The organism is Phormidium tenue FACHB-1052, from assembly GCF_014696675.1.
GTDB classification, from domain to species: Bacteria; Cyanobacteriota; Cyanobacteriia; order Phormidesmidales; family Phormidesmidaceae; genus Nodosilinea; species Nodosilinea tenuis_A.
This window is the reverse complement of the sequence record NZ_JACJQN010000003.1, coordinates 171,185-227,372: the sequence shown is the minus strand read 5'-3', so window position 1 is coordinate 227,372 and position 56,188 is coordinate 171,185. Positions and strand designations below refer to the sequence as shown.

Below are 56,188 nucleotides of genomic sequence, written 5' to 3'. Positions count from 1 at the left end.
CCAAACCAGCCGAATAGCCAGCGCGTGGCCGGGTGTACTGGAGAACCCATGGTGCTCACCCAGGCTCCCAGGGGGCGAATCACAAACAGCAGTGAGCCCGCGATTAGCAGGCCCGGCACCGCAAACTTCAGAATCGGCTCGACTCGCAGCAGCGACCCCAACAGCAAAATTGTGCCAATTTCGGTCAGTTTCTCCAGCCGTTCCATAAAGTTGAGGCGAGAGGCCGATCGCTCATCGCTCAGGCACTGGTTATACATCACCACACCAGCGACAAAGACGGCCAAAAAGCCGTAGCCGCGAACGATCTCGGCCACTGAGTAGGCGATTAGGATGGTGCTGAGGCCGACAAAATCTTCCATCAGCTCATCGACGGCCAGCCGTTTGGCAAAGTGCTGCTCTAGCCAGCAGACCCCCTTAGCCACCCCAATGCCCACCAGCAGCCCAGCGGCGATCGCCCAAACCAGATCGACGGCCACCCAGCGACCAAACCAGTTCTGCCAGTTGTCGTCTTCTAACCAGTGCAGCCCAAAGTAAACAAAGGGAAAGGCCAGCGCATCGTTGAGGCCGCCTTCAGAGGTGAGCCCAAAGCGCAGTTCGTCCTGGTCTTGGGGGTTGTTGAGCTGCACCTCAGAGGCCAAAACCGGGTCAGTAGGGGCCAAGATTGCCCCCAGCAAAATGCCGACGCCCCACTCTAGCTTGAGAAAAAAGTGGCCAATGGCGGCGATCGCAAAGATCGACATCGGCATCAAAAAGCCAATCAGCCGAATCGTCGAATTCCACGCCCAGCGCTTGAGCGGACGATTCATCTTGAGGCCGCAGCTAAACAGAGAAATCAACACCACCATCTCGGTCAACCGCTCTAAAAAGACGGTGTCGGGGCGCGCTCGTATCAGGTTAAAGCCGTAGGGACTCAGCACAATCCCCACAACCATATAGATCAGCGCGTAGGAGAGGGGCAACCGGCCAATCCAGCCCGACCCCAGGGTGACCGTCAGCAGCAGTAAGCCAATCACCAGCAGATCGAGAATGTAAATATCCACAGGTTGTCAAGGCCAAGGCATAAACCGCCCTTTTACTCTAGGGTCTAGATGCAGGAGCTAAGTGCAACCTGCGGTAGATCTTTTCCTGACTTAGCCTTGAGCCATTTAAGTTGGTAAAGCAGAAGATGCGCCAAACCTAAGGCTATGAAAGTGACAATGAATCAAAGCAAAGATCCAATGATCATTGTGGTTGGCGCGTCTGTTGGAGGAATGCAGGCCTTGACGCAGCTGATCGGGCAGTTTCCCAAAGATTTTCCGGCTTCCATTTTCATTGTTAACCACATGGGTGCAGAAACCACTGGAGACGTGCTGGTTGCCGCCTTAAATGCGAGTGGTGGGCTAACCTGCGAACAGGCCCACGACGAGCAATCTTTCCAAATCGGGCATGTTTATTTGGCACCCCCCGATCAACATATTTTGCTTGAAAAAGGCAAAGTTCTGGTTACCAAAGGCGCTCGCGAAAATCGTTATCGACCAGCCATTGATCCCCTATTTCGCTCCGCAGCGGTGGCCTATGGCAATCGCGTCATTGGCATCATTTTGACCGGATACCTGGATGATGGCACCAGTGGCATGATGGCCATCAAACGATGCGGCGGCGTTTGCATCGTCCAAGATCCGGTGGATGCGGCCTATCCAGACATGCCTCGGTCGGTCATAGCCAATGTGGGAGCTGATTATTGCTTGCCCATCGCCAAAATGGGAATGCTGCTGTCGGATCTAGTGCGGAGAAAATTACCCAGTCGCAAGCAGCCGCCAAAAGACATTGTGATCGAGGCGGAAATTGCCCAACGCGTTTTGAGCGATTTGCCCTCAGTTGAGGCGCTCGGCAAGCAGGTGCCCTTCAACTGCCCCGACTGTGGCGGGGTACTTTGGCAAATAACGGAAGGAGATTTTTTAAGGTATCGCTGTCATACAGGCCATGCCTTTACCTCGGCAGTGCTGCTTGCTCAGCAAACAGCCAAGATCGAAGAGACGCTGTGGGTTGCCCTACGGATGTTTGAGGAGCGCCAGAATTTGATTGCCACCATGGGCCAGAGTCAAGGCAATGCTTCTTCTTCAGTCTTACAGCGGGTTCAAGACTCTCAAGTTCATATCGATCGGATTCGCGCCATGTTAAAAGCTACCTATGAAGACACCCACAAAGACAACGACACTCACGATCAACAGGACGTTGACTAATCGCTGCCGCCCCATGTCCAGCGAGGATTGCCATCCCGCAAGCCCTTAAACAGAATGACGGCGGTGAACCCGTTGGCATCGCGCATTCCTGTCATGTCGAGGGTGGCCTTGACCTGGCCATTGATCATCTGAATGCGGATGTAGGAGTTAGCCTCGTGGGCCGCACCATCAATGCGGATCATGCCGCCCGATGCCTGGCAATTGCGGTATTCGGACTTGAGGGTGCCCACCCAGGTGGCGCTAAATTGATCAGACTGAGACAGTCGAATGTTGGTGGCAATGTCGCGCAGTTTGACCATGCCATCGATGGAAAAGCCGCCCTCAACGTAGGGTTGGGGAGTTTCGTGGGCCATGAGCCCAGCAGGGCAGCGGGTCTGGGAGCCACTCAACAGGGGCAGCACGCTCAGATCGATTGTGCTGGCCAAGGCGGCTGTGCCCAGGCTGCTCAAAATACTTAGCGGTAGGCCCCCCAACAGCGCCCAGCAAAACTTTATCGTCATCGTTATTGACTCCTTGGGCAGCACAGCGCGAAACGTAATCTGTACCCACAGCTACATCAGCCAAGTAAGGTATTCCTGACGGGCGATCGCAGCTACCGCAGACGCTCTGGCATCACCCGTTAGGTGCAAAAGGTGTTTCAAACCCTGATGCCAACGACCTTCGCTGCCTTGCAGATCCATCATAGGTTTCTGACTTTGGTCGATGTAGGGAACTTGTCCATGGGGATGACCTTAGCGATCGCCGCAAAAATGGAGGTGTTTTGGACTAACAGGCCGATGTTAATTGAATTCATCGCCCTATTGATTGAATTCGCGGCGGTGTTGGTTGAATTCACCGTCCCATTCATAAGTATCACTTTCGTGATCTAAATAAAAATGCAAGTGTTTATTATAAATGCGTTCCTGTTAATCGAATTCATCCGGCTATTCGTTGAATTCATCCACCTATTTTCAATCAACGCCCTCATTTTGCATAAAAGCAGCGCCTTTATGCTCTCTATCAACGGCCTCGCGCTGACCAATGACGGCAAATTTACTGAACCCTTCGCGCTTGTAAGCACATCTCAGCTCCCGCAAAACCATCAGTTTCAGGGCATTGGCCCCTGTGCCATCTTGAAAGGGTCAACCCTACAGAGGTGCATCTAATGCCTCGACAAAAAAGAAGTTCACCCGTGCTCGAAAAGGGCGTTCGCCGCGCCGCTGCGCTCAAATCAATTAGTGCCAGCCTAAATTTGGGCGATGGGCTGACCCTAGACAACTATCAGCTAGAGCTAGATAAGCTGCAATCGCAGCTAGCTACCTATAATGAATCGCTATCGTTTGTAGACCGCGCCCTTAGCGTAGTGCGCGACACTGAAAAAGAAATGAGAGTGCTGTCAGAGCGCATGCTGATTGCGGTGGCAGCTAAGTATGGCAAAGATAGCTATGAGTATGAAATGGCGGGCGGCATTCGCAAGAGCGATCGCAAGCGCCCCACCCGCAAGGTAGACATCGTGGCTTGATCTGCTTATCTCATGAACTCCCAGCATCCCCTCGGTAGGCTCAATCTACCGAGGGGATTTTGCATTACCAAACTATCTAGAGGTCATAGTAGGCCGCCTCATCTTCGGCGGATACCCACTCGCTCATTTGGGCTTTTATACCGCGTAGATAGTCTTGATCTGCCGCAATGGGATCATGAGCAGACAGCGCTTGCTGAGAGTCAGAATGTTGCTTTAGAACAATGACTTCGACGGTATCTCCTGTTTGAAAGAGCAAGTCCCTGAGTATGACATACCGTTTTCGGCAACCACAGCCTCAATTTTGTGAGCATTCATTTTGAGTCACCTACCTAAAACAGTAGGGTGGGCACTGCCCACCATTTACCTTTATCGTAAACAGTCATCTCTACGGACGGCTCCTCGGTCAGGGGACGGGTGCCTTGGGCTGAACACCAGATCTTTGGTAATTAGCAAAGGCACCCGTCCCCTTGGCGAAAGTCCCCTATTTAGGGCGGCTAAAGGGCATTCTTGGTGGGGCGGTTTTCCACATGAGGTCGATTTCTTCGGGGGTGAGGCCGTAGGCTTGGTTGACTAGCTCAGAGATGCGGTGCTCTAGCACTAGGCCGTCGCGGCGGCGCTGCTGAATGGGCAGGGCATAGTCGCCGTAGGCTTCGGTGAGGGTTTTGAGGTCTTTGGGGCCAAGGTTGCCTGACCCTTGGAGCGGCGTTTTTTGATTTCTTGAAAAAGTCGTCGAGGGAGAGGCTGGCAAAGTCGCTGAGTTTGTTGCCTGCTTTGTCGATGCCGTGCTCGATGTGAAACCAGTGGAGCATGTCGCGGGTGGCCTGCGCCGCCAATCACCGAGCGGTAGCCCAGGGCATCTTGAAACACATCTTTGAGAAAGTCGCCGTGGAGCGAGGTTTCTTTCACCACATCCAGAGTGCCGCTCTCTAGGGCTTGCACCCACTGCAAGAGCTTTTGGTGGCGATCGCCAATGTCGGCGGGAAACAAAAACCCCTTGAGCGCTTGGGTGAGGGTCTTGTCTTGAAACAGGCGGTGATGGCTGGGCTGGGGCATGCCGCTGGCGTTGGTAAGGCTACCTAACGTTACTGTCGATCTTGGCTCAAGCCGCTAGATTAGTCTGTTCCTTTAGTTATATTTACAGTGAAGGTGGCCGCTAATCCCCTCCAACAAGCGCTTAACTCCCAATCCAGCTATTCCTCCCCCTGCTGCTCACCTAAGCCTCCAAGGAGTTGGCTCATTCGCAGCCAAAGACATTGAACATCAACCCACCTAGAGAATCTACACCCATGAACACCGCCCAAATTAGCACCGATGGCACTCATCAAATTGTGATATTGCCTGAAACCTTTCAGATGACAGGTACTGAGGTCTACATTAAAAAAATTGGGAGTGCGATCGTTCTAATCGCTAAAGACAATCCCTGGCAATCCCTCTTTGAGAGCTTAGAGCAATTCTCTGACGACTTCATGACCACCAGAGATCAGCCTCCCCTCGACATTCGTGAGGCTTTCTAGATGCAATATCTGCTTGATACCAACATTTGTATTTATCTGATTAAGCAAAAGCCTCCTAAAGTTTTGGCGCGATTCAAAAACCTTGCTCTATCAGATATTTGCATTTCTTCTATCACCGTAGCAGAGCTAGAGTATGGTGCTTGCAAGAGCCAACAGCAAGAGAAAAACCGCAATGCTTTGATGCAATTTCTAATTCCGTTAGAAATTGTTGAGTTTGATCAAGCTGCTGCTGCCCTTTATGGCTCGATTAGAAGCGATCTGGAACGTAGGGGACTTGTCATTGGCTCAATGGACATGCTGATTGCTGCCCATGCCTTGAGCCTTGAAATTACTCTTGTAAGCAATAATGTGCGAGAGTTTTCACGCATCACTAACTTGTCTTTAGAAAACTGGGCAGAATAAGCCACCTCCAAAAAAGGCTGGCGTGACGGTTACGGCAATCGAACTACCAATGGGACAATGGAAAAAAATGCCGCATTTTGTCACAAATAGATAGATGACAGAATCGCGGCCCGCTTGATTATTTAGGTGGAGCAAGTCATAAGATGGGGTTATGAGCCAACAACCCGGTAGCGCAAACATCCCGCAGCCTGTCGTGAGTGAAGACGGCCCTATCGCGTCCATTCCCCTGTTCTTGTATGCTACGCCTCAGTCAAATCAAACTGCCCCTCGACCACCCCGAAGCCGCCCTAGAGGAGGCCATTCTCAAAAAGCTGCACCTGGCAGCGGCAGACCTGAGCCGCTTCACCATCTTCAAACGCAGCTACGATGCCCGCAAGAAGGGCAACATCGCCCTGGTCTACATCGTCGATGTGGAAACGCCCCAGGAAAAGGCGCTGCTCAAGCGGTTTAAGAAAGACGCCACGGTCACCGTGACCCCCGATCTGACCTACCGCCCAGTGGCCCACGCTCCCGAAGGATTTCAGAATCGCCCCATTGTGATTGGCATGGGGCCATGCGGCATGTTTGCGGGGCTGATGCTGGCGCAGATGGGGTTTCGACCGATTATTCTCGAACGGGGTAAGTCGGTGCGCGATCGCAGCGTTGACACCTTTGGCTTTTGGCTCAAAAAGACCCTCAACCCCGAGTCAAACGCCCAGTTTGGCGAAGGCGGCGCGGGCACGTTCTCCGATGGCAAGCTCTACAGCCAGGTGAGCGACCCCCACCACTATGGCCGCAAAGTGCTCACCGAGCTGGTGAATGCCGGGGCTTCTCCTGAAATTCTCTACATCAACAAGCCCCACATCGGCACCTACCGCCTGGTCAAAATCGTGCAGAACATGCGCGCCATGATCGAGTCTCTCGGCGGCGAAATTCGGTTTCAAACCCGCGTGACCGACATTGACATTGACCAGGGTCAGGTGCGCGGCGTGCGGCTCGACAACGGTGACTATTTGTCCAGCGACCACGTGGTGTTGGCCGTGGGCCACAGTGCCCGCGACACCTTTCATATGCTTCACGATCGCGGCGTCTATATCGAGGTAAAGCCCTTTTCCATCGGCTTTCGCATTGAGCACCCTCAGTCACTCATCGACCAGTGCCGATTGGGCGACCAGGCCGGGCACCCCCGCCTCGGCTCCGCCGACTACAAGCTGGTGCACCACTGCGAAAACGGGCGATCGGTCTACAGCTTTTGCATGTGCCCTGGCGGCAAGGTGGTCGCTGCCGCCTCAGAGCCGGGTCGCCTGGTGACCAACGGCATGAGCGAGTACGCGCGGGATGAGTCGAACGCCAACAGTGCGATCGTCGTGGGCATCACCCCCGAGGTCGACTATCCCGAGGGGCCGCTGGCGGGCATCGCACTCCAGCGCCGCCTGGAAGAGTTTGCCTTTGAGCTAGGCGGCGGCACCTACGAAGCCCCCGGCCAGCTCGTGGGAGATTTTTTGGCCAACCGTCCCTCGACCGCGTTTGGCGCGGTGCAGCCCTCCTACAAGCCGGGGGTGAAGCTGGGGGACTTGAGCGAGAGCCTGCCAGAGTATGCGATCGCCGCTATCCGCGAAGCCATCCCGGCCTTCGACCACAAAATCCACGGCTTTGCCATGGCTGACGCCGTGCTCACCGGTATCGAGACCCGCACCTCATCGCCCATTCGCATCAAGCGCAACGAGCAGTTTCAAAGCCTCAATACCGCTGGGCTATACCCCGCTGGTGAGGGGGCTGGCTATGCCGGGGGCATTTTATCCGCCGGTATCGACGGCATTCGGGTGGCAGAGGCCGTCGCCCTGAGTTTGGTTAAGGGCCAATCCCCCTCGTAGGGGCGCACGCGCGCCCCCGGCTCATCCTCTTTGGGGGGCCGATCGCCGGGCGGGAAGCCTGCGCCGCGAGGGCTTGTTCTCTGGCTCTAGCGAATCGGGGTGCTGGGCCTCCAGCAAAAACACCCGCCGCCCATCGGTAATGCGGTAGAGCGTGGTACAGGTGCAGTTATGGCCCTCCGCTTTGAGCTGGGCGGCCCGCAGGTCGCAGGCGGCCTGGGCTTGCTCAACCTCTTCCCAGTCGGTTTCGAGAAAGATTTCTTGAATTAAACTCATACAGCTAAAGAATGAAGAGTAAAGAATGAAAAAAGGAAGTGTTTAACGCGCTCGAATGATGGCGTTTTAGATCCCTTCAGCAGACACTTCACTGCCTGAGGCAGAGGTTTGAGAAGACTTTTGAAAAGCTCTATTTCTGGTATCAAAAGTGAAGCTCCCACTTCAATTCCCTTCTTAAAAGGGAGGTAAAAGTCCCTTTTGAGAGGGGCAGGAGGATCGGTAGATGCCCAAAACTACAGCAAGTCGCTTTTCAAGCGTCTTTTAAGACCTCTGATTAAAGATACTAAATTTGTACCTATAAGTGCTGCAATTGCCCTACCGCCGGGTTTTAGCGGGGGTGGCGGCTCTAGATTCGATCAAAAACTCAGGGATATTCCACAGAGCATCGGCATCGAGGCAGTACTGTTCGCACACTAGGCTGAGGCGGCTGCCTGCGCTGGCCATGGCGTTGACCGAGTGGGTCAGATCGCCTTGAAAGTGCAGCAGCAGACCGGCTTGGGGCCGAATCTGCGCCACCCGCTGCCGCCCCCGCTGCAATACCAGTTCGCCGCTGGCCAGGTCGTCGGGCACCTGCACGTAGAGCACGCTGACCTGCTCAGGGGGTTCAATGGTTTTGCAGTACGACCTGAGAGAGCGATCGATGTGGGGGTCAACCCGCGACCCCTGTTTCAACATCAGCGGGTTTAGATAAAAGGCGTTGCAGTTGGGCAGCAGCGCCTGGTCGAGGTAGGGCTTAAAAAAGGGAAACTGGCGATCGACCTCGGCTCGGCCCTCTGCTTTGAACACGACAGAAAAGCCTTTGGTGGCGACAAAATCGCGGTTGAGGTTGTTGGTGGCAAAGTAGCGGCACGACTGAATTGCCCCCCGCAGGTTGTGCAGGTAGGCAGCAGCGAAAGCCTCGGGTTGGCAGCGATAGTAGGGCATAGCGTGAGATCGGCGTGATCTAGGCCGGATTAGGTGGCGATGCTCACAGGTGTTCGGCAAAGGTAGCGGTTTCACCAGACTGGGTGAAGGAGACCACGGTGTAGGGGTCAACGCGATGGTCAGAGACCGGCCCAGAGGGGCCATCGCCCGTTTCCATTCCCGGCGAGCCCACTGGCATGCCCGGCGCGGCAATGCCTAGAATAGCGGGGCGCTCACTCAGCAACCGCTGCACATCCGACGCGGGCACATGGCCCTCAATGACGTAGCCCTCGACTATGGCCGTATGACAGGAGGCCAGCGCCTCGGGCACACCGTACTGATCCTTGATGGCATCCATGTCGTCTGTGACTACATCCCGCACATCGAATCCGGCGGCTTGCATGTGCTCAACCCAATGGCCGCAGCAGTTACAGGTGGGGCTGCGGTACACCGTGATCTCTGTTGCCGCCTGGGCCTGGGCAACGGGGGCACCGAGCAGGGCGATCGCAACCATCATCCCCACGGCCATCAGTCTGGCAATCAACCCACGACGATTCATTTGGCAATATCCCTAGGGTGTTGGTTTATTTGGCCCTACCTTAAGGATACTGAAATCTAGTGCTGACCATTCATCACTCGACCTTGTGCGAGGCGGGTTTATGACCCTGGCGATTTTTCGAGTTATTGACCAATGGTGGCACGGCGACCTGAACTAAATCTCGGTCTTTATCACCAGGGGGAGATCGGTCTACCGTCCTGGTTCTTAAGATATAAGGCGAATGAGAGCAGGCCTTGAACCCGACATGTCTTTTACAACAGGTTGTATCTACCTTGGTCAGAGACTATAGCGTCGCGCTTTGGGTCTCCAGATCGATGCCGAGCACCTGGGTGTAGGCTCCACGGGCCTGGGTGACGCCGATGGTGCGCTGGGCGGCTTCAATCATCGGGCGACGCAGGCTGACCACGATGAACTGGGCCTGCTCGGTCTGGTGCTTGATCATGCGCGAGAGGCGCTCTACGTTGGCCCCGTCGAGGAACATGTCAACCTCGTCAAAGGCGTAGAAGGGGGAGGGGCGGTAGCGCTGGAGGGCAAAGATGAAGCTCAGCGCGGTGAGGGATTTTTCGCCCCCGGACATGGAGGCCAGGCGGCGCACAGGCTTGCCCTTAGGGTGGGCGACGAGGTTGAGTCCACCGTTGAAGGGGTCTTCGGGGTCTTCGAGCTGGAGATGGCCGTCGCCATCGGAGAGTTCGGCAAAGATCGACTGGAAGTTGAGGTTGACGGCGTCGTAGGCTTCGGTAAAGGCTTGGCGGCGCAGGGTGGTGAAGGTCTCAATGCGCAGCAGCAGCTCGGTGCGCTCTTCTTCAAGAGTGGTGAGCTTGTGGGTTAGCTCAGTCAGGCGCTCTTCGGTGCGGTTATATTCTTCGAGGGCCAGCATGTTGACCGGCTCCATGGCTTCCATGCGGCGCTGGAGCGATCGCAGCTCTTTGCGCAACTCCTCCAAATCCGTTTCGGCGGGAATCTCGGGCAGGGGGTCGGGCAGCTCCGCTGCTTGAGTTGCTAGTAATTCTTGGGCTTCTGCGAGCTGCTGACGGCGTTCCTGCTGGGTTTCGAGCAGCTTTTGGCGCTCCCACTCCTGCTGCTGGGTCTGGGTACGTCGGGCGTGCAGCCGTCCCTCTAGCTCGTCACGGACGGCTTTTTCGGCGGCCAGGGTTTGGTCGAGGACGGCCATCTGCTGGCGCAGTTGGGCAATTTCACCCTTTAGCGCCGCTTGCTGCTGCTGGAGTTGGGTGAGCTGCTGGTCGCGCTCTGCCTGCTGCTGGGCCTGGGTGGTGAGGGTCTGCTGGGCCTGGGTCAGGGCCAGCTCAAGCTGCTGGCGCTGGTTGTGCAGCTCTTGTAACCGCCGCTCGGCGGCTTGGAGGGCCTGCTGGCGATCGCTCAACTGACTCTCTAGCTGCCCCACCGCCGCCTGGGCCGTCTGCCACTCGCTGTGGGCCACAGACTGCTCTAGCTCGCTTAGGGCCTGCTGCTGGCGAGCGATTTCGGCTTCTTGGACGGGCAGGGAGGCTGCGAGTTCTTGCAGGCGGGCCTGGGTGCTGGTCAGTTCTTGCTGGTGCTGACTGAGCTGGGCTTCGAGCTGGGCCTGCTGCTGAGCCTGCTGCTGCTGCTGGGTCTGCTGCTGTTCGTTCGCTAGCTGGAGTTCGCGGTATTGCTGGCGTTGGGCAATTAAGCTTTGGGTGAAAGTTTGTAGGGTTTCGGATAGGGTCTTGAGGTCGCGATCGCAGCGTTCTAGCATCACCTCAATATCCCCCAGCCGCTGGCGCAGGGCCTGGGCCTCGGTCGATTCTGCCGGTTCTACGGTGCCAAAGTGTAGGCTGCCCGAGCGTGACGACACGTTGCCCCCGGTCATCGCCCCGCTGGTTTCGAGAATTTCCCCTTCCAATGTGACGATGCGGTAGTCGCCGAGGTACTGCCGCGCCGAGGTGAGGCTGTCGAACACCACGGTGCTGCCAAAGGTGTAGCCAAAAATATCGCGATAGCGAGGGTCGCAGTCGATTAGGTTGACGGCGTAGTCGAGGAAGCCGTCGGGGCGCTTCCAGTCGGGGACGGGGGTGAAGCGGGGGGCGCGAATTTTGTTGAGGGGCAAGAAGGTGGCCCGTCCGGCCCGGCGCTGCTTGAGAAACTCGATGCCTTTGGCGGCCACCTGGTCGTTCTCGACTACGAGGTAGCCGAGGCGGGCCCCGGCGGCGATTTCTAGGGCGAGCTGATATTTGGGGTCTACCTTGCCCAACTGAGCTACTAGCCCGCTGATGCCCGCTAGGCCGCTGTCGAGCAGCAGTTTGGTGGCGTGGGTGCCCTGGCTTTCTTGCAAAGCCTGGGTTTGGGCTTCGAGCTTGTCGAGTTCGCGCTGTTTGTCGCGCTGTTCTTTGAGCAGGCGGGTTTGGGTGTCGCGCTGGACGGAGAGTTCGGCCTCGGCAGCGGCGATTTTGGCGGCGATCGCCTGGATCTCTTTTTCTGCTGCCGCTAAGCGCTGGGCGAACCCGGCATCGGCTTCAGCCGCCGCTGGCGCAGTCCCCAGGGTGCGGCGCTGCTCGGTCAGCGTCTCGATCTGTTGTTCGAGCTGGCGCAGGCGTTCCTGTAGGCGAATCTGCTCGGCCCGCTGGGGTTCGATCTCGCCCCGCAGGGTTTCGATCGCCTGGCGGAGCTGGGTCTGCTGCTGAATGCTGGCCTGGGATTCAGAGGCGATCGCCAAGGTTGCCTGGCGGCGTTCTTCGAGGGCCTGCTGCACCTGGTTTTTGGCGTCGGTCAGGGCAACTAGCTCTCCTGTGGTCAGCGACTCAATGGATTGCCCCACCTGCTCCCGATCGCGCTGCTGTTGTTGGCGAGCGATCTCGGTGTCGCGGCGCAGGGTGGCACCCTGGTTGGTGGCGTTGCGGTTTTCTTGCTCTTGGCGCTGGAGCTGGCGCAGCTCGGCCTCGTGGGTGGCCACCTGAGATTGCAGCGCTAGGTGCTCGTCTTCACCCATGGCCCGAATGTGGGCATTGAGGGTGGCGAGTTCGGCTTCGAGGGAGGCGATCGCCCCCTGACCCTGGGCGATTGCCTCGGCGAGCTGGGTAGATTTGGCCTCGCCCTGCTCTAGGGTTTGGCGCAGGGCGGCGATCGCCCGCTGCTGGCTCTGCCACAGCAGCACCGCCTCCCACTGACTCTTGGTCTGAAAGGTTTCCTTGAGGCGCTGGTACTTTTCAGCCTTCTGCCGGTCTTGGGCCAGGCGCTCTAGCTGAGCTTGCAGCTCGCGCTCGACAATGCGAAAGCGCTCTTCGTGGTCGCGCACGGCCTCTAGCTTGCCTCGGGCCTGGTCAATTTTGCGATCGAAGGCGGCGACCCCGGCTAGCTCGTCGATAATCTCTCGGCGCTCGCGGGAGTTCATCGAAATAATGCTGGTGACATCCCCCTGGAGCACCACGTTGTAGCCCTCGGGATAGACGTGGAACCGCTGCAGCTGCTCGTGGAGCTGGTTGAGGGTGCAGGGCTCGCCGTTGATGTAGTAATTAGAGGTGTAGGTGCCCTGGCTAGTGACCCGCAGTCGCCGGGTCACGCTCCACTCGCGGCCTGTAGGTAGCGTGACCACCTTGGCGGTGTCTGACTCAGAGACTTTGAGGGTGGGAGAGTTGCCGCTGTGGCCGTTGGTGCTGGCGATTCCCTGCAAGGGAGCTTTTGCCGACGCCCCATTTCCATTGGCATTATTCCCCTGAGACTTAGCCTCCCCGTCACTGTCGATCATCAGGTCGGCAGCCACATCGCTGAGGTCAAAGGTGACCGTGACGCTGGCTTCGGAGGTGGCGCGGCGGCTCATCTGGTTTTGGTTTACCAGGTCGGGCAGGCGATCGGCCCGCATGCCCTTAGAGCTGGCCAACCCCAAGCCAAACAGCAGCGCGTCTAAGATATTCGATTTACCTGAGCCGTTAGGCCCAGATATGACAGTAAACCCAGGCAACAGTGGAACCTGGGTTGTACCCCCAAACGATTTAAAGTGAGACAGCTCGACACGCTTGATGTGCACTGGCCAGCGTTACCTCAGGCTTGAAACAAGTGTACTATAGGACAGGAATTTTGGCTAACCCAACTTAAGCAGCTAGGATCCAACCTCCTAGCTAGGCTGATGCCGCCTAAGTTTAGTGCAAAGCAAAGGATTTGTACGCTAGATAGCGAAGAAGTTGTCCACATTTTGGGCAAGCCGCTTTGAACGGGGCAAGCCGCCTCGAATTTTTGGGTTTACAGCAAGAACTGCACCGTCTCGAGAAATCTAATCCAGGATGGCACAATGAAGGGGAAAATCTACCCCCAGCCCCCGTGAGCCAGCCTACCCCACCCCCTCTGTCTCAGCCGATGATTTTAGGCTTTGACCCCGGACGGCAAAAATGCGGCTTGGCCGTCATGGGGCTAGACCGACTGCTGTGCTATCAACAGGTGGTGGCCGCTGATGCGGTCATCAATGAGATTGCTACCCTGCGCCAGCGATTTCCGATTTCGACCATTGTGCTGGGCGACCAGACCGCATCAAGGAACTGGAAAGACACCCTCAGTCAGCTCCCTGACCCGCCCCGGATCATGCTGGTGGATGAGCGATACACCACGCTGGAGGCGCGCGATCGCTACTGGCAGATGTATCCCCCGTCGGGACTAGCCGGGATTATTCCCCAATCACTGCGCAAAATTTCTCGCCCCATCGACGACATCGTGGCCATTTTGCTGATCGAGCGCTATTTGAACCGTCTAACCGGTGAGTAGGCCGCGATCTATCTCTTGACCTATAGCTTGGCCCGGATGGTAAACGAATAGTCACCGCCGGGTTCGAGCTGGTAGTCAAAGCGTTCTAGAAAGCGGCTGAGGGGTTCGCAGATCAGTGCTCGCCCCAGGGATGGCTCTACCCGCAGGTTGCCCTGGCGAAAGCGCCACTGAAATTGCCACTCATAGGTGCTAGCCCGCACTTCGCCTTCGATGCGGCCCTGGGTCCATGACTGGTGGGTAATGCGAACGTAGGCAGTGGTTTCAGAGGGGCGACGGGTCACGGCGGCAAAAGCAAAGCGATACAAAACAATGGTGAGCGGGGTCAGGGCTGGGCAAAACCCCCACAGGTAAGATAACCGTAGCGTAGGCCGTGGTCTACCCCGATGTTGTGGGCAACGATACGACTCAGCACCCTAAAAGCGTAAGGTTGTCGGGCAATTCGGTGCCGGGCTGTTTTACCCTAGACGAAAAAACGGTAGCCTAGGGAGAAGCTAAATTGTGATCCCCAGCGTGTTCGGCATCTTAGCGGGTGTAGGGCACGTTTTGTTTACCTGATTTCCCCGATTGTAAGGTTGGACCCTGCCTGTGCCCAAGGTTGGCATTATCTACAACGACGTTAAGCCTGTGGCCTGCCAGGCCGCTCTCGAATGGGATGAAAAACTGACCCGTCGAGGCTACACCGTCAGCCTGGCCACCGGCATGGGTGGCATTTTGGGCTACTCGCAGCCCGAACGCCCTGTCTGCCACACTCCGCTCGACAGTCTGGTGCCGCCCAATTTCGACGCCGACATGAGTTTTGCGGTGGTGCTGGGGGGCGATGGCACGGTGCTATCGGCCTGTCGCCAACTTGCCCCCATCGGGGTGCCCCTGCTGACGGTCAATACGGGCCACATGGGCTTTTTGACCGAGGCTTATTTGAATCAGCTGCCCCAGGCTATGGATCAGGTACTAGCGGGCGACTACGAAGTCGAGGAGCGGGGCATGCTAGCGGTGCGCCTTTTCCACGAGTCGAGCCTGGTATGGGAAGCCCTCTGTCTCAACGAGATGGTGCTGCACCGCGAGCCTCTGACCAGCATGTGTCACTTTGAAGTGGCGATCGGCTGCCACTCCCCGGTAGACATTGCGGCTGACGGCATTATTGTGTCGACGCCCACGGGGTCTACGGCCTATTCGCTCTCGGCGGGGGGGCCAGTGATCGCCCCTGGGGTGTCGGTGACTCAGCTCATCCCCATTTGCCCGCACTCCCTGGCATCCCGAGGGCTGGTGTTTCCCGATCGCGAACAGGTAATCATTCGCTCGGCCAACCCCGACCCCCTGGTGCTGATTGTGGACGGCAACGCGGGCTGCTATGTGATGACCAAAGATGAGGTGAGCACCTGCCGCGCCCCTTACCCGGCGCGGTTCATTCGGCTGAAACCGCCGGAATTCTTTACCGTACTGCGCGAAAAGCTGGGCTGGGGGCTGCCGCATATTGCGAAGCCCACGTCGGTGGAGTTGCCGTGAGGAGTAGGGAGTAGGGAGTGGGGAGTAGCGGATCGGTGGGAATACTGGTCTGAGCCCTACATCCCCGGTTGCTATGGATTGGCCCACCATTGTCGTGATCATTCCGACCTATCAGCGGGAGGCTGTGCTGTGCGAGACGCTGCGCAGCGTGCTGGCTCAAGATTATCCGGCTTACGAAGTCGTGGTGATAGACCAGACTCAGACCCACCAGCCGGAAATTCAGCAGCAGCTCCAGGCTTGGCAGAATGCGGGGGATATTACCTGGTATTCGGTGCCTTGGGCGAGTTTACCGGCGGCGCGAAATTGGGGTATAGAGCGATCGCATTCCGATCTGGTTCTCTTCATTGATGACGATGTGGTGCTGCCTCCGGGCTATCTCTATGCCCACGCCCGTACCTTTCTGGAGCAGCCCGAGGTTGGGGCCGTGGCGGGGCGCGTGTTTGACCGCATGAAGCTGGCGGAGCAAACGAATCTAGAAATCGACTACCTGCCTCCTCAGGCGATGGATCCAGGGATTGCTTGGTACCACATCGACCTGGTGCATACTACCCAGCCCCAGCAGGTGCTGACGGCGCGGGGGTGCAACATGTCGTTTCGGCGGGAGCTGTTCGACAAGCACAGGCTGCGGTTTGACGAACGCTTCTACGGCAGTGCCGTGCGGGAAGAATCTGATTTTTGCCTCCACATTCGCTCCACCGGTTACATCATTTGGTACAACCCGGAGGCCCACCTGGTGCATTTGGGCGAAGAGACGGGCGGCTGTCACGACATTGCGACGCGATCGCTCAGCTACCAGATGAACTTCTACCACAACCACTTTTTGCTGGCGTTGAAAAATCTCACCCTCGGGCAAAACCTGCGGCTCTACGGTCGTCTGTTTGACTGTCACGTGCTGGGGCACCCCCCCTGCAATAAAAGCGGCCATCCGCTGAAGATTCTCAGCCGAGGGCTATTTTTTGGGCTGGGCTGGTTTTATACGGTTTACACACTGGCCACAACTCTGGGCAAGCACGGACGACTTTATGCCGATATGAAGTAGACCTCGCGCAGGTTAAGAATCTCAGGCTAGAGAATCTACTGGCTGTGGTAACCTCCATAATTCTAAAACCGTCCCCCCAAGGCAGAGCATGGCTGACGATCGCGACCCCACGATTCGAGTACAGCTAGACCTGTCGCCCGACCAGCCGGGGCTGTTGGAAGGGCTGGAGACCTGGCTGCGGCTCGGTCTGATCACCGACCAGCAGGTGCGTGACCTGGGGCAGACCAGCCTCAGGTGTGACTGGCTGCCCCAGGCGGCAACCGCAGCCACGGCAGAATTGAACTTGGTTGATGCGGTCAATCCTTTTCTAGAACCTGAAGGTGCCCTGGCGGCGGGAGAGACGCCCTCCACGGAGGCTGTCCCCGCGGGAGACGCGCCGATTACGAATTTTGTCCCGGCTGAACCGGCTGCTCGCCCTCGGCGACAGCGATTCCCGCAGGGATCGCTTCGCGAAGCGCCCCGTTCTACCACCAACACTCGCCCATCTAATCAGCGCCAGAATCGGGCCACGGCTCAACGCCCCGCTCTGACAAACCCTTGGCTGGGCCGCTTGATGAGCGAGCTGAGCGTGGTGTGGCTGCTGGGGCTGGGGGTATTTTTAGTCGTGCTGTCGTCGGCGGTGCTGGCGGCAACCCAGTGGGCCAGGTTTAACGCGGCGGGACAGTATATGGTGCTGCTGGCCTATACCCTGGTGTTTTGGGCGGCGGGGCTGTGGTGCCGCCAGAACCCCAATTTGCAGCTAACGGCTAAAACCCTGCAAATGATTACCTTGCTGCTGGTGCCGCTAAATTTTTGGGCGCTGGATGGGCTGGGGGTGTGGCGCGGGGGCGGTGTGCTGGTGGGGGCGATCGCCGCCATTCTGCTTACCTTCACAGCCCTACAAGTGCTGCGTCAGCAAAACAGCACCCCTTTAGAGCAGGCCAACGCCCTGGGCTTAGCCTATCTTCACACCGGCTGGAGCCTTGCTGGCGGGCCGCTGCTGGCAGTCTATGCTGGGGTATTGGGAACTGCTGCTGCTACTATTTACGACCAGCGGCAACGGCCCGCCACGCCTGGACTGCGCTGGCCCACGGTAGTGATTACCGCTGCCCTCGGTCTTTTGCTGGCGCGCGGGCTGACCCTAGGGGAGTCGATTCAGGTGGGGCAGTTTGGCCTGGCCTTTGGCCTCTATGGAGCCACTCTGGTGTGGCTGGGCCAGCGACGGCTGGTGCCCAAACCCGAGGCCGAGCCTACGTCAGCGCCTAATTCACAACCAGAGACCGCCGCAAACCACCCCTTTCGCGGCGGAATTGCCCTGGGGCGGGGGCTGCTGTGGTGGGGTTGGTCGCTGGCGATCGCCGACTGGCTGATTCAGGCGTTTGGCATCGGGCTGCTCGGTCTGGCGCTCCGTATTCAGGCGTTGGCCAAGCTGGGCAAGCGGCGAGATTTGCTGATTGCCTATGGCATTGCCGTCCAGCTCGGCTTCGTTGGCTGGGAGATGCTGCCTCTGTCGCTGCGGCAGACCATGCTGGCTCCCCTGGCTCGGTGGGATGACTTTGCGATGGGCACCTGGCCGCTGTGGGGAATTTCGCTATTTCCCTATGTGGTGGGTATGGTGGCCTTGGCCGACTGGTATCGGCGGCGGGATCAGCTAAAACTGAGCCGCTTTAGCGACAGTATTGCCCTGGGTAGCAACGTTCTATTGACGCTGATCAGCTTGTCCAGCAGCCCGGTACTGGTGGTGAATTTGATCGCCTCTACGATCACGGCGCTGGTGGTAACGCTGCGGCGGGCTGCTCCGGCTCAGTGGCGCATTGTCGTTACCTACGGCCTGGCTCTGGGGAGCATTGTGGTTGCCATCGGCGATCGCTGGCCAAATTTACCCTTAGACCGCTGGGTTTTGGTCATGGTAGCCCTGACCACGGTGGCGCTGGTGCTGAGCAAATTTCTGCACGCCCTCTGGGGCCGCACGGCCTGGCTCTACGGGGTGGGGCTATCTGCCCTGAGCTACGCGCTACTGTGGGCCGATCTGCTCGACAGCGGCTGGCGCGCCACCACAAGCTGGGTGGGGCTGGTGATACCGCTGGTGTTGCTGCTGATCGGTCGCCACCGCGCCAGCGTGTTGACCACAGGTATTGCCTTACCCTTTACCCTGGGGCTGCCCTGGACTCGGCTGGTGGGTTTGGGCTCGGCGACGGCCTTAACGGCAGTGAATAGCACGGTCTATCGATGGCCAGGGGTGGCGTTTTTGGCGGTGGGCTTTGCCTTGGGCTGGGTCTATAGCAGCCTGGCGGATTGGGTAACTGGCTTTCCGCGCCATCTGGCCGACTGGGGTCTGGTCACGGTGGGGCTAATGGCGGTGCTGTGGATTGCCTGGCGATCGCTGCCCATGCCCCAAGATGCTGAAACGCCTTCGCTATCTGGTTTGTATCGGGTGGCATGCGATCGCTGGAGCCACATCCTGGCCATTGGCTTACTGACCCTTTCAACCGTTGCGGTCTCTCTCTACTACCTCGGCTGGCGAGAACCTCGCCCTTTGATCGTGGCTGTCCTGGCTGCATTCTTAGCGGTTCTGCTCCTCCGCTACTGGGGAGCCGTGCGGCCTTCCACTATTTATCTGGCAGGTTGGGGAATAGAACTGCTGATAGCCGGGAGCATGGTAGAGCGCTATCCCACGGTGGTTGCTTTGGCGGTGCCAACTTTGGGGCTAGGGGCGATCGCCCTGGTTCTATCTGCAATTGTGGGCCGCTCTCGCCCAGCCCTGGCTCCTTCCCTACAAACCCTGACGCTGCTCTATGCCGGACTGGCGCTGGCTCTACGGGCCTACACGGCCACAGCCTGGACAGGCTGGCTCGTCGTCGTCGCGGCCCTGCTGGTGCTAGAGGTGGGGCGACGTTCCCAAACGGCCCTGGCTCGGTGGCTGGCCCTGGGGCTGCTGTCGGTGGGGTGGTATGAGCTGGTGATCTATCAGATGCTGCAAGGCTCTGGCGGCGAGGCGGCAGATGCTCTGCTGGTGCTGGCAGGAGTCGCGGCGCTGATCATGACGGTTTATCGCCTGGTGGCAGGGCAGCTCGATCGCACCCTGAGAATCCCCCAAGTGGAGCTGGTTTGGGCGGCTCACCTCCACTGGTTCATTGGCGGTTTACTGATGCTGGGCGGCGGCGTTGGCTTTGGGTTTGCCGAGGCTACTTTGGGCTGGCTAGGGATGGCGATCGCCACCGCCCTGGTGTTCTACGCCCTCAGCCAGGGACGGTTGGGGATCTCTGGTGAAGTACAGCAAGCCTGGGTTTACGCCGGACTCGTAGAACTTGTCGGCTGGTTTGCCCTGGGGCGATCGCTGTTCCCAACGCTAGGATTCCTCGACAACTGGTGGGGCGCGGTGGCCTGCGCCGTGGCGGTGCCCGTCTATTGGTTACCCTGGGCTACCTGGGGCTGGCCCCAGCGTCCCTGGCGAGTGATGGCCGTCGTCGTCCCGCTGCTGATTGCCCTGCTCACAGGAGGGTTTGACCATATCCCGACCCTGTGGGTGCTGACCGGGTTCTACGGCTGGCTGGCCTGGCACAGCGGCAAAATTCGCGTGTCTTACCTCTCGGTATTCTGCGCGACCTGGGCGATTTGGGTCTGGCTTGAGAATCGCGCCATCGACGATAGCCTTGCCTGGGTGTTGCCCCTGGGTCTGGCTCTGCTCTACATCGCCCAGGTCGATCCAGCACTGAAGCGCTCTGAGGGGAAAGAACAACGCCACTGGCTGCGGCTGATTGCCCTGGCACTGATTTTGCTTACAGCGCTGCTAACCGAACGCTGGGCAGGGCTGCCGGTGGGGGCCATGGCCTTGGGGGCGATCGCCGCCGGGCTCCTGCTACGCATTCGCGCTCTGCTCTACGTGGGCACAGTTGTTTTTGCCCTCAACGCCCTCAACCAATTAGTGGTGCTCAATGCGGCTTTCCCGTTCATCAAGTGGGTGGTCGGCATTTTAGTCGGCGTTGCCCTGATCTGGATCGCCGCTGATGTGGAGCGTCGGCGTGGTCAGTGGCTCCAGCTCACCCAGAACTGGGGGCAAGATTTAGATGCATGGCAGTAAGAGGGAAGTTTTGAATTTTGAATTTTAAGTTGACCAAGCAATTCAAAACTCAAAACTGAGAACTCAAAACTTTCTGTTTTAATCAGCTAAATTTTTAGGATCCAACGACCCTGGCGGCGGTGACAGCGGCCAGCAGATCGCTGTGCACGGCTTTAGAGCTGCCAATCACCATTCCGGGGCGCAGATAGTTGCTACAGGTGTGCAGCGGCGGCGGTGGATTGCCGGTGAATGTGGTGACAATGTAGCCCATTTCCTGGGCCATGAAGGCCAGCACTGCTCCGTCAATAAACTGCCCTTTGGCCAGCACGGCCCCGGCCAAGTCACCGCTGAGCAGACCGTTAAAGTTGGGAATTTGGGTCTCTTTGGAGTAATCAGTTTTAGTGTGGTAGACGTGGTAGCGATCGCTCAAATAGGGCACCAGATCGCCCATTTGCCAACCCAAACAAATCGCTAGCGTGGGGTTTTGTACCTTGATTTGGGTGCAGTCGTCGAGGGACTGAGCCAAACTCCCCATAAACGTGCCCTCTCCCCGCAGGGTGTAGTAGTAGAGGTCTTGGCTGGGGGTAATGGCGATCGCACCCTCGTACTCATCGGCATTGAGAATGGCCAAAATAATTTGATAGTTCGAGTGGCCATCCAGATAAAACTGAGTGCCGTCGATGGGGTCGAGGGTAATCAGGTAGTCGCCCGCTGGCCCCAGATCGATAGCGCGAAAGTACTTGGTGTTGTAGGTCTGCTCATGCTCTTCGCCATAGAATCGCACCGAGGGAAACAGCCCCAGCAGCACCACCTCCATCATGGTTTGAATCGATAGATCCGCATCGCTGAGGGCCGAGGCAAAAAAGTTGTCGCCTTTGCCATCTTTGTCGGGCTGAGCCGCAATTTGGGCCTGAACCTGCTGGGCGTAGGCTCCAGCGGTTTTGAGGTAGGGCAGCAGCGCCGCCAAAATTTCTCGGGGAGTAGTGGGGGGCATGGGAGATGCAGCGAAAGAACGAAAATAGAAGAGCGAAAAATCAAAAACGCCCGACAGGCTTGAATTTTTGTATTTTGGGCTGTTCTAACCCAGACTTTACTGGCTGTATCAGCGCCAGAACAGCAAAACAATCTTAAAAAAACAGGGCTCCCTCAAACGAAGAAGCCCTGGGTTGGTTCAGGTAATGTCAGCCCCTTTCACAGAACTGACATGGCTTATAACTAGACCGCAGCGGTGGTGGAAACCTTAGCGTCAAGCTCGCCCTTGGCGTACTTAACGGCGTAAACTTCCACGGGCTCTTGCTTGATCTTGCTGGCTTGACCGGCGGTGCCAAAGGCGTCGTAGCGCTCAGCACAGACCTCGGTCATATACTTCATTGAGGGCTTCATGAAGTGGCGAGGATCAAAGTTGGCGGGATCCTTGAAGGCGGCTTCGCGGATGGCGGCGGTGATGGCCAGACGGTTGTCGGTGTCAATATTCACCTTGCGCACACCGCTCTTAATGCCCTTTTGAATTTCTTCGATGGGCACGCCGTAGGTCTCAGGAATATTCCCGCCGTACTCGTTGATCATATCGAGCCACTTCTGGGGTACAGAAGATGACCCGTGCATGACCAGGTGGGTGTTGGGCAGGCGGCGGTGAATTTCTTCGATGCGGCTGATGGCCAGAATTTCGCCGGTGGGCTTGCGGGTAAACTTGTAAGCGCCGTGGCTGGTGCCGATCGCAACGGCCAGAGCATCTACCTGGGTGGCTTCGACAAACTGCACCGCTTCATCGGGGTCGGTGAGCAGTTGGTCGTGGCTGAGGGTTCCCTCAAAGCCGTGGCCGTCTTCCGCTTCGCCCGCGCCGGTTTCGAGGGAGCCGAGGCAGCCCAGCTCGCCTTCCACACTGCAACCGATGGAGTGGGCAACTTTCACCACTTCGCCGGTAACAGCGGCGTTGTACTCAAAGCTGGCGGGGGTTTTGGCGTCAGCTTCCAAAGAGCCATCCATCATGACGCTGGTGAAGCCGTTGCGCAGCGCCGAGTAGCAGGTGGCGGGGGAGTTGCCGTGGTCTTGGTGCATGACCACGGGAATGTGGGGGTAGGTTTCAACGGCGGCGAGCACCAGGTGACGCAGGAAGTTTTCGCCAGCGTAGGAGCGAGCACCGCGAGAGGCCTGCAAAATCACGGGGCTGTCGGTGTCATCCGCTGCCTTCATGATCGCCAGGATTTGCTCCAGGTTGTTTACGTTGTAGGCCGGAATGCCGTAGCCGTTCTCAGCCGCGTGATCCAGCAGTAGCCTCAGTGAGACAAGCGCCATAAAAATCCTCCTAGTGTGTTCTCGCCGTTAGGCCTTCAGACGTTTCAGTAGGTAGCCTTACTCATCAATCTTAGAATAGATCGATGGATATATAACGAAATGTTTGGACAAGCTAAAGTCAAGCTTAAAAGGACTCCCCACCCAGCCGGGATGTGTTTGCCCTGCTGTTTGACCCCATCATAAAACACTGCGGGGCAGGAACCGTGAACTTTGCTACCGGAAGGCAGACAAAGGCCAGTTTATTAAAATGGGTCGCCTGGGATTCGAACCCAGGACCAATCGGTTAAAAGCCGAGTGCTCTACCGCTGAGCTAGCGACCCCCTTGCGGGGCGTGTTCAGTTGTTTACCGGACACGGCTTATAAACATAGCATACCGCCGTGGGGATTTTGCAACGTGGCTTAAAAAATCCTCTCAGTTTGGGTAGGCGATGGGCTGAAGCATTTCGTACGGGAGGGTTTTGGGCTGGGGGCGATCGCCTTTGTCTGTTCACCTCCCCCGTCTAAGCCGGTCTAGAATTCGAAGCTAGCCCAGCGCCAGCGAACCCTAGCCACTTCTGCTCCTCCGCTTTTCCTGCTCACTGGCAAACCCTAGCCCGGCCTGAACTTAGTTACGGAACGTTACCAAGCGCTTGTTTTAGGCCCTAAATAAAGCTTTAGTTTAATGAAGCTTCATTTTTTAGTTTTTTAGACAAGTCCTCATCACATCACAGGCTATGTTTCCGACCCATCGCCCTCGCCGTCTGCGCCAGCACCCGCAACTTCGCCGCATGGTGCAAGAAACCCTGGTGACCCAGGCTGATCTGATCTATCCCCTGTTTGCGGTGCCGGGCAGCCAGGTGGCCAAGGAAGTCTCCTCAATGCCGGGGGTCTACCAGCTCTCCATCGACAAGATCGTAGAAGAAGCCAAGGAAGTCTACGACCTGGGCATTCCCGCCATCATTCTGTTTGGCATTCCCGACGACAAAGATACCGACGCTACCGGGGCCTGGCACGACTGCGGCATTGTGCAGAAAGCCACCACCGCTGTTAAAGAGGCGGTGCCCGACCTGATGGTGATTGTCGATACCTGCCTGTGTGAGTACACCTCCCACGGTCACTGCGGCTACCTAGAGGTGGGCGACCTCAGCGGTCGGGTGCTCAACGACCCCACCCTAGAACTGCTGAAGAAGACCGCCGTGGCCCAGGCCAACGCCGGGGCCGACATCATCGCCCCCTCGGGGATGATGGATGGGTTTGTGCAAGCGATTCGCGCTGGGCTTGATGAGAGCGGCTTTGAAGACATGCCGATTCTTTCCTATGCGGCGAAATACGCTTCGGCCTACTACGGGCCATTTCGCGATGCGGCGGAGAGTGCGCCTCAGTTTGGCGATCGCCGCACCTACCAGATGGATCCGGCCAACGGCACCGAAGCCCTCAAAGAAATCGAGCTAGACATTGCCGAAGGGGCCGACATGCTGATGGTGAAGCCCGCCCTGGCCTACATGGATATCATCTGGCGGGTGAAGCAGGCTACCAACCTGCCGGTAGCCGCCTACAACGTGTCGGGCGAATACGCCATGGTGAAAGCCGCCGCCCTCAACGGCTGGATCGACGAGCAAAAAGTGGTGATGGAAACCATGACCAGCTTCAAACGTTCCGGCGCAGACCTGATTTTGACCTACCACGCCAAAGACGTTGCCCGCTGGCTGGGTTAAGCCTCTGCCCTAGGCGGTAGGGTGGGCACTGCCCACCGCTATGGGAAAACGCCTGTCAAACAGGTCTGTTCAGTTAGGTTCCGCCACCGGTTAGAAAATCTTAGAGCGTAGTCCTATGATGTCAGGGCTACGCTCTAGTTTTTTGGCAGAAAATTTCTGCTACTGCACCCATGACCTTTGTGCTCACCAACGACGACGGCATCGATGCACCGGGCATTCAGGCCTTACGCAATGCCCTGGCCAACTATCCAACCTGGGTGGTGGCCCCTGACCAGCACCTCTCGGGCTGTAGCCACCAGATGAACCGGGGCGGCGCGATCGCCATCGATCAGCGCAGCGATCGAGCCTTTGCCATTGGCGGCACCCCCGCCGACTGCACCCGCGTTGCCCTCAGCCACCTGTGCCCCAAGGCCACCTGGGTGCTCTCGGGCATTAATGCTGGGGGCAACATGGGGGCCGATATTCACCTGTCGGGCACCGTGGCTGCCGTGCGGGAGGCGGCGCTGCTACGGGTGCCGGGGGTGGCAATTTCCCACTACATTGAAAATCGTCGCCTGGTGGATTGGGACTTGGCGACCCGTCTGACCGCCCAGGTGCTCGATGTGCTGATGGCCGAGCCGCTGTCGCCGGGCTGCTTTTGGAACGTGAATTTGCCTCACTTGCAGCCGGGGGATGCCGAGCCTGAGGTTGTCTTTTGCACCCTCTGTACCCAACCCCTGCCTACCGAGTTTAAGGTTGACCAGGGCCAGTTTTACTATATGGGCAAGTATGGCGATCGCTGCCACGATCCCGACTCGGACGTGGCTGTCTGTTTTGGCGGCAACATTGCCGTAACCAAAATTTGCCTGTGGTAGCGCCTAGACGTGAATGTCTATGCCGACGCCAAAATGATCGGATAGACCGCGTAAGTCCTCCAGGCGGGGCGGCCAGGCAAAGGAACTTTGGAACTGCCCTGGTAGATTTTGGGATAGACAGATATGGTCGATGTTGGAGTGCTGCCCGCAGATTAGCTGATGCACGGGGTCATTTTCTCCAGCGGTGAGGCAGTCTAGCCCCACATCGGCCAAGGCCTGTCGCAGGGTTTGTTTGTTTTGGCGCGACCCATAGTAGTGCAGAGTGTTCAGATCTTGGTTAAAGTCACCGGCGACCAGTAAAGCTGCCATTGGGTAGATCGTCCGCAGCTTTTGCCAGTCGGCTTGCTGTACGGCTAAGGCAGCGGCAAAGGCTTGACCTTTGGAGGCCGACTGTGTTCGCCAGCTACTTCCTAACCATGGCAGCACTGTGCCGTACAGCACCCATTGCTGGCCGTCGGGTAGCGTCAGTAGGGCAGCGGCGGTGCGGGCTTCGTCAGAGGTTTCTAATGGAGTTAGTGTCCCGGCCTTGACCCAGATTTGCACCCAGCGCTCGCCGTCGGCCCCGGGGCGATCGGGCAAGCCGCTGGCCACAGAGTAGTAATCTGCCCCTGGGGCAATGCCCAGGTGAGTTTCGGTCAAAATCCAAATATCAGCGGCGATGCGGCTGAGCCATTGTTGCTGGCGTTCAGCCCGCCCCGAATCAGGGAGCGCGCGCTCAAGGTTCCAGGTGGCGATTTTCATTTAGGGTCAGTAGACAGGCTGCTACAGGAATCGGTTTTTGTAGCAGCCACTACTTAACCCTGGAAATTGACCCTTTGCCTATATTCCTCAATACAAAATTGCCTGTCTGTTGCTCTTTCAAGACTTTTATCTGGCAAAGTTCACTTCAAACCCGCTCTAAAGTTGGTAAAGGCTAGCCATCATTCCATCACTGACCTGGTTGGCTGGGGTATCGAAGAGAATCTGACCGTGGCGTAGGCCAATGATGCGATCGCAGTATTTCACCGCAAACTCTACCTCGTGCAGGCTGATCATCAGGGTTTTGCCAGTGGTTTCGCTGAGCTGACGCAGCAAATCCATCATCACCCGCGATCGCTCAGGATCTACGCTCGAAATCGGCTCATCTGCCAGAATTGCCGCCGGGTCTTGCACCAGCACCCGCGCCAGGGCCACCCGCTGCTGCTGGCCGCCCGAGAGGCGATCGGTGCGGGCGTAGAGCTTGTCGGCAATGCCCACCTGAGCCAGCGCCTGGGCCGCAGTCTGCACCTGCTGGGGCCACACCAGCGACCACAGCGCCCTCGGCAACGACCAGCGCCCTAAATGCCCGGCATTGACGTTGTGAACCACGGCCAGGTTGCCCACCAGGTGGTGCTGCTGGTAGACAGTGCCCACCAGCCGCTGAATCCGCCGCCGCTTTTTGGGGCTGAGGCGATTGACCTCCTGCCCCAGAATCACGACTCGCCCGCTGGTGGGAGCCTGGCTGCCGTTGAGCAGGCTCAGCAGCGTGCTTTTGCCCGCGCCGCTGGGGCCGATGAGCGCCACGCGTTCGCCAGGAAGTATGCTCAGACTGCAATCGGTCAGGGCCGCCACCGCCCCAAACCGGCAGCTCACCCCCTCTAGCTGAAAGATTGGCCCCACCATCCCCGCAGGCACTACTGAATCTTGCCGATCTTGCGGCCCACCGCTTCGATCTCGGCGTAGTTGTCGTTGTCGGTGGCAATAAAGCGCTCGGCCCCAAACAGGTCAAGAATTTCTTTTTGCTCAGGCACGGCGGGGTCAAGGGCCATCAGAGCGGCCTGCACCTTGTCAGCGAAACCGTCACCGTAGCGTTCGTCAACCTCGGGGCTAATCACCCAGTGGTAATCGAAGTAGGGCGGGGTGCGCCAGATCACCGCGACTTTGGTGGTGTCAACGGCCCCTTCAGCGACGCGATCGAGCCAGACCTGCTCGTTGAGGGCTCCCACTTCGTAGGTGCCCGCTTCCACCAGTTTGATGGTGGTGTCGTGGTTGCCCGAAAAGCCCACTTCTCCTTTGAAATCTTGGGCAGTGTCGAGGCCCGCCTCTTCCATAAAGTGCTGGGGCATCAGCCGTCCTGAAGTGGAAGACTCGCTGCCAAAGGTAAAGGTGCGGCCCTTGATCTGGGTGAGTTCCTGAATGTCTGAGAATTCCTTGAGGCCGGTGGCGGTGTTGGCAATGAAAACGCTGTGGAACTGTTCATCAATGTCGCGCTGGGCGATCGCCTCAGCCCCCGGCACCTGCAACCGCGCCTGCACCCCAGTCAATCCGCCGAACCAGACCAAATCTAAGTCACCCACCTTGAAAGCCGTAACGGCAGCAGCATAGTCAGTCACGGGCTTATATTCGACGGGAACGCCCAGTTCGGCCTCTAGGTAGTCGGCCAGCTTGGTGTAAAGGCGCTGAAGCACCTCAGGATCCTGGTCAGGAATGGCCCCGGCAGTCAGGGGAAGGGTGCTCTGCTCCGTCGCTGCACCGCTTTCCCCAGCGGCCTCTTGTCCTGTTTCGGAGGGCGCGCAGGCTCCCAGAGGCAGCAGCAACAGCAGGCTCGATACCCCTGCAATCCACGAACGACGAATGCTCACCATGGCTTGAATAGTGCTCTAAACAGCAGCACTAAATCATACGGGTCGGATCCCCCCGAAAGCAATGTTCTAGCTGGGGAATATCTAAGACGTTAAAAGCCGCCAAATTCTAGCTCAGCCAGAGCAGCCCGCCCAACACTAGGGCCACCCCCACCAGCGCAGCCCACAAAAATCCGTTGTCTTTGGTATTGATCTGGCTGGGGTCGAGGGGAGGGGGTTCAGGCTTAGAACGCGATCGCGGTGCCGCCTTTGCCGCTGTTGCATAACCCGAACCGCCTGAACTCTGAGAGCCATCGCTAGATAGATTGTCTAGAGCCGGAATTTCGGTCATCCAGTTGGTCGGGCGCTGAAGCTGAGGCGCTTGCAGAATGTAGAGCAAGTTCTTGCCCTGCTTGCGGGTCTCTAGATCGGGGTGGCGAGCCAGAGCCTGGCACAGGGCGATCGCATCGTTCTGCCGCCCCACCGCACTATAGGCATTCACCAGCCAGGTTTGAACTTCGCCCCCCAGGGGTGTAGTGGCCTTGGCGAGCCGAACGGCCTCCTCAAAGAACTCTACGGCCTCGCGGTAGCTGCCCCGCTCAAAGGCGGCTTGGCCGTAGGCATACTGGGTTTTGGCGCGATCGCGGGGGTCTTCGGTCATGGGTCAAGACAACTATCTACAGCGGTGTAACTACTGCCGAACTTTTATTTTGCCGGAATGGACGGTTGGTTACCAGATCAAGTTCATATTCAGCACAGAGTCAGGCAGGACGGTTGCGCCCAGAAGGTAGGCCGGGTTGTTGAGCAACTTGGCGACTTGCTCTCCCATAGAATCTTGACACAGCCCCTTAACCCGGCTTTTTTCGCTCAAGATGGAGTAAGGGAATAAGGAGACAAACACCGTGGTAGCCCCAGCAATTAAGCCTCAAACCGACTCACTGCACTACGAGGCCAAGACCCTCGCGATCGCCACGGCCCTGCTCGGTGCCACCCGCGAGAAGAAAAACCTCTTCGCCCAAATGCGCGACCAAATGCGCTGGGACGACAAAATCATGGACTTCGCCATGGGCAACCCCGGGCTGAAGGTGCAGCTGTTTCGCTTCATCGATGCCCTGCCCGCCCTACGCAGCAAGCCTGAGATCGCCCGCCATCTGCAAGAGTACCTATCGGCGGAAGAGGTAGAACTGCCTAACGCGCTGAAGGGACTGCTGAACTTCACCAATCCTGATTCGGTGCCTGGTCAGCTCGCCGCCACCACCGTTGCCCCAGCGGTGGAAACCCTGGCCTATCGCTACATTTCGGGCGAAACCATCGAAAAGGCGATCAAGGCGATCGAGCGTATGCGCAAGGACAAACTCACCTTCACCATGGACTTGCTCGGCGAAGCGGTGATCACCGAGGAGGAAGCCCAGGCCTACTTGCAGCGCTACCTGGATTTGATGGAGCAGCTTTCCTCGGCGGCGAAAAACTGGAAGACGGTAGATGCGATCGATCTGGCGGACGGCAAAGAACTGTCTAAAGTCCAGGTTTCCGTTAAGCTCACCGCTTTCTACTCTCAGTTTGACCCGCTCGATGCCGAGGGCAGCCGCGCCAAAGTGAGCGAGCACATTCGCACCCTGCTGCGCCGCGCCCATGAACTCGGCGTCGCCGTCCACTTCGATATGGAGCAGTACCGTTACAAGGCGCTCACCCTGGCCATTCTCAAAGACATTCTCATGGAGGCTGAATTTCGCCAGCGCGACGACCTGGGCGTTACCCTCCAGGCCTACCTCCAGGACAGCTACAACGACCTTAAAGATCTGGTGATTTGGGCCAAAAATCGCGGCACCCCCGTCACCGTGCGCCTCGTAAAAGGCGCGTACTGGGATCAAGAAACCATCACCGCCCGGCAAAACGGCTGGCGCAGCCCGGTCTACAGCCAAAAAGTCTCTACCGACGCCAACTACGAACGCATGACCCGGCTACTGCTGGAGAACCATCACTATCTCTATGCCGCCATTGGCAGCCATAACGTCAGGTCGCAGGCCCACGCCATGGCGATCGCCGAAGAACTCAACATTCCCCGCCGCAACATTGAGCTACAGGTGCTCTACGGCATGGCCGACAAGCTGGCCAAGACCCTAGCTGACAAAGGCTACCGCGTGCGGGTCTATTCCCCCTTTGGCGAGCTGATTCCAGGGATGTCGTACCTGATCCGCCGCCTGCTAGAGAACACCGCCAACAGCTCCTTCCTGCGGCAAAACCAGGAAGACGTGCCCGTAGAAACCCTGCTAGCGGCACCCGAGTTTGCTCCAGAAGACGCCCCCGGCAGCACCCTCCACCCCCTACCCCCTACCCCCTACCCCAACGCCCCCGACCTCGACTTCGCGATCGCCACCAAGCGCTCCCAAGCCACCGAAGCCCTCAAGACCGTCCACGCCCAGCTCGGCCAGCGCTACAACCCCATCATCAACGGCGCAGCGGTCGATACCGAAGCTACGGCGGATTCGGTCAACCCCTCGAAACCAGCAGAACTGGTGGGCAAGCTAGGGTTGGCCAGTCAAGAACAGGCCGATGCGGCGATCGCCGCCGCCAAAGCCGCCTTCCCCGCCTGGGCCGCCACGACCGCCAAGGAGCGGGGGGCCATCCTCCGCCGCGCCGCTGACCTGATGGAAGAGCGCCGCCACGAGCTAAATGCCTGGATGGTGTACGAAGTCGGCAAACCCCTGGGTCAAGCTGACCCCGAAGTCTCTGAGGCGATCGATTTCTGCCGCTACTACGCCGACGAAATGGAGCGACTGGACGCTGGCTACGCCTACGATTACCCCGGCGAAACCAACCGCTATCGCTACTTCCCGCGCGGCATTGCGGTCGTGATCTCGCCGTGGAATTTCCCGCTGGCGATCGCCACTGGCATGACCGTCGCTGCCCTGGTCACCGGCAATTGCACCATCCTCAAACCCGCCGAAAACTCCGCCGTGATCGCGGCCAAAATCGCCGAAATTCTAATCGAAGCGGGCATGCCCCCCGGCGTGTTCCAATACCTGCCAGCGCGCGGTTCCACCGTGGGCGCTCACTTAGTCAATCACCCCGATGTCCACATGATTGCCTTTACCGGCTCCCGCGAGGTGGGCTGCCGCATCTACGCCGATGCAGCCCAGTGGCGACCCGGTCAGCGCCACCTAAAGCGCGTGATCGCTGAAATGGGCGGCAAAAACGGCATCATCATCGACGAGAGCGCCGATCTCGATCAGGCGGTGCAGGGTGTGGTCTACTCCGCCTTTGGTTACAGCGGCCAGAAGTGCTCAGCCTGCTCCCGCGCGATCGTCGTCGCCTCGGTGTATGACACCTTTGTCCATCGTCTGGTGGAAGCTACCTGCTCCCTCAACGTAGGCGAAGCGGTGAAACCCAGCACCAAAGTCGGCCCCGTCATCGACGCCAACGCCCAGGCCAAAATCAAGGAGTACATCGAGAAAGGCAAAGCCGAAGCGACTCTGGCTTTAGAGATGCCGACGCCCGCTGACGGCTACTTTGTTGGCCCCACGGTGTTTACCAATGTGAAGCCCGATGCGGTCATTGCCCAAGAAGAAATTTTTGGCCCGGTGCTAGCGGTGATCAAAGCCAACGACTTTGACGACGCCCTCCGCATCGCCAACGACACCGACTACGGGTTAACCGGCGGCCTCTACTCGCGCACCCCTTCCCACATCGAGCGGGTGCAGAACGAGTTTGCTGTCGGCAACCTCTACATCAATCGGGGAATTACGGGAGCGATCGTCTCGCGCCAGCCTTTCGGCGGCTTCAAGATGTCCGGGGTGGGATCAAAAGCCGGTGGCCCAGACTACCTGCTGCAATTCCTAGAGCCTCGCCATGTCAGTGAAAACGTCCAACGCCAGGGCTTTGCCCCAATCGAAGGAGTAGATTGATTTCAGCGTCAGGATTCAGCGTTTCTCAAAGCGCTGGATCCTGACGCCATTACGAATAGCAGAATTTAAAACGTTTAACAGGAAATAATAACTGTCGTACCATGGAAGAACAGATTTGCTCTGTACCTACTATGCTTAACGCTCTTCAGGCAAGCTATTAATAAAGTTCATTACCTCTGAAGTTAATACAAGATAGTAAAAATCCCTTGTATCATCTTGTCTCATGTACAGCAGTGCAACATTTCCGCTGTCTTTGCAAATTTTGTCCAAGGTGTAGTTGCCACGGGCCAAGTCTAGATCTTGCGAGTTTAAGGAGACTCTTCCAACTGGAGAAGAAAAATAAGCCGATGCCCCTCGTCGATGATCGCCTCGGCATGATATGCCAGCCAAGGCCTGACTCGGAAGGAATACAGCGATCAAAGCGACTAACAAGTATTTCTGCATAACTGTAATTCTCGACTGATCTGATTTTTAGCCTGAAAGTAGAATGCCCTTTCTGATTTGCTAAATAACAGACTTGAGTTGGCTAAGATTCGTGGCTAGAAATATTAGAGCTAAATAGTTTTTGGTGAATCTAAGGACATTTCTAAAAATCAAGGTATGGCGATGGAATGTAACCGTGAAGCCACCTACGCAAAGCTGGCAGTGCGGTTTGCCAATGCTTTAGTTGCCGGTGATTTTGATCAAGCGCATACTTTGTTGTCAGCGGAGTTGCGGTCAGGCTTAACCCCATCTAGTCTGCGCGAAATCTACGAGGCCATGGTTGAGTATGGCGACGGGTCACCCACCGATGTGGAGCTGATCGTCACGATGGAGCAGTGGCAGTTGCCCGAGCAGCATCCGACGGATTTGGGCTGGGCCTACGTAGCGATCGCAGGCGACAGTTACTCAGAGGCCGTCACAGTCATTGTTGAGAATATTGATGGCGAACCTGCCATTCGGCATTTAGAGTGGGGTCGCCCCTAGCACCTGATCTCCAGCCCCAGTTCAGCGATGCAGGCGATCGCCATCACGCTTGTAGACCGTGGGTAGAATGTTGCCAATAAGGGTACGGCAGGCTCTGTTGCTGACCCAGCAAAGAGTTTCATCGTTATAGTGAAACAGCATCCTGCACTGCCATTGCAAGCAGGTATTCACCTGGCCCAAACTGTGGGTTAATGGCAAAGGTTAACCCTGCCCCTTTAAGAACTACCTATGACTGAAGCAACCAACCCCAGAGTATTTTTTGACATCACCATTGGCGGTACTCCCGCAGGCCGCATCGTCATGGAACTGCGGGCCGATGTCACCCCCAAAACCGCCGAAAACTTCCGCGCCCTGTGCACCGGCGAAAAAGGCATGGGCACCTCCGGCGTGCCGTTGCACTTCAAAGGCTCTAGCTTTCACCGCGTCATTCCTGAATTCATGTGTCAGGGCGGCGATTTTACCCGTGGCAATGGCACCGGCGGCGAATCGATCTACGGCATGAAGTTTGCCGACGAAAACTTTACTCTCAAGCACACCACCCCTGGGCTCCTGAGCATGGCCAATGCTGGCCCCAACACTAACGGATCACAGTTCTTCTTAACCACCGTGGCCACCCCCTGGCTTGACGGCAAGCACGTGGTCTTTGGCAGCGTGGTCGAGGGCATGGATGTGGTCAGCACCATAGAGCAGGTCGGCAGCCGCAGCGGCCAAACCTCTGAACCCGTGGTAATTGCCGACTGCGGCCAGTTGTAAGTTCTACCTTGGCTCTAGCTCTTGGCCAGTGACCTTGGGCTATCCTAGGTTTAAATCATTTGCTGGGGCATCACAGTGGTTGCAGAGAATCAATCTGCCAAAAACTTGGCTCAGCCCCAGCCTCTCTACGAGGCTGACTTCTACGCTTGGACGCTAGCACAGTCTCATCTGCTTCAAACTCAGCAGTGGTCTGCCCTAGACATTACAAATTTAGTAGAGGAAATCGAGTCGTTGGGTCGGCAGCAACGCCAAGAGCTAAGAAATCGACTGGGGATTTTGCTAAGCCATCTACTGAAGTGGGAATTTCAGTCTGAGCGGCGTTCGAAGAGTTGGGTTGCTACTCTGCGGGAACAGCGGCGAGAAATCATTAACCTCTTGGCAGAGAGTCCCAGCCTCAAGCCCTACCTGTCAGAGGCCATTGCCGTCGGCTTTCAGTCGGGGCTTGATTTGGTGGTGCGAGAGACTCCGCTAACCTACGATGAACTGCCCACCAGTTGCCCTTACACAGTCCAGCAAATCTTATCGTTAGACTATCTACCTGAGTGAGCGCCTCGGCCTAATCGTCGGGTGGAAATAGAAGCCTCATCTCGCCGGTCTCGCTAATTATGACGCTGCCACCGAGGGCTTCGATGCGATCGATGGCTTTTTGGCGAGTCGCATCATCAAAGGCATTGGCCAAGACACTGGCCCAGGCATTGACCTGGGCCTGTTTGCTAAGGGGATTATTGGCTAAAAAATCGGCGGTGCGTTGAGAATTTTCTGCAATAAACGGTGCATCGGGATGGGATGATTGCCTCGCCCAGTCTGCCGAAGCTTGATAAGACTTTTGAGCAGCTTCACCGTCGCCCAGATAGAGTAATTCGTCTACCCCACGGTAGCGCCAGATATAAAAGCCATCGTTAGGAAATTCAGGGGTAAACCGCTCTAAGCCCTGAGTAATGATAGCAACACTATCATTTGGCATGGCGGCAAAATTGCTTGTGCTACCCGACAAGAAAACATAGTACAGTCGGAAGTATGGATCATTGGGAATAATTACCCGAAAAAACTCAGGACTGAGCTTATACCCTGTTATAGCCCGAGCCTCATCATCGCCAAAGTACTGCAAAAACCGCAGGAAAAACCAGTCAGCTACCAGATTGTCGAACCCAAAGGTGGGCATTTTCTGCGCCAACGCCAGGGTCGCAGCCGTCGATTGGTCTTGCTGGTCAAGACTTTGATCGGTGATGCTGCTGTCTTTTAGGTTAGCCAGACGCTGCTGCTGTAGGGGCACCAAGGCCAGTAGCAGGGCAACGGGTAGGCCCCAAATTGCCAGTTGTTTGGCCCAGCGCAAGGGCGGTTGGCGTTGGCTTGAAGAGAGCGGCATGGCGGGGTCGCAAGGGTAAAGAAACTGTAGAGCGGGTTTCAGGTTTTGGGGTGGTTCTAGAATAAGTCTACCCACTGTGGCTGCGATCGCATTTATGCGATTTAGTCCAGCGTCCTTATTCCCCCAGTAGCTCTATAACTTATTGGCATCTCCCCCAGCCCAAGACATATCTTCGCAACAACCCATAGCAACTGCTTTTAAGGAGTGGGGCTGGGGGAAATGCCCGTTTGCTGTAGCCCTTATGGCTTGCTGGCCCTACTCCACCCACTTCTGGAGTGCTGCTGCTTGCCATTGTCGAAAAACTTTTTTGATTGGGTGTGATCGCTCGGTCGAGGCACGTGGGTAAGTTAGACCTAGGCGCAAATAACACCTCTACCGCCGCCTAACCCAAGGAGACATACACACATGAAAGCATCTCTTAAAGCCAACCTACTGAAGCACTTCATCACCAAAAAAGAAGAAGGCGGCTTCACCCTAATTGAACTGCTGGTGGTTATTATCATCATCGGTATTCTGGCTGCTATTGCGCTGCCCTCTTTCCTCAACCAGGCTAACAAAGCTCGTCAGTCTGAAGCTAAAACCTATGTGGGTTCTGTTAACCGCGCACAACAAGCCTACCGCTTAGAAAATCCCACTTTTGCAAATACCATTGGCAACCTGGGCATCGGCATTGTTGAAGACACCCAGTATTACGACTATGCCGTAGCATCTGGTGTCACTACTGCTGGCACCTATACAAACGGCACTAGCAACGATGTCGGCGTCAAGTCTTATCAGGGCACTGTTCAGCTCAAGCAACAGACGGTAGGCGGAGTTACCCAAGACGCAACTAGCGTAGCGATTCTGTGTGAAGCTAATACTGCTGCTGCCGCTGCACTTGCTGCCCCTGGTGGCGGTTACAACACAGGTACTGTTGCAACTACTGACCCAACTTGTCCTGCTAACTCCAAGAAGATTTAAGCTAGCGCTCACAATTGCCGCTGCTTAGGTCAATCCATTGACCAGTATGCTGGTTAAAAGCACGGGGAAGTACTTAACTTCCCCGTGCTCTTTGCTGCCCTTAATGGCCAGTTCTCAACGGTCGAGACTCAGCTTAGAGCGGTCGTCTTCATGCAACTTCGAACGGTCATCCTTGGCTCAGCTAAACTAATAGCAAATCGCTTGAAAATTTGCGGCCCTCACCCTAGCTCTCTCTTCAGTAGATAGAACAGTTGAGCTTTTTTGAACAAGGATTGTGCTGCTAGGTACAAGGCAAATCGCTGGACAAAAGCTTTGATATCTATCTCCATCGTTGAGGGCAGTCTCTTTGCCATCGAGAAAGCGAATATCTTCGCTGTTGACATAGAAATTGACAAAGCGGCGCAGCTCACCAGAGTCGTCGCAGAGTCGGGCTTTAATGCCAGGGCAGTTGCTCTCCAAATCATTGAGCAGGTCTACGATATTGCCACCACTACACTCAAGGGCAGCCTGATTGTTGGTGAATTTCTGTACCGAGGTCGGAACCAGTGGCATCTGCTCTTACCACGACAACCGAGCCAATAACCTCAGGGCGAAATCCACTCGGCGATACCTGAGGGCTCTGGGGGCAGTTTACCTAGGTTTATCCTCTCAACAGCGATCGCAAGATCATCGCTTTTCAGCGCTGGGCGAAGGGTGGCCCTAGAAATGATGTGGTTCTGGGCCAACTTCTCCCACCTGGCTCAGAACCACTGGTTCCTACACCGGTCTGATTGCGAAGCAATCAGACCACCCTGGAATCTTGTTAAAATTGTAAGCATCCCATTCTCCAGTAGCTACACCGAATCTATCTGTGCAACAGCCCTCTTCTAAGCAGCCCCATCCCGACTCGGACTGGCGAGCCGATGACGGTCTTCAGCGGATCATTACGCACCTCTTGACTACCCTGGAGAAAGACACGCAGATCGTCGATACCACCCGCGATCTGCAAGAAAAACTGGGCGCTGACCGAGTGCTGTTGTATTACTTCTATCGCCCCTGGCAAGGGCGAGTCACCTTTGAAGCCCTCAGCGATCCGCAGTTTTCGATCTTTGGTTCTACTGGGCCAGATGAATGTTTTACCGACGAATATGCGGCGCTGTATTTAGCTGGGCGAATTCGGGCGATCGCCGATATTGAGACCGAGCCGATAGCCGACTGTCACCGCAATTTTCTGCGCGAGCTGCGGGTGCAGGCCAACCTCGTCGTGCCGGTGCTGGTGGGTGACGATCTCTGGGGATTGCTTGTGGCCCACCACTGCCAATCTCCCCACGTTTGGACGGATGGCGATATTGCGGCCATGCTATATGGGGCCGAGACTCTGGCGATCGCCCCCGCCATTCGGGGCAGATCATAGCGGTAACGCTCTTGCCAACCAGGGCCGTCTAGCAGGGGCCAGCGCCGTTGGCCCTGGCTGGGTTCATAAAGGGGCGCATAAAGAATCGAAGAAATCTAGGCCCTGCGGATTGACTAATACCATCTCTCGCCAGAGCATAGATGCGCAAACCCCCTAGCGTTAGCGGAGCTGGTACCCTTGAAACGTCGAGCACTATTGGCCTTGGGCCTCGGTGGTTTTGCGGCAGCGGTAGGGCGGCGTTATTGGCCCCAAACCTTTGCCGACAGCTATTTGACGAGAACTGCGGCGGGAAATGATGCGCTGCTTAACTTTATGGCAGCGGGGGATGTGGGAACTGGCGAGCGAGAACAGCATGCCGTAGCCCAGGCGATGGTGCGGCGGCAGCGGATGGCGGCGGCTCCCCTCGTGTTGCTCACCGGGGACAACATCTATGAGGACGGAGAAATTGAGAAGGTTGAGCGGGTTTTTGAGCAGCCCTACGCTGAACTGCTGCGCCAAAACATCAAGTTTTATGCTGTCTTAGGCAACCACGACATCCGCACCAACAACGGAGAAGATCAGCTCCGCTATCGGGGCTACAACATGGCCGGGCGCTACTACACCTTTACTCAGCAGTCTGTGCAGTTTTTTGCCCTCGATACAACCCAGGCCATCGACAGCGATAACAAATCGCCTTGGCGCGACCAGCTCGACTGGTTTGAGACCGAGCTGCGGCGATCGCAGGCTCCCTGGAAAATTGTGTTTGCCCACCATCCCGTCTACTCGTCAGGCCACCACGGTTCTCAGCAGAAACTAATTGACGATCTCTCGCCCCTGCTTGCCGAACATGGCGTGCAGCTCTATATCAACGGTCACGACCACAACTATGAAAGAACCGAGCCGATCGACGGCACCACCTATATCACCTCTGGCAATGGCGCTAAGCTGCGCTCGGTAGATCGCTCTGACTGGACGGCCCACGCCAGCTCGCAGCTTGGGTTTACCACCTTTAGCGTCTATGCCGACCGCATTGAGGTCAAAGCCATCGATACAGACAATGCCGTCTACGACGAAGTTTCGATCGCCAGGACTGGAACCCAGGGGGCTTTTGCGCCGGATGGGCGATCGATAACTTTGGCGATCGGCTAAGGGCCAGATCTTGGCGACCAGGGCAGTTTCAGCATCGCGTTTCAGTTCTGGTAACTGCCCTTAAAACCCTTCAACCTCTGGAGAAAATAGGAGCTGAACTGGAAGAATCCCTGGCCTGCCATGCGGAATTATCTCGCTGGCGGCTGAAGGAACTGGAGCGACCCTGCGGCTTAAGCCGCAGGCGATCGCCCGGCCCCATGTTCACTATCCTGCCCCCGACGTTGCCTCTGCCCTCGCCCGATGGCGCAACGTCCTCCTCTCCCGATCACCTATGAAAACCCCGCTTCGCTTGTCGGCTCTAGTCGGCATCAGTTTACTCACCACAGTTCTACTAGCCTGTTCCGCAACGCCCCCGACCGCTCCGCCGGAGACACCCACGTCTCAGGGCGAGTCAACCCCATCCAACTGGGCCGACATTTTGGGGCCGATCTCTGCTCCCCCAAACTGGCAGGTTGAGCCCTGCGTCAACACAGTGCTGCTGTGTGTCGAGGCCAACGGTGAACTGATTGGCACGGTAGAACGTTTTAGCCATCCCCTCAGTGAGATCCCTGTGCAGGGCGGCTTACCGCTGCCCGAAGGGTCAGAACTTGAGTTTCTTCAGGCCTGGGTGAGCAACCACTACCGCACCATCGAACAAGACCGGCAGGTGGCTGACCCGGCCCTCAAGTTTGTGGGGGAAACGCCGGTAGCCATCTCCGTGGGCACCCTACCCGGACTCCGCTACGGCTACACCATGACTCACCCTAACGGGGCGTTGTTTGATCGGGGCATTGGCTATGTGACCACCGACGGCACCATGCTCCACGTGTTTGTCACCGGGGTGATTAGCGGCGACCCCAGCGGCTCGTTCTCAGACGAGACAGCGGTAGAAACCTTTGAACCCCATCTCGACACCATCATTCAGGGGCTAAGACTATGATGCGCAGCAACATGAAGCGACTCAAACGGTTGGCCTATCTGGGCCTGGGCCTGGTGCTGGCGATGACGTTGGGCTGGCCGGTGAATTCCCTTCAAGCTCAGATCGACCCGACGGCTCAGCAAACCAACTGGGCCCAGGCCCAAGCGGTAGATGTGGGGGCGCTGCGATCGCACCTAGCCGCCCAAGACTGGGCGGCCGCCGATGCCGAAACCCGCCGGATTCTAGATCCCTGGATTCATCCCGGTGGCGCGATTCTCGGTACGCCGCTGGCGACCAACATTCCCCCGGAGGTGCTGCAAACCCTCGATCGGCTCTGGGTTGAGGCCAGCGACGGTCGGTTTGGCTTTAGCGTGCAGCAGCAAATTTGGGCTGAGGTGAGAGCCGCGAACCCGGTAGATTCGGCGGTGGCGGCCAAGGCCTTTGGCGATCGCGTCGGCTGGACGCGCCCTCCCGGCATGGCAGACCCCACCTTGATTGCTGGAGAATGGCTGACCGAGTCAGAAATCAACCCATCCCTGGATGCCCCAGTGGGCCACCTGCCCTGGGCCGGGGTGAGCTGGGAGCAAATCGCCAAACTTTTTTCGGGCGAGAGCTGTGGCAGCTGCACCATCGACGCCATGTACCTCCAGGGCGAACGGTTCAACCAGTATCTGCCGCTGCTGTTTAATTGGGTCAGCACAGCGCTAGATCTACCCGCTCCGGAGATCGGCTCCTGGCACCAACCCCAGTTGGCGAGCAGCATCGATCTAAAATCCCTCTACCCCGACTCCCTATGCCCGATCTACACCACGTCTTCGGCCATTAGCCCCAACGGGGCAACCATTGCCATCGGCAGCTACAGCTACGAGCGATCGTGCATCCGGGGCGAAAGCGCCCTGGCCCTGTGGAACGCTGAGCGCGGCAATCGCATTATCACTCTGCATCGGGGGCCAGCCCTAGAGGCGTCTGCCCAAGGGAATCCGCCCCAGGAACCTGCCAGCCAAGCCACTCGCATCGTGGGGGATGTGGCCAATGCCGTGGCGTTTACCCCCGACAGTCAGTTTGTCGCGGCGGGCATGTCCTACGGTGTGGTGCGGCTGTGGTCGGCGACGACGGGTGAGCAGATTCGCACGTTTCAAGGGCATCGGTATGCGGTGCGGACGATCGCCATCAGCCCTGACGGCACCACGCTGGCCAGCGCCAGCGCCGACCAAACCCTAAAACTGTGGAACCTACAAACCGGGCAGCTATTGCGGACGATGCCGATGAATGCCGCCGATGGCATGGTGCATACCCTGCGGTTTAGCCCCAACGGTCAGCGGTTGGCCATCGCCACTGACCAAAACACCCTCCAGCTCTGGGATGCCACCACGGGGCAACTGGTGCGAACCCTGGTCAACCGAGCTGGCCGTGGTATCCCGCCTCTACCCCTGGCCTTTAGCTCCGATGGGCAAACCTTGGCTACGGGCGATCGCGACAACAGCGTCAAGCTCTGGAACGCCACCACTGGCGCACGCCAGCTTACCCTCACCGGGCACACCGAGACCGTGCGGCACCTGGCCTTTAGCCCCGACTCCCAGCGTCTGGCCACCAGCGACGGCAAAACGGCTCGCCTGTGGAACCGACAAACCTACGAAACGGTTCATACCCTCACGCTTAACCAAAGCGCGGGGCACCCCATTCAGCCGACCAACCTAGGCGAAGTGGCCTTTAGCCTCGATGGGCTAACCCTGGCCACCAGCACCCTGCTGCTGCCCCTGGTGCAAAGTGAGCCCATCCCCAGCCAGGGCATGACCCTGTGGTCGGTGGCGAACGGGCAGCCGCTCTCGCAGCTCCACGACGTGGGCCAGTTTCAGTTCAGCCCCAATGGTCAGTTTTTGATGGCCCAGGGTCAGCGGGTGCAGCTCTGGTATCCCTACCGGGGCATTGTGCAATAGCCAGTGGGGCAGTGCGATCGCGGGTTTCGGACGTTTGCCACAAGAAGTAGGGGCGTTGCTGAATTGAGGAATGAACCGGCAAAACCTTTAGCTGCGGCATGGCCCCCTAAATCCCCCAATACTGGGGGACTTTGAGACTCTGGCTCCCCCCAGCATTGGGGGGCTGGGGGGCAAATCATACTTGCCTTAAGCAACGCCGAAATAGGACTCCTCGAATGCTCTTTTAATTGCTGTGGCGGCCCGTGCGCTCCTCGTTTTAAGTATTGAACTGGCGGGCTGAAGGCAGGTGGTACCAGGGCAGGTGGGGATACTCGTGGTGTTCCCAGTGGTAGCCGAAGTAGTAGCAGGTCAGCAGCGACAGCACCAGCGGATAGTTGCTGCTAACCGCACCGTGGGAATTGGCTTGACCCGCACGGTGCGGCAAGTAGGTGCCAAACAAAAATAGCTGCATCGAGCTTAGGACAATGGGCAAAAGCCAAAACAAGACCAGACGACTGACAGGAATTTGAAAGCCAATAATGAGCGTTAGACCGATGGCAATTAGCTTTACCAGCATGACTACCTTTTCTTTGCCGTTTAGATAGCCCGACATAAATTTCCAATACCAGCGGACAAAGCTGCGGTGAATGCCGTCGTGAAAATCGGGATCTTGAGCTTGCCCAGGATACCGATGATGCCGCCAGTGGTTAATAGATAGTTTTTGATAGGACAGGGGAGCATATAGGCTGACGGCGAGTCGCCCAATGCCGTGGTTTAAGCGGCGATCGCCCGGCACCACAACCCCATGAATGGCATCGTGGGCCACAATAAATAGCCCTGTTTGAATATAAGTACGCCCCAGCAAAGCCGCCAAAATCCACAGCAGGTTGAGCTGGGCTATATCTACCAGCAAAAGCCCCGCCCAACTGCTCAGCCAGAGCGCCACAATCACTAACGCAACGAAAATACCCATTACAAGAAATGGCCCACAAAACCAGGCTATAGACTTCAGTAATCAACCCTTAGAGCTACGGGCTAGACGCTGTCGCTGCGACCGAGTCGAAAGTCGCTGAGGTTTTGCGTATAGTTTGGGTCTTGGGTGCCCAATAGCCGATCCCAAAACGTGAAGTAAAGCCCGTAGTGCACAGCATATTTGAGGTGATGAATAGAGTGATGGGCGGGGCCAATCACCCACTCTCCCAACCAGTGGTGGGGAAACAGGGCCGGTAGGCGATCTGGACCCAAATGGTTAAGCACAGCCCACACCGTCATCGTTGTCAGCACAGCAATGACCGTAATAAAATGCAGCGGTAGCACAAAGACAATGCCAACTAAAAAGAGCGCTTGAACAGCGGCCTCTAGGGGGTCAAAGGCAAACGAAGTCCAGGGGGTGGGGTAGCGCGATCGGTGGTGTCCCCGGTGGAGCCAGGGAAACAGCTTAGGGTGGTGAAACAGCCGGTGGGTGAAATAAAAATAGGTATCTTGCAAAACCAAAACTGCGCTGTAGCTAGCCCCCAAATACCACAGTCCATATTCTCTCGGGTCAGTGTAGAGGTGGGTGGCTCCGTCTTGGTAGGCGGAGAGCACAAAGCCAGCAGCTAACGCAAACACCAAGGCCGACAGCGCCGACAGTTTTATATCGTGACGAATCGCTGGCCAAGATGGTACCCGATGCCGCAGCCGATGGTTAATAAATGACTGACTGACCGGCGAATAAAAGAACCAATAGGTGATGCCTGCTACCACAAAATAACGACACAGAATAATCCCTAAAAAGGCGATGCTGTAAAATTCAAAGGATTGTTCTCTCAAGTTAATTTAGTTCCTTGTTCGGCCCTGGTAGTGCAGTAGTGCGGGTCAACGGTCTAGGGAGCGCTAGACTGCTCGGTGTAGACCGAGTTTAGCAGCAGGGCAAGCCGCTGGGCCTAGCGATCGCTTGCCACTGCCTAAGCAGTGGTTGCGGCGATCGCTATGATTTTCCCTGTTGGCTTTACCCTATCTCGATAGCCGCAAATCACCACCTGTCGTTGGGTGGTCTTTGAAGGCGATCGCTAACAATTTATGCTTTACGAACCTGCCCATCGGGCTAGCAGCCGCGTTGGCTCGATGGGGCCAGTATTAACCATCGCGGTGCGGCTGCCACAGACAGTAGGATGGTTGGAGATTAGCTCACAGGCTAACCCTTGACTGTTGACGTTAACTAAATGCCATGGTCGCCTCACCGCAATATCTCACCCCCGAAAACTACCTTCAGCTCGAAGCCGAAAGCCCTATCAAGCATGAGTATTTTGGGGGGGAAGTCTATGCCATGGCTGGAGCCAGCGATGGGCATGTCACCATCGCGGGAAATCTTTTTGCCCTGCTCCGCAGCCATGTGCGCGGTACGGGCTGCCGGGTCTATATTTCAGATATGAAAGCGAGAATTGAGGCGCGTAACCGTTTTTTCTACCCCGATATCATGGTGACCTGTGACCCGCGCGATCAAGAGACTGAGGGATATAAGCGCTTCCCTAAGCTGGTGGTGGAGGTGCTGTCTGAGTCTACGGAGGCTTTTGACCGAGGCGACAAGTTTGCCGACTACCAAACCCTGGAGAGCTTAGAAGAATACGTCTTGCTCAACACGCGCCACCAGCGGGTGGAATGCTTTCGCCGCAATGGGTTGGGGCTGTGGGTGTTGCAGTATTACACTCCTGAAACAGCGACGTTTTGCTTGGAAAGCGTTGGCTTGACAGATACCATTGCGGCTCTGTACGAAGATGTGACGCTGGAGCCGTCTGTAGAAATCTCTGAGGTTTGATGCGAGTTGTTTGCTCAGCTAAGGGCGATCGGTTATGCGGAATTTGCGGCGTTGCTGATCAGCGGTATGATGTGCCCCCCTAGCCCCCCAATTCTGGGGGGGAACCAGACGACTTCAAAGTCCCCCAAATTTGGGGGGTTGGGGGGCCTATGCAGCAACTGCTGCTTTTGCAGATTCATTTCTCAATCCAGCAACACCGAATTTGCTTTGGTTGGCCTGGTTGGGTTGGGCAAACGCCGTTTGCCCCGACGGGGGGCATGGATTGGTTGATTTATGCCTGTGTTTAGAAATGCCAAAGCCCCCAGGGTGTTTAGAACTCTGGGGGCTGGTTTGCGGCTCTGGTGGTTTAGGCGGCGCGGCGGCGGGGGCGCTTGCGATCGGACTTTTTCTTGTAGCCGACTGATTGGGCTTCGTGGCTGTCGGAGCCAAACAGGCCGCGCACCGATTCTTTCATGGCGATGACGCTGTTGTGGAATTCCCACTCGGCCTGGCGGGCTTCGTCGGCAGCGACTTTGGCCAGGGCCGCTAGTTCGGTTTCTTTTTGCTGTTTGGCCTGCATGGTGGTCAAGTTGGTTTGTAGCGCTTCGGGGGTGGCCTCGGGGCGGCGGGCGGTGTAGTCGTCTACGGCGTTAAGCCCTTCGTAGGACTCAACATCTTGCAAAATGACGCGGGTCTGGAGACGGCGACTGGTATCGACAATGGCCATGGGTGGCACCCTCAAATAAGGTTAATCGGTTGGTGTTTTTGGAACGTGTCAGCAACGGGGCAAGATTTTCAGGGGTTGAGTGGTGCTGGGTGGGGCGTTTGCCGCTGCACCGGATTAGAGCGTTGTTTCGCACAAGTTCATGCTGCCCCTGGGGTTTCCAACTCGCGCTAGGGCAGACAATTTTGCGGCAAACATCGGTCAAATGGCGGAGCACTATCACAATGCAGAATGGTGTGTCTTAAGCTGACCCGCCGCAGAGCCCTGCTTTGAACCTGCAATGCCAAATTGCTGTGCCACATTGACGATCTGCTGTGCCGCATTGGCGATCTGAGGTTGCAGATCGCTAAACTGCTGTGCCAGTTTCGCCAAACTGCTGTGCCACATTGGCGATCGCAGGCCTCAGATCGCTTTGCTGCGCCTTCAGATCGTTAAACTGCTATGCCACATTGATGATCTGCTGTGCCACATTGGCGATCGCAGGGCACAGATCGCTAAACAGCCGTATCAGTTTGGCGATCGCAGGGCGCAGATTGCCAGTAGAGGCGATAAGGTACCGGGTTCCTTTGCTTGTAGCCTGGTTTGGACAGCCGCAATAGGAACCCGTTATCTGTGATGAAGAGACTTACTCAATCAGCACGGTTTTGGTGAGAATTGCCATCCATGTTTGAGGCTCGCTAGGGTGTCGCGGCTCGATGCTGGTGGGCGGCGCGGGGATGGGGTCGCTCCAATCGTTGGGGTCGGCGTAGCCGTAGGCGTGGAGGATTTTGATGGTGCGGTCTATGCCTGCGAGGCTGCCGTAGAGCATGTGGCGCACCCGCTCTGGGCGAGCTGGCGGGGTGCTGCGCGAAGACGGCGGAAGATTGGATGCGCCGCTGGCATCGGGTTCGAGATATTCAAACATGGGTTCTGTCTCCAGTTGTGGTTTAGGAAGACAGAACGCGAAAACCCTAGCCACCCGCAGTTGAAGTGCAAACTGAGGGGGCTAGGGTACGATGAGCCTAGCCTCGCAATCTGCGTGCAAGATTTGCGGGGTTAGCTGTCTGTTGGTGTTACCAGCACCTTCAGGCAGCGCTAAAGTTTTCGAGTTCTGCGTAAGCACCGCTCTGCTGAACGGCTTAATGTATGAGAATAGTGGTACAAAAGCTCCCCGTCAACCGTGGAGCAATGGACTTGCTTAGGAGTTAGCTTATCTGAGATGACGCAATGGACAAGTGCTAGATAAGTACGTTATTAGGTACTTAGACAGCATTTTTAACGAATAAGTACCCCAATCTCCAGGATTAACCCTCAGATCTGCCGGATAACACCCCGAAAACTTGGGCTTATCCATCAAATGTTCTGTTTAATTCCTTAAACCTGGGTGTTATCCCGTGAATGTGCTGAATAATGCGGGAAGTACAGGGTCTTATCTAGCAGATCTAACACTTAATACATAGTTATACGGTTCAATTCTTGGTAGTGAGGTCTTGAGGTGTGTCTCTAGACTTGAGTTCCTGTAGCAAAGTAATACCTGGCGCTTGTCTATAAGCTTTATAAAGCGAGGTCAACCTTTCTTAGTCAAGCTAAAATAACAGCAATGTGTACTGCTAGGGTACTTAGAGCATGAAGTTTTTCATTCCTGCTGCTGATTCACTCGAATCGGAACAAAGAGTATACGAAGCTATTAAATTACACTTAGGTGTTCAGTTTTCTGACCGAAAAATCAGGTTCATCAGGTGGAAACATGATGGTAGTCAGTATGAAGCTGAGGTGGGTAAATCTACATCCTTCAATAATGAATTAGTAATTGCGATTCTCTATGACGAGCGTAGGAGACTGTACCATATTTGCACACCTAATAGAGGAGTCATCCGAGATGGTGCTATTTTAGCTGGAGAATATTCTGTGCTTGAAGTTATTGACTTCAGTGCGGACTAAATAGTCATATTTTTAGATCAAATCCAGAGCTACTTGGCGTCTTGATGAGTTATTCTTCAACTCTTACTTCTCGATGTGTGATCAATAATTTTCTATTTTTACATGACTAAACATAAATTTACACAAATAGAGCGTGAGTCTATATGGAAAGCTCATGGGCAAAAGTGTTTTTATTGTAATCAGCGTTTGAATCTTAATTCTTTAAATATCGATCACATTCTTCCCGAGAGCCTTCTTGGTACACCCCAAAAATTGGGAAACATAATAAAAGACTATGGATTAAATCCTGAATTCAAGATCAATAGTTACCATAACTGGGTTCCAGCATGTAGATCTTGTAATCTGAATAAGAAAGATCTGATCTACAGCAAGAACTCTGTTTTGCATTTTCTGGAACTGGCAAGAAGCAGGTATGCAAAGGTTAAACAGATCGAGAGCAGCTTAAACAAGGCAAATTCGATTAGCAAGCTGACTTCTAATCTAAAAATATGTCTTGAAAAAGACTTGATTAGTTACGATAAGATTCCGCATCTATCGCTATTATTAAATGATTCTAATAAAGATCAACTGATTTTTATCACTAATACATTTTGCTCTTTTATTGAACAAGAAAAATATAGAGATGCGATTCTGTATATTGAGAAAGTTATAAAGATCTTCCCTGAAGATAAGACGGGTTTTAGTTATCATTCCCTAGGCTTTTGCTATCTGCAACTAAAAGATTATCAATCGGCTATCAACAGTTGCACGAAAGCTATAAAAGCTAATCCAGGTTTAGGATTAGCTTTTCTTGTGAGAGGTCAGGCTTACTTTTTACCTTACTACAATGATTTTTATGAGGATATTGAAAATAAAGATCTTATTACAAGAATTAGTAGATATGGCGACGATGTGATCGCTTTTGAACACTACAACTTGGCGATAAAAAATTATGACAACGCAATCAAAATTCTTCCTGATTATCCAGATAGTTTCTATTGGAGAGCTATCTGCAAATCGTTTTTAATGGTTAGATTCTCAACCTACTTTTTAGGTGATGAGCCATTGTTGCTGGCAAGGATAGTTGAAGATCTGCGGAAAGCGGCTGAAATTTATTTCAAGGGTTCAAAATTGTCTCGATGCAAGGAAACTCTACGTATTTACTCCGAGTTGCTAGAGATGCATAAAGATATTTTCGCTAGTTATGAAGACTCGAAGCAGTTACTTGATCAATGGAACAGTGAGTATTTTACCTCGGCAAGTATACAGGAAGAGTAAGGTAAGTATTAATTCTGTAATATGGCACCGTATAACAATCCCAATGCACGCCGACCGCCAAAAGGCTATTGGTAAGTGTTCAAGGTGATCTGCGGCGGGTGGTTGGGGTCGTTAGACAGACTCTATTATGGGTATCCTTCTGTTAAGAATGCCTTAGCGAAATCACCTCATCATGACAGATGATTATGAATATCAGGATCGCCAAGTTGAGCTTGATCGAGAGCGGCAATTCCGCCTTGGCGAAGGTAAAATCAGCGGCTATTGCTCAGTCTTTCTCGGAGCCCTAAGCCTACTCTCCGTCTTGGCTTACCTCTACCCCGCCTATCTCACCACCACTGAACTGCGCCAAGTCTACGATGCCGCCTTTCTCCAAGGTCTCCTGAAATACGGCATGTATTTCTCCTTATTTTTTGGCATCCTGACATTCGTACTCAAGAAATATCGTTCACTCGGCGCGATTGGCATCTTCTTAACCACAATCGCCTTTGCCATCGGCGGTCACAACGTTCCCTTAAAAAGCACAGAAGCCCACCACCTATCCCTTGGTCTCGACTGGCTCATTCTGGCATTCTTGGGCTCCGTCTTCATCTTCATGAGTTTGGAAAAGTTATTCCCCAAATACAAAAACCAAGTCATCCTCCGCAAAGGATGGGGCCTAGACCTCGCCTACTTCTGCTTCAATCATCTGGCAATTTCTGCGATCATCATCTATGCAAACCACAGCGCCAGCCGCTTCCATTGGGCTGTGAACCCTGACTTCCAAGCCTCGCTCCAGTCAACCCCAGCCCTCTTTCAACTCCTCCTCGTCATTCTCTCCGCCGACTTCGTTCTCTACTGGGAACACCGTTTGTATCACGAAGTCAAACTCCTCTGGCCCGTCCACGCCGTCCACCACTCCGTCGAAGACCTAGATTGGCTTGCTGGCTCACGTGGGCACTTCATCCAGGTCTTTTCAGAACGCGCCATGGTCATGCTGCCGCTCTATTTGCTTGGCGTTAGCGAACAAGCATTGGGCCTTTACGTTACCCTTGCCGCTCTCCAAGCCGTCCTCATCCACTGCAACCTCGACCTGCCCTTCGGCTTCCTCAAATACATCATCGTCACCCCTCAATTTCACCACTGGCACCACAGTTCCGAACGCCCCGCCATCGACACCAACTACTCCGCCCACACCATCCTCTTTGACTGGGTGTTCAAAACTATGCACCTGCCCGGCAAGCACTGGCCAGCCAAATACGGCACTACCAAGCCACTACCCAACACCTACCTGGGCCAAACCCTCTATCCCATCACCAGCCAACTCAATAAACAAGACCAATAAGCAGCAGCAATAGAATATCTGAAACCTTTTGAACTTTAGATTTCTGGAGTGGATAGTGCTGGCATGGGTGTAAAACGGAGACGGCGGTGGCTTCGACGGTTGAGGTTGAGCCTGGGGTGCATAGTTCTGTTGGGGTGCGTCATGTTGGGGATTGGGGGATGCGATCGCTATCCCATCCGCTCCAAAGACATCACGCCACAGACCGGGCAACTATTAGTCAATCGCTGGTTTGTTTCCGCCCATAGCTTTCACGAAGGGTTGGCCCAAGTCGAGCCGGTGTTCCAGAGCTATGGCTACATCAATCGCCAAGGGAAACTAGTTATCCCTGCTGAGTTTGAGCTGGCTCAAGACTTTTCAGAAGGGCTGGCGGCGGTCATGAAAAATGGGCTGTATGGGTTCATCAATCCGTCCGGTGAGATGGTGATTAAACATCAGTTTCAGCGAAAGCCGTTGCCACGGCCACAAACCATGAAGTTTATCGCTGACTACCAGTTTCAGCAGGGCATGGCCTCGGTGTACCAAAACGACCGCTGGGGCTACATCAACCGAGATGGACGGTGGGTAATTCCCCCTCAGTTCGACGCAGCAGATGGTTTTGTGGATGATCGTGCGTCAGTGCTAGTAGGCGATCGCTGGGGCATCATCGATCGCACCGGACAATGGATCGTCTCCCCCAAATTTACAGATCTACACCCATTTCACGAAGGCTTAGCAGCAGCCCAGGACGGTGAACAGTGGGGCTTTCTCGATCTGACTGGAGAATGGGTGATTCCGCCTAAATACCGCTCAGCATACGCATTTTCCGAAGGGTTGGCCGCTGTGGCGACTGACGAAGGCGGAGGCTATATCGACACCACAGGAGCCTGGCGTATTGCTCCTCGCCCCGCCCGGACGATGGCCTTTTCTGACGGCATTGCGGTTGTAGACTCCGAAAAATCTGGCTACATCGATAAAACTGGGAAATGGGTCATCAAACCGCGATTTGATGGTGCCATGGAGTTTCGGTTAGGGCTGGCGGCGGTATGGGTCGATGCAGATGAGCAGGGGTTTTCAGGTCACTGGGGATTCATCGATCGCCAAGGTCGTTGGGCAATTCGCCCTGTGTATGATGATGCCTATTCCTTTTCTGATGGGTTTGCCCGCGTCTGTTTTGGAGGCGATCATTGCGACTTTATCTACCGCTAAGGAGAAAGCCCATCTACACCAATATCAATACATACAGCTTCTTCCCCAGAAAAAGTTGGCTAATGGCTTGGCGCATCAGTCTCATTCGAGCCTATAATCTCAATCAATTAGCAGTAGCCAGCTAAAACGAGATTTTCAGTTTTGATATGACAACTATCGGAACCGTCGAGAGCCTGTGGTGCTACCCAGTCAAAAGCATGCGCGGTGTGGAAATGCCCGAGATTTTCATGGGGTTTTCTGGCATCTACGGCGATCGCTGCTATGCCTTCAAAAGCTCCACTGCCCGCAAAGGCTTTCCCTATTTGAACGCGAACGTGCAACAAAAAATGTTGCAGTGTAGTCCGCAATATCGCTACCCAGAACGAGCCTCAAAACCGCCAAATCTAACTGAAGCAGCAAGCATAGCCCCTGGGGTGACACCGGCTAACAGCGACCCAGAAGACATGCTTTTAGATGTTGTCACTCCGGCAGGCAAAACTATTTCTGTCGATGACCCAGAACTGATCCAACTGCTAAGTGAAGGACTCGACGAAAAGACCCAGCTAAAACTCGTGCGTTCAGACCGGGCTTTAACCGATTGTCGCCCGATTTCGTTGATCAGCCTATCCACGATTCGACAAATTGAATCTGAATGCTCAATCCCAATTGACAAGCGGCGTTTTCGAGCAAACGTCTACTTCGACTTTGTATCCGACGAAAGCGGATTTGCTGAAGATAATTTTGTCGGTCGCCGCCTACGGATCGGTTCGACCGCGACGGTCATGGTGCTGGAGCGCGACCCGCGTTGCAAGATGATTTCGCTCGATCCAGACACAGGGGAGCATAATCCAGAAGTTTCACAGAAAGTTGCCCAAGCAAACGACAACTTCGCTGGGCTTTATTGTGCAGTGTTAGTCGAAGGAGTGTTAAAAAAAGGCGATTCCATCAAATTGGAAGCAGCCTAATTTCAGTTGTTGTTCGCAGTTTCTTCTAGCAGCATTTAACCTACTGAAAGTTAAGGCAGTACTGAAAGTTAGCTGGTGCATTTGTAAAAGTAGGGCGGGCCAGTGCCTACCCCACAGGTGCTTTGCTTATGGATTGGCGGTGCGCGGCATTTGAATGTAGCCCCACTTGCCACCCCGGAGCTGGCTGGAATAAAAGCAGCCGTCGCTTTGGGTACAGCCCGTTTGCACCCGCGTCCAGGTGCCGCCCACATTGACCCGTGCCATGCCATTTGAGACCCGATCGGCATCGACAAACTGAGTTGCGATCGCATAGCGCCCCGTGCGGTCAATAAACCCGGCCTGTTCACCCCGACGCACCATCGCAATGCCCCCCGAAAAGGGAGTCGTCACCGGGCCTTGATACTCTGCATGGGCAAAGAATTGCGGTTGAATTGCCGTTTCACCAGCGCGGTTGATATAGCCCCAGGTGCGTCCGTCACCATTGAGACCGAGAACGGCAGCCAATCCTTCAGAAAACGGCTCGGCATCGGTGTACTGAGGCTCGATGACGAAGGCTCCGGTGCGATCGATATAGCCCCACAACGCATTAGCCGTGGGAGAATGACGCACTTTCACAGCCGCCAACCCGTCGGAAAACGCTCTGACTTGCTCAAACCGAGGCTGAATCGCGATCGCACCCGTTTTGTCGATAAAGCCAGATTGACCATTGACCGAGATCGCGGCGAGCCCTTCCGTAAAAGAGGTCGCGTAATAGGGCTGCGGCTGAATTGCGATCGCCCCCGTTTTAGTCATGAATCTGGTCAGTCCATCCACAGTGCGAATGGCGGACAGGCCATCAGAGAAGTCATCAGGGCGAGTCGCAAATTGCAAGGGAATGACGTAGGCTCCGGTGCGATCGATAAAGCCCCATTCAGCCCCGACCCGCACCGCCGCTAACCCGTCTGAAAATGCTCCCCCCTCGTCAAACTGCGGCGCAATTACCGTTGCCCCCTGTTCGTTCATATAGCCAACTTTTCCATTGACCAAGAAGGGCACCAGCCCCTCTGAAAAGCGCTCAAACCCTCCCAGCTCAGGCGGAATCGTAAATACTGTGCGATCGCCTGCCACATATTGCACAGGCACCGTTCGAGCGAGGTTGAGGGACTGGCAGATCAAGGCCGCTACCTCGCCCCGAGTGATAGCTCGATTGGGCTGCAATTGCCGCACGTTTGGATGGTTCACCACCAAACGCCCCGCCGTTCCGGCGGCGATCGCAGTTCTAGCGTAGGCTGGCACCTGCTGGGCATCGTCAAAATATCGCTGCAAGACGGTTTCCGCTGCTTCTGGGCTGCTCATGTGGGTGGCATTCGCCAAAATTGCGATCGCCTGCACGCGGGGAATGGCTTCTGTCGGTCGAAAGGTGCCATCGGGATAGCCTGAGAAAAATTCGCGCGCGTAGGCGTCTCGAATCGCTCGATAGCCCCAGAAGCTAGCGGGCACATCTCGAAACGTTGGCGCACTGCGAGTCGGCTCAACCTCACCAAACGAATTGAGCATGAGCACAGCGAATTCAGTGCGAGTCAGGGTGGCCTGGGGGCGAAAGGTACCCTCGGGATATCCACTCACCCGACGTTGCGCCGCTAATTGGTCAATACAGGTGGCGGCCCAGTGAGATTGGGTATCTGAAAAAGCAAGGCCGCTAGAAGCGGCTAAAGCCCAGGTGACAGTTGCGGTTGCTGAAAGAGCAATGGAGCGAAGCAATTTGAGAGCGGTCATCCGACACCAGATAGGTCAATGAAAGGGAACGTGGCTTTAGAAATTATCAGCAGACAGTAGATGATTAACGCCTAATTGTTTCATTCGTTAAAACTATTTCAACCTCTATAGCGCTAGTTAGGCTCAAAAGTAGGGTGGATACTGCCCACCACGCCCTCAATGCTCTCACCCATGACTCCCCGATCGCCAACTCTTCCCCTCAGCCATCACACGCCACCAGACCTCCACACCATTGAAAGGCTGATGGCAGGCTGACACCCCTATTGCGCCATTTTTTTAAGTTGTGCCATGGGTAAGATGTCGTAGCGGCTCTGGTCTGGTTTAGTTTAATCAAACCCTATGAGGTGGATGATGTTTCCAACTTGGTTAGTCATCGCGGTGGTGGGGGCGGCGATCGCCTCTGCCTCCAGTCTGCTCGGTTCTCGCGATATCAAATGGTTTAAGCGCCAGCGTCGCCCCGATTGGCTGACCTTTGAGTTTGCCATTCCTATCGTATGGACGGTAGTGTTTATCTGCGGTGGCTGGTCGGCCTACATTGTCTGGAAGCAAACCCAGAGCTGGTGGTTCATGGCGGGGTACATCGTGCTAGAGCTGCTAATCGTGAGCTACACCCCAGTCATGTGCAAGTTGCAGAATTTGCGAGCGGGCACGGCGATCGGGGCAGCGGGGTTTGTGTTTGGGTTACTGCTGGCTTTGCTAGTCACGCAGGTAGACGCCAAAGCCTTCTTCTTGTTGCTCCCCTTCCTGCTGTGGAGCCCGGTAGGAACACTGATCACCTGGCAGATGACAAAGCTGAATCCGGGCCAGTAAACCTGTGGCTGGCCAACTCAAATTTGCTTAATTGACGATGCATTAAGGAAGTTTTGCGATCGCAGACACAGCAGCTCACTAGTTTTAGCCATACAAAATAGCAGCGCGATCGCCGTTAAAAACCTCAAAGATTTGTGGCACACCTGAGTTAGAAAAAACAGTGACGATAGAATCTGTCAATTCTTTGAGATTTGACTGAGAATTTATTTAAACTTAGACCAAAACATTTTGAACTAGATTTTACGCCGCATTATCTCTATTCACTATCTCGGCGAAAATCTATACATTTAGGCTAAAAAATTTATACCTTGCGGCAGACGATGATCTTTGGCTCCAAGCTATAATTTAACTCTAGTTATAATATAGAGCAAACACCATGAAAGCGAACTGGATGGTTTTACCGTTGGTGCTTGGCCTTTCTTCTCTAACTGTTGCCTGTGACACTGCAGGCAATACAGAAACTGAAGAGGAGCTAGAAACAGAGACGAATGGGCTTGAGACTGGCGAAGGCGAGGAAGAGGAAGAGGGTGGAGAAGAGGGCGGAGGTGATGATTAGAGGATTTTACTTCCTCAAAACTGAGGTCGAGCTATTGCAAATTGCAACTCACTAACAAAGTCATTGATCTTCTCTTGCGCAGGTTAGGTAAGCATCAGCAGAACTAACCTGCTACCTAGATATCTATGAATTAACTAAGGATAATACTATTGTTTCCCTCCTGTAAAAGTTTAGACAGTAGAGGGAGCTATCTCTACTGTCTAAACAGAAAAATAAAGCGTCAGCAAGTGAGTTGCTGATCGGATGTATTTGTAACCATAACGAAACTAAAAAACAGAGCGATAAAAATGAGTCCAAAACAGGTTTGGCGACTGCTCAAGCAAGCCTTTCAAGAGTGGAACCAAGACAAAGCGTCACAGCTAGCCGCTGCGCTGGCCTACTACACTCTGTTTTCTCTAGCGCCTCTGCTGATTTTAGCGATCGCGATCGCCAGCCTATTTTTTGATAACGGTGCCGTGCGCGACCAACTCATGGGTCAGGTCGAATCTCTGATGGGTGGAGCCAGCGCCGACTTTGTTCGCACCGTACTCGACAACGCCAACCGTCCCGGAGAAAGCTCTGGCTGGCTGGCCTCAGCCATTAGCGTTGTGCTGCTGTTAGTGGGCGCTACGGGAGTGCTTTCTCAACTACAACTGTCGCTCAACACAATTTGGAATTTAGAGGCTCGCCCTGGGATTAGTCTAATCACTCAGCTTCGCAAGCGACTGCTGTCGTTGGGGATGGTAATCGTTATTGGCTTTTTGCTGCTGGTGTCGCTGATTGCCAGTTCGGCGATCTCTGGGTTCTCAGGCTATCTCAACAGGCTAATGCCGGGTCTAGATGCGCTGGTTCAGCTGTCCAATTTTCTGCTGGCTTTTGGTCTGACCACTCTGCTCTTTGCCATGATGTTTAAATATTTGCCCGACGCTATCATTGCCTGGCGCGATGTTTGGTTTGGGGCCGCTGCCACCGCGATTTTATTTTCGATCGGCAAATATTTGATTGGTCTCTACTTGGGCAACAGCAGTTTTGGCTCATCCTACGGCGCGGCAGGGTCGGTAATCATTTTGCTGGTTTGGGTATTTTATTCAGCCCAAATTTTATTTTACGGAGCCGAACTGACCCAGGTCTATAGCCGTCGCTTTGGCTCTCAGATCAAGCCTAATCAATATGCCGTTCAGCGAGAGCCATCGCCCGAGCAGTCGTGACTCCCCGTTTCCCCACTTCTTGGATAGATGTGAAAGCCGTACGTAGTAACCTTAATCTCCCCATCTTAAATGAATATTTATAGCGAAACCGCGATTTTTGCTAGTGTTGAGAATAAGTAAGCCCCTTAAAATCCATCTATAGGATGATAAATTTTTGCAGGCAAGATTGCTAACTTGGATTAATTCCTCAGGGTTAACAGCAACAGCAGCGACAATACTTGACCATAAGCGTTTTTGCTTTCATGTCGAGCATGGTCTTTGCGATCGCAGCGGTATGATGTGACCTCGAATTTATGGCTAACGATAACTCGATGAACTCACAACGACCTAATCTCGCTGAAAAACTTCTCCCCCATGAGATAGATGCAGCACCACCGCCGTCCAACGAGCCCGTCATCCACCTGCCGCCCAGCCAGGCCGAGGTTGAAGATGCTCGCGTTGGACAGAGCTACGACAGTGCACACCTTGGGGCCGAAGTGACCACCGACACTATGGCAACGACGAGTCCCG

55 protein-coding genes, 1 tRNA gene and 1 pseudogene (2 of these 57 cut by a window edge) are annotated in these 56,188 nt (G+C 55.6%); 33 read left to right on the top strand and 24 right to left on the bottom strand.

Annotated features, from left to right (window positions below):
* Positions 1–1,040, bottom strand: partial view of a cation:proton antiporter gene (locus H6G07_RS07080; RefSeq protein ID WP_073607681.1) — the 5' portion only. The gene continues 208 nt to the left of window position 1, outside the view; 1,040 of the gene's 1,248 nt are visible here — the first part of the coding sequence; it begins with the start codon at positions 1,038–1,040; its stop codon lies beyond the left edge, outside the window.
* Positions 1,041–1,184: 144 nt separating this feature from the next.
* Here H6G07_RS07080 and H6G07_RS07075 point away from each other — a divergent pair, with 144 nt between their 5' ends.
* Positions 1,185–2,222, top strand: a complete 1,038-nt coding sequence (locus tag H6G07_RS07075; RefSeq protein WP_199311953.1) for a chemotaxis protein CheB — start codon at positions 1,185–1,187, stop codon at positions 2,220–2,222.
* Here the strand turns inward: H6G07_RS07075 and H6G07_RS07070 are convergent.
* Positions 2,219–2,722, bottom strand: coding sequence for a hypothetical protein (locus H6G07_RS07070; protein WP_073607679.1), 504 nt, complete (start codon positions 2,720–2,722; stop codon positions 2,219–2,221). The genes H6G07_RS07075 and H6G07_RS07070 overlap by 4 nt on opposite strands.
* 132 nt (positions 2,723–2,854) lie before the next feature.
* Between H6G07_RS07070 and H6G07_RS07065 the strand changes: the two genes are divergently transcribed.
* Together H6G07_RS07065 and H6G07_RS07060 are read left to right on the top strand one after the other, a co-directional pair.
* The gene (locus tag H6G07_RS07065; protein WP_139296962.1) at positions 2,855–3,091 is read left to right on the top strand and encodes a hypothetical protein; all 237 of its coding nucleotides are present in this window, start codon (positions 2,855–2,857) and stop codon (positions 3,089–3,091) included.
* A gap of 275 nt (positions 3,092–3,366) precedes the next feature.
* A complete protein-coding gene (locus H6G07_RS07060) occupies positions 3,367–3,723 on the top strand; it encodes a hypothetical protein (RefSeq protein WP_073607676.1) in 357 nt (118 codons plus the stop codon).
* A gap of 76 nt (positions 3,724–3,799) precedes the next feature.
* Here H6G07_RS07060 and H6G07_RS07055 read toward each other — a convergent pair whose 3' ends face one another.
* Entirely contained in the window at positions 3,800–3,979 is a 180-nt protein-coding gene (locus H6G07_RS07055) for a hypothetical protein (RefSeq protein WP_073607675.1), read from the bottom strand.
* Between the two features lie 225 nt (positions 3,980–4,204).
* Complete coding sequence (locus tag H6G07_RS07050) at positions 4,205–4,471, bottom strand: hypothetical protein (RefSeq protein WP_139296961.1); 267 nt, start codon at positions 4,469–4,471, stop codon at positions 4,205–4,207.
* Positions 4,472–4,530: 59 nt separating this feature from the next.
* On the opposite strand from H6G07_RS07050, the gene H6G07_RS26635 reads away from it, so the two are divergent.
* The 5 genes from H6G07_RS26635 (at position 4,531) to H6G07_RS07030 (ending at position 7,492) form a co-directional block, all read left to right on the top strand.
* Positions 4,531–4,653, top strand: coding sequence for a hypothetical protein (locus H6G07_RS26635; RefSeq protein ID WP_277882055.1), 123 nt, complete (start codon positions 4,531–4,533; stop codon positions 4,651–4,653).
* A gap of 3 nt (positions 4,654–4,656) precedes the next feature.
* Positions 4,657–4,803, top strand: a complete 147-nt coding sequence (locus H6G07_RS07045) for a hypothetical protein (RefSeq protein ID WP_171972975.1) — start codon at positions 4,657–4,659, stop codon at positions 4,801–4,803.
* Positions 4,804–5,009: 206 nt separating this feature from the next.
* Positions 5,010–5,237: an antitoxin gene (locus tag H6G07_RS07040; RefSeq protein WP_073607673.1), complete on the top strand. Its 228-nt coding sequence runs from the start codon at positions 5,010–5,012 to the stop codon at positions 5,235–5,237.
* Positions 5,238–5,639 (top strand): type II toxin-antitoxin system tRNA(fMet)-specific endonuclease VapC, encoded by a 402-nt coding sequence (gene vapC / locus H6G07_RS07035; protein ID WP_073607672.1) that lies wholly within the window; start codon positions 5,238–5,240, stop codon positions 5,637–5,639. It begins immediately after the preceding gene.
* 236 nt (positions 5,640–5,875) lie between these two features.
* Complete coding sequence (locus H6G07_RS07030) at positions 5,876–7,492, top strand: NAD(P)/FAD-dependent oxidoreductase (RefSeq protein ID WP_073607671.1); 1,617 nt, start codon at positions 5,876–5,878, stop codon at positions 7,490–7,492.
* 21 nt (positions 7,493–7,513) lie between these two features.
* Here the strand turns inward: H6G07_RS07030 and H6G07_RS07025 are convergent, their stop codons facing one another.
* The 4 genes from H6G07_RS07025 to smc form a co-directional block, all read right to left on the bottom strand.
* The gene (locus H6G07_RS07025) at positions 7,514–7,765 is read right to left on the bottom strand and encodes a hypothetical protein (protein ID WP_073607670.1); all 252 of its coding nucleotides are present in this window, start codon (positions 7,763–7,765) and stop codon (positions 7,514–7,516) included.
* A 315-nt stretch (positions 7,766–8,080) separates the two neighbouring features.
* The gene (locus H6G07_RS07020; RefSeq protein ID WP_073607669.1) at positions 8,081–8,689 is read right to left on the bottom strand and encodes a 2OG-Fe(II) oxygenase family protein; all 609 of its coding nucleotides are present in this window, start codon (positions 8,687–8,689) and stop codon (positions 8,081–8,083) included.
* A gap of 43 nt (positions 8,690–8,732) precedes the next feature.
* On the bottom strand, positions 8,733–9,227 hold the full coding sequence (locus H6G07_RS07015) for a DUF411 domain-containing protein (protein WP_073607668.1): 495 nt from the start codon (positions 9,225–9,227) through the stop codon (positions 8,733–8,735).
* Positions 9,228–9,510: 283 nt separating this feature from the next.
* Complete coding sequence (gene smc, locus H6G07_RS07010) at positions 9,511–13,227, bottom strand: chromosome segregation protein SMC (RefSeq protein WP_073607667.1); 3,717 nt, start codon at positions 13,225–13,227, stop codon at positions 9,511–9,513.
* 290 nt (positions 13,228–13,517) lie between these two features.
* Here smc and H6G07_RS07005 point away from each other — a divergent pair, with 290 nt between their 5' ends.
* A complete protein-coding gene (locus tag H6G07_RS07005) occupies positions 13,518–13,955 on the top strand; it encodes a RuvC family protein (RefSeq protein WP_425320103.1) in 438 nt (145 codons plus the stop codon).
* Positions 13,956–13,975: 20 nt separating this feature from the next.
* Here the strand turns inward: H6G07_RS07005 and H6G07_RS07000 are convergent, their stop codons facing one another.
* Complete coding sequence (locus tag H6G07_RS07000) at positions 13,976–14,260, bottom strand: DUF3146 family protein (RefSeq protein ID WP_199311952.1); 285 nt, start codon at positions 14,258–14,260, stop codon at positions 13,976–13,978.
* 280 nt (positions 14,261–14,540) lie between these two features.
* On the opposite strand from H6G07_RS07000, the gene H6G07_RS06995 reads away from it, so the two are divergent.
* The 3 genes from H6G07_RS06995 to H6G07_RS06985 all read left to right on the top strand — a co-directional run bounded on the left by H6G07_RS06995 (position 14,541) and on the right by H6G07_RS06985 (position 20,557).
* The gene (locus tag H6G07_RS06995; RefSeq protein WP_073607666.1) at positions 14,541–15,458 is read left to right on the top strand and encodes an NAD(+) kinase; all 918 of its coding nucleotides are present in this window, start codon (positions 14,541–14,543) and stop codon (positions 15,456–15,458) included.
* A gap of 73 nt (positions 15,459–15,531) precedes the next feature.
* Complete coding sequence (hpsN, locus tag H6G07_RS06990; RefSeq protein WP_073607665.1) at positions 15,532–16,497, top strand: hormogonium polysaccharide biosynthesis glycosyltransferase HpsN; 966 nt, start codon at positions 15,532–15,534, stop codon at positions 16,495–16,497.
* A gap of 88 nt (positions 16,498–16,585) precedes the next feature.
* Entirely contained in the window at positions 16,586–20,557 is a 3,972-nt protein-coding gene (locus tag H6G07_RS06985; protein ID WP_073607664.1) for a hypothetical protein, read from the top strand.
* A gap of 94 nt (positions 20,558–20,651) precedes the next feature.
* Here the strand turns inward: H6G07_RS06985 and H6G07_RS06980 are convergent, their stop codons facing one another.
* From H6G07_RS06980 to H6G07_RS06970, 3 genes are all read right to left on the bottom strand, one after another.
* Positions 20,652–21,530: an inositol monophosphatase family protein gene (locus tag H6G07_RS06980; protein WP_073607663.1), complete on the bottom strand. Its 879-nt coding sequence runs from the start codon at positions 21,528–21,530 to the stop codon at positions 20,652–20,654.
* Positions 21,531–21,751: 221 nt separating this feature from the next.
* The gene (gene fba, locus H6G07_RS06975; protein ID WP_073607662.1) at positions 21,752–22,831 is read right to left on the bottom strand and encodes a class II fructose-bisphosphate aldolase; all 1,080 of its coding nucleotides are present in this window, start codon (positions 22,829–22,831) and stop codon (positions 21,752–21,754) included.
* Positions 22,832–23,079: 248 nt separating this feature from the next.
* A tRNA-Lys gene (locus H6G07_RS06970) sits at positions 23,080–23,151 on the bottom strand.
* 393 nt (positions 23,152–23,544) lie between these two features.
* Here H6G07_RS06970 and hemB point away from each other — a divergent pair.
* A complete protein-coding gene (hemB, locus tag H6G07_RS06965) occupies positions 23,545–24,525 on the top strand; it encodes a porphobilinogen synthase (protein WP_073607661.1) in 981 nt (326 codons plus the stop codon).
* Between the two features lie 170 nt (positions 24,526–24,695).
* Positions 24,696–25,379 carry a 5'/3'-nucleotidase SurE gene (gene surE, locus H6G07_RS06960; RefSeq protein ID WP_073607660.1) on the top strand — a complete coding sequence of 228 codons (684 nt, stop codon included), beginning with the start codon at positions 24,696–24,698 and terminating at the stop codon, positions 25,377–25,379.
* A gap of 3 nt (positions 25,380–25,382) precedes the next feature.
* On the opposite strand, the gene H6G07_RS06955 is transcribed toward surE, so the two are convergent.
* The 4 genes from H6G07_RS06955 to H6G07_RS06940 all read right to left on the bottom strand — a co-directional run bounded on the left by H6G07_RS06955 (position 25,383) and on the right by H6G07_RS06940 (position 28,619).
* Positions 25,383–26,120, bottom strand: coding sequence for an exonuclease/endonuclease/phosphatase family protein (locus H6G07_RS06955; protein WP_073607659.1), 738 nt, complete (start codon positions 26,118–26,120; stop codon positions 25,383–25,385).
* Positions 26,121–26,276: 156 nt separating this feature from the next.
* Positions 26,277–27,032, bottom strand: a complete 756-nt coding sequence (locus tag H6G07_RS06950; RefSeq protein ID WP_244901907.1) for a phosphonate ABC transporter ATP-binding protein — start codon at positions 27,030–27,032, stop codon at positions 26,277–26,279.
* Entirely contained in the window at positions 27,032–27,982 is a 951-nt protein-coding gene (locus tag H6G07_RS06945; protein ID WP_171972974.1) for a putative selenate ABC transporter substrate-binding protein, read from the bottom strand. The genes H6G07_RS06950 and H6G07_RS06945 overlap by 1 nt, the downstream gene beginning before the upstream one ends.
* Positions 27,983–28,088: 106 nt before the next feature.
* The gene (locus tag H6G07_RS06940) at positions 28,089–28,619 is read right to left on the bottom strand and encodes a tetratricopeptide repeat protein (RefSeq protein ID WP_073607657.1); all 531 of its coding nucleotides are present in this window, start codon (positions 28,617–28,619) and stop codon (positions 28,089–28,091) included.
* A 256-nt stretch (positions 28,620–28,875) separates the two neighbouring features.
* Between H6G07_RS06940 and pruA the strand changes: the two genes are divergently transcribed.
* The 4 genes from pruA (at position 28,876) to H6G07_RS06920 (ending at position 34,128) form a co-directional block, all read left to right on the top strand.
* Positions 28,876–31,863, top strand: coding sequence for an L-glutamate gamma-semialdehyde dehydrogenase (pruA, locus tag H6G07_RS06935; protein WP_422393854.1), 2,988 nt, complete (start codon positions 28,876–28,878; stop codon positions 31,861–31,863).
* A 606-nt stretch (positions 31,864–32,469) separates the two neighbouring features.
* Entirely contained in the window at positions 32,470–32,829 is a 360-nt protein-coding gene (locus H6G07_RS06930; protein ID WP_073607655.1) for a hypothetical protein, read from the top strand.
* Positions 32,830–33,057: 228 nt separating this feature from the next.
* Positions 33,058–33,582, top strand: a complete 525-nt coding sequence (locus H6G07_RS06925; RefSeq protein WP_073607654.1) for a peptidylprolyl isomerase — start codon at positions 33,058–33,060, stop codon at positions 33,580–33,582.
* Between the two features lie 75 nt (positions 33,583–33,657).
* Positions 33,658–34,128, top strand: a complete 471-nt coding sequence (locus tag H6G07_RS06920; protein ID WP_244901906.1) for a DUF29 domain-containing protein — start codon at positions 33,658–33,660, stop codon at positions 34,126–34,128.
* A 10-nt stretch (positions 34,129–34,138) separates the two neighbouring features.
* Here the strand turns inward: H6G07_RS06920 and H6G07_RS06915 are convergent, their stop codons facing one another.
* On the bottom strand, positions 34,139–34,948 hold the full coding sequence (locus H6G07_RS06915; RefSeq protein WP_073607653.1) for a hypothetical protein: 810 nt from the start codon (positions 34,946–34,948) through the stop codon (positions 34,139–34,141).
* Between the two features lie 405 nt (positions 34,949–35,353).
* On the opposite strand from H6G07_RS06915, the gene H6G07_RS06910 reads away from it, so the two are divergent.
* The gene (locus H6G07_RS06910) at positions 35,354–35,908 is read left to right on the top strand and encodes a type IV pilin-like G/H family protein (RefSeq protein WP_073607652.1); all 555 of its coding nucleotides are present in this window, start codon (positions 35,354–35,356) and stop codon (positions 35,906–35,908) included.
* 294 nt (positions 35,909–36,202) lie between these two features.
* Here H6G07_RS06910 and H6G07_RS26255 read toward each other — a convergent pair.
* Positions 36,203–36,460, bottom strand: a pseudogene (locus H6G07_RS26255) (MoaD/ThiS family protein); the annotation flags it as partial.
* A gap of 298 nt (positions 36,461–36,758) precedes the next feature.
* On the opposite strand from H6G07_RS26255, the gene H6G07_RS06900 reads away from it, so the two are divergent.
* The 4 genes from H6G07_RS06900 to H6G07_RS06885 all read left to right on the top strand — a co-directional run bounded on the left by H6G07_RS06900 (position 36,759) and on the right by H6G07_RS06885 (position 41,264).
* Positions 36,759–37,301: a GAF domain-containing protein gene (locus H6G07_RS06900; RefSeq protein WP_073607651.1), complete on the top strand. Its 543-nt coding sequence runs from the start codon at positions 36,759–36,761 to the stop codon at positions 37,299–37,301.
* A gap of 177 nt (positions 37,302–37,478) precedes the next feature.
* The gene (locus H6G07_RS06895) at positions 37,479–38,429 is read left to right on the top strand and encodes a metallophosphoesterase (RefSeq protein ID WP_084172961.1); all 951 of its coding nucleotides are present in this window, start codon (positions 37,479–37,481) and stop codon (positions 38,427–38,429) included.
* A 271-nt stretch (positions 38,430–38,700) separates the two neighbouring features.
* Complete coding sequence (locus H6G07_RS06890; RefSeq protein WP_139296960.1) at positions 38,701–39,348, top strand: hypothetical protein; 648 nt, start codon at positions 38,701–38,703, stop codon at positions 39,346–39,348.
* Complete coding sequence (locus tag H6G07_RS06885; RefSeq protein WP_073607648.1) at positions 39,345–41,264, top strand: GUN4 domain-containing protein; 1,920 nt, start codon at positions 39,345–39,347, stop codon at positions 41,262–41,264. Before H6G07_RS06890 ends, H6G07_RS06885 begins: the two co-directional genes overlap by 4 nt.
* 256 nt (positions 41,265–41,520) lie before the next feature.
* Here H6G07_RS06885 and H6G07_RS06880 read toward each other — a convergent pair whose 3' ends face one another.
* Both H6G07_RS06880 and H6G07_RS06875 read right to left on the bottom strand, forming a co-directional pair.
* Positions 41,521–42,216: a fatty acid desaturase gene (locus tag H6G07_RS06880; protein WP_073607647.1), complete on the bottom strand. Its 696-nt coding sequence runs from the start codon at positions 42,214–42,216 to the stop codon at positions 41,521–41,523.
* Between the two features lie 62 nt (positions 42,217–42,278).
* Positions 42,279–43,055, bottom strand: coding sequence for a sterol desaturase family protein (locus tag H6G07_RS06875; protein ID WP_073607646.1), 777 nt, complete (start codon positions 43,053–43,055; stop codon positions 42,279–42,281).
* 397 nt (positions 43,056–43,452) lie between these two features.
* Here H6G07_RS06875 and H6G07_RS06870 point away from each other — a divergent pair, with 397 nt between their 5' ends.
* Positions 43,453–44,040, top strand: a complete 588-nt coding sequence (locus H6G07_RS06870) for a Uma2 family endonuclease (RefSeq protein ID WP_073607645.1) — start codon at positions 43,453–43,455, stop codon at positions 44,038–44,040.
* Between the two features lie 346 nt (positions 44,041–44,386).
* On the opposite strand, the gene H6G07_RS06865 is transcribed toward H6G07_RS06870, so the two are convergent.
* From H6G07_RS06865 to H6G07_RS06855, 3 genes are all read right to left on the bottom strand, one after another.
* Positions 44,387–44,746 (bottom strand): hypothetical protein, encoded by a 360-nt coding sequence (locus tag H6G07_RS06865; RefSeq protein ID WP_073607644.1) that lies wholly within the window; start codon positions 44,744–44,746, stop codon positions 44,387–44,389.
* Positions 44,747–44,962: 216 nt separating this feature from the next.
* Complete coding sequence (locus H6G07_RS06860; protein WP_190740695.1) at positions 44,963–45,115, bottom strand: hypothetical protein; 153 nt, start codon at positions 45,113–45,115, stop codon at positions 44,963–44,965.
* 253 nt (positions 45,116–45,368) lie between these two features.
* Positions 45,369–45,647, bottom strand: a complete 279-nt coding sequence (locus tag H6G07_RS06855; protein ID WP_073607643.1) for a hypothetical protein — start codon at positions 45,645–45,647, stop codon at positions 45,369–45,371.
* A gap of 701 nt (positions 45,648–46,348) precedes the next feature.
* Between H6G07_RS06855 and H6G07_RS06850 the strand changes: the two genes are divergently transcribed.
* The 5 genes from H6G07_RS06850 to H6G07_RS06830 all read left to right on the top strand — a co-directional run bounded on the left by H6G07_RS06850 (position 46,349) and on the right by H6G07_RS06830 (position 51,370).
* Entirely contained in the window at positions 46,349–46,663 is a 315-nt protein-coding gene (locus H6G07_RS06850) for a hypothetical protein (protein ID WP_073607642.1), read from the top strand.
* Positions 46,664–46,765: 102 nt separating this feature from the next.
* The gene (locus H6G07_RS06845) at positions 46,766–47,920 is read left to right on the top strand and encodes a tetratricopeptide repeat protein (RefSeq protein ID WP_084172959.1); all 1,155 of its coding nucleotides are present in this window, start codon (positions 46,766–46,768) and stop codon (positions 47,918–47,920) included.
* Positions 47,921–48,092: 172 nt separating this feature from the next.
* Complete coding sequence (locus tag H6G07_RS06840; RefSeq protein ID WP_073607640.1) at positions 48,093–49,241, top strand: sterol desaturase family protein; 1,149 nt, start codon at positions 48,093–48,095, stop codon at positions 49,239–49,241.
* A gap of 141 nt (positions 49,242–49,382) precedes the next feature.
* Positions 49,383–50,426, top strand: a complete 1,044-nt coding sequence (locus H6G07_RS06835) for a WG repeat-containing protein (RefSeq protein WP_073607639.1) — start codon at positions 49,383–49,385, stop codon at positions 50,424–50,426.
* Between the two features lie 146 nt (positions 50,427–50,572).
* The gene (locus H6G07_RS06830) at positions 50,573–51,370 is read left to right on the top strand and encodes an MOSC domain-containing protein (protein ID WP_073607638.1); all 798 of its coding nucleotides are present in this window, start codon (positions 50,573–50,575) and stop codon (positions 51,368–51,370) included.
* A 126-nt stretch (positions 51,371–51,496) separates the two neighbouring features.
* On the opposite strand, the gene H6G07_RS06825 is transcribed toward H6G07_RS06830, so the two are convergent.
* Complete coding sequence (locus H6G07_RS06825; RefSeq protein ID WP_073607637.1) at positions 51,497–53,125, bottom strand: WG repeat-containing protein; 1,629 nt, start codon at positions 53,123–53,125, stop codon at positions 51,497–51,499.
* Positions 53,126–53,476: 351 nt separating this feature from the next.
* On the opposite strand from H6G07_RS06825, the gene H6G07_RS06820 reads away from it, so the two are divergent.
* The 4 genes from H6G07_RS06820 to H6G07_RS06805 form a co-directional block, all read left to right on the top strand.
* On the top strand, positions 53,477–53,935 hold the full coding sequence (locus H6G07_RS06820; RefSeq protein WP_073607752.1) for a TspO/MBR family protein: 459 nt from the start codon (positions 53,477–53,479) through the stop codon (positions 53,933–53,935).
* Between the two features lie 376 nt (positions 53,936–54,311).
* Entirely contained in the window at positions 54,312–54,491 is a 180-nt protein-coding gene (locus H6G07_RS06815) for a hypothetical protein (RefSeq protein ID WP_139296958.1), read from the top strand.
* Between the two features lie 287 nt (positions 54,492–54,778).
* The gene (locus H6G07_RS06810; RefSeq protein ID WP_073607636.1) at positions 54,779–55,678 is read left to right on the top strand and encodes a YihY/virulence factor BrkB family protein; all 900 of its coding nucleotides are present in this window, start codon (positions 54,779–54,781) and stop codon (positions 55,676–55,678) included.
* A 311-nt stretch (positions 55,679–55,989) separates the two neighbouring features.
* Positions 55,990–56,188 carry the start of a DUF6335 family protein gene (locus tag H6G07_RS06805; protein ID WP_073607635.1) on the top strand. It continues 227 nt past the right edge of the window, so the window shows 199 of its 426 coding nt (coding positions 1–199); the start codon lies at positions 55,990–55,992; its stop codon lies off the right edge, out of view.

Excerpts from the sequence above, each read along its gene's own strand:
- H6G07_RS07075 (WP_199311953.1), top strand. The coding sequence starts at position 1,185 with ATGAAAGTGACAATGAATCAAAGCAAAGATCCAATGATCATTGTGGTT.
- H6G07_RS07070 (WP_073607679.1), bottom strand. The coding sequence starts at position 2,722 with ATGACGATAAAGTTTTGCTGGGCGCTGTTGGGGGGCCTACCGCTAAGT.
- H6G07_RS07060 (WP_073607676.1), top strand. The coding sequence starts at position 3,367 with ATGCCTCGACAAAAAAGAAGTTCACCCGTGCTCGAAAAGGGCGTTCGC.
- H6G07_RS26635 (WP_277882055.1), top strand. The coding sequence starts at position 4,531 with ATGTCGCGGGTGGCCTGCGCCGCCAATCACCGAGCGGTAGCCCAGGGC.
- H6G07_RS07040 (WP_073607673.1), top strand. The coding sequence starts at position 5,010 with ATGAACACCGCCCAAATTAGCACCGATGGCACTCATCAAATTGTGATA.
- vapC (WP_073607672.1), top strand. The coding sequence starts at position 5,238 with ATGCAATATCTGCTTGATACCAACATTTGTATTTATCTGATTAAGCAA.
- H6G07_RS07030 (WP_073607671.1), top strand. The coding sequence starts at position 5,876 with ATGCTACGCCTCAGTCAAATCAAACTGCCCCTCGACCACCCCGAAGCC.
- H6G07_RS07025 (WP_073607670.1), bottom strand. The coding sequence starts at position 7,765 with ATGAGTTTAATTCAAGAAATCTTTCTCGAAACCGACTGGGAAGAGGTT.
- H6G07_RS07020 (WP_073607669.1), bottom strand. The coding sequence starts at position 8,689 with ATGCCCTACTATCGCTGCCAACCCGAGGCTTTCGCTGCTGCCTACCTG.
- H6G07_RS07015 (WP_073607668.1), bottom strand. The coding sequence starts at position 9,227 with ATGAATCGTCGTGGGTTGATTGCCAGACTGATGGCCGTGGGGATGATG.
- hpsN (WP_073607665.1), top strand. The coding sequence starts at position 15,532 with ATGGATTGGCCCACCATTGTCGTGATCATTCCGACCTATCAGCGGGAG.
- H6G07_RS06985 (WP_073607664.1), top strand. The coding sequence starts at position 16,586 with ATGGCTGACGATCGCGACCCCACGATTCGAGTACAGCTAGACCTGTCG.
- H6G07_RS06980 (WP_073607663.1), bottom strand. The coding sequence starts at position 21,530 with ATGCCCCCCACTACTCCCCGAGAAATTTTGGCGGCGCTGCTGCCCTAC.
- fba (WP_073607662.1), bottom strand. The coding sequence starts at position 22,831 with ATGGCGCTTGTCTCACTGAGGCTACTGCTGGATCACGCGGCTGAGAAC.
- hemB (WP_073607661.1), top strand. The coding sequence starts at position 23,545 with ATGTTTCCGACCCATCGCCCTCGCCGTCTGCGCCAGCACCCGCAACTT.
- surE (WP_073607660.1), top strand. The coding sequence starts at position 24,696 with ATGACCTTTGTGCTCACCAACGACGACGGCATCGATGCACCGGGCATT.
- H6G07_RS06955 (WP_073607659.1), bottom strand. The coding sequence starts at position 26,120 with ATGAAAATCGCCACCTGGAACCTTGAGCGCGCGCTCCCTGATTCGGGG.
- H6G07_RS06945 (WP_171972974.1), bottom strand. The coding sequence starts at position 27,982 with ATGGTGAGCATTCGTCGTTCGTGGATTGCAGGGGTATCGAGCCTGCTG.
- H6G07_RS06940 (WP_073607657.1), bottom strand. The coding sequence starts at position 28,619 with ATGACCGAAGACCCCCGCGATCGCGCCAAAACCCAGTATGCCTACGGC.
- H6G07_RS06930 (WP_073607655.1), top strand. The coding sequence starts at position 32,470 with ATGGAATGTAACCGTGAAGCCACCTACGCAAAGCTGGCAGTGCGGTTT.
- H6G07_RS06925 (WP_073607654.1), top strand. The coding sequence starts at position 33,058 with ATGACTGAAGCAACCAACCCCAGAGTATTTTTTGACATCACCATTGGC.
- H6G07_RS06915 (WP_073607653.1), bottom strand. The coding sequence starts at position 34,948 with ATGCCGCTCTCTTCAAGCCAACGCCAACCGCCCTTGCGCTGGGCCAAA.
- H6G07_RS06910 (WP_073607652.1), top strand. The coding sequence starts at position 35,354 with ATGAAAGCATCTCTTAAAGCCAACCTACTGAAGCACTTCATCACCAAA.
- H6G07_RS06890 (WP_139296960.1), top strand. The coding sequence starts at position 38,701 with ATGAAAACCCCGCTTCGCTTGTCGGCTCTAGTCGGCATCAGTTTACTC.
- H6G07_RS06885 (WP_073607648.1), top strand. The coding sequence starts at position 39,345 with ATGATGCGCAGCAACATGAAGCGACTCAAACGGTTGGCCTATCTGGGC.
- H6G07_RS06880 (WP_073607647.1), bottom strand. The coding sequence starts at position 42,216 with ATGGGTATTTTCGTTGCGTTAGTGATTGTGGCGCTCTGGCTGAGCAGT.
- H6G07_RS06870 (WP_073607645.1), top strand. The coding sequence starts at position 43,453 with ATGGTCGCCTCACCGCAATATCTCACCCCCGAAAACTACCTTCAGCTC.
- H6G07_RS06865 (WP_073607644.1), bottom strand. The coding sequence starts at position 44,746 with ATGGCCATTGTCGATACCAGTCGCCGTCTCCAGACCCGCGTCATTTTG.
- H6G07_RS06855 (WP_073607643.1), bottom strand. The coding sequence starts at position 45,647 with ATGTTTGAATATCTCGAACCCGATGCCAGCGGCGCATCCAATCTTCCG.
- H6G07_RS06850 (WP_073607642.1), top strand. The coding sequence starts at position 46,349 with ATGAAGTTTTTCATTCCTGCTGCTGATTCACTCGAATCGGAACAAAGA.
- H6G07_RS06845 (WP_084172959.1), top strand. The coding sequence starts at position 46,766 with ATGACTAAACATAAATTTACACAAATAGAGCGTGAGTCTATATGGAAA.
- H6G07_RS06840 (WP_073607640.1), top strand. The coding sequence starts at position 48,093 with ATGACAGATGATTATGAATATCAGGATCGCCAAGTTGAGCTTGATCGA.
- H6G07_RS06835 (WP_073607639.1), top strand. The coding sequence starts at position 49,383 with ATGTTGGGGATTGGGGGATGCGATCGCTATCCCATCCGCTCCAAAGAC.
- H6G07_RS06830 (WP_073607638.1), top strand. The coding sequence starts at position 50,573 with ATGACAACTATCGGAACCGTCGAGAGCCTGTGGTGCTACCCAGTCAAA.
- H6G07_RS06825 (WP_073607637.1), bottom strand. The coding sequence starts at position 53,125 with ATGACCGCTCTCAAATTGCTTCGCTCCATTGCTCTTTCAGCAACCGCA.
- H6G07_RS06820 (WP_073607752.1), top strand. The coding sequence starts at position 53,477 with ATGTTTCCAACTTGGTTAGTCATCGCGGTGGTGGGGGCGGCGATCGCC.
- H6G07_RS06815 (WP_139296958.1), top strand. The coding sequence starts at position 54,312 with ATGAAAGCGAACTGGATGGTTTTACCGTTGGTGCTTGGCCTTTCTTCT.
- H6G07_RS06810 (WP_073607636.1), top strand. The coding sequence starts at position 54,779 with ATGAGTCCAAAACAGGTTTGGCGACTGCTCAAGCAAGCCTTTCAAGAG.